General features: G+C 38.2%; 36 protein-coding genes, 1 tRNA gene and 5 pseudogenes. 18 read left to right on the top strand and 24 right to left on the bottom strand.

Annotated features, from left to right (window positions below):
- The coding region (locus ACFIML_RS06985) for a type ISP restriction/modification enzyme (protein ID WP_375687741.1) at window positions 1-3,261 on the top strand (3,261 nt) is incomplete at its 5' end.
- 916 nt (window positions 3,262-4,177) lie between these two features.
- Here ACFIML_RS06985 and ACFIML_RS06990 read toward each other — a convergent pair.
- From ACFIML_RS06990 to ACFIML_RS07025, 8 genes and pseudogenes are all read right to left on the bottom strand, one after another.
- Window positions 4,178-6,193 (bottom strand): annotated as a pseudogene (locus ACFIML_RS06990) (DUF6990 domain-containing protein).
- A gap of 5 nt (window positions 6,194-6,198) precedes the next feature.
- A complete protein-coding gene (locus ACFIML_RS06995; protein WP_375687743.1) occupies window positions 6,199-6,663 on the bottom strand; it encodes an SMI1/KNR4 family protein in 465 nt (154 codons plus the stop codon).
- 107 nt (window positions 6,664-6,770) lie between these two features.
- Window positions 6,771-7,232 carry an SMI1/KNR4 family protein gene (locus ACFIML_RS07000; RefSeq protein ID WP_375687745.1) on the bottom strand — a complete coding sequence of 154 codons (462 nt, stop codon included), beginning with the start codon at window positions 7,230-7,232 and terminating at the stop codon, window positions 6,771-6,773.
- Window positions 7,233-7,280: 48 nt separating this feature from the next.
- Entirely contained in the window at window positions 7,281-7,850 is a 570-nt protein-coding gene (locus ACFIML_RS07005) for an SMI1/KNR4 family protein (protein ID WP_375687747.1), read from the bottom strand.
- Between the two features lie 41 nt (window positions 7,851-7,891).
- Entirely contained in the window at window positions 7,892-8,476 is a 585-nt protein-coding gene (locus tag ACFIML_RS07010) for an SMI1/KNR4 family protein (RefSeq protein ID WP_375687749.1), read from the bottom strand.
- A 102-nt stretch (window positions 8,477-8,578) separates the two neighbouring features.
- Window positions 8,579-9,043 (bottom strand): SMI1/KNR4 family protein, encoded by a 465-nt coding sequence (locus tag ACFIML_RS07015; protein WP_375607373.1) that lies wholly within the window; start codon window positions 9,041-9,043, stop codon window positions 8,579-8,581.
- A complete protein-coding gene (locus tag ACFIML_RS07020; protein WP_375607372.1) occupies window positions 9,040-9,525 on the bottom strand; it encodes an SMI1/KNR4 family protein in 486 nt (161 codons plus the stop codon). Before ACFIML_RS07020 ends, ACFIML_RS07015 begins: the two co-directional genes overlap by 4 nt.
- Window positions 9,522-16,973: pseudogene (locus ACFIML_RS07025) on the bottom strand (DUF637 domain-containing protein); the annotation flags it as partial. The pseudogene ACFIML_RS07025 and the gene ACFIML_RS07020, both read right to left, overlap by 4 nt.
- Window positions 16,974-17,142: 169 nt before the next feature.
- Here ACFIML_RS07025 and ACFIML_RS07030 point away from each other — a divergent pair.
- A pseudogene (locus tag ACFIML_RS07030) lies at window positions 17,143-19,085 on the top strand (autotransporter outer membrane beta-barrel domain-containing protein); the annotation flags it as partial.
- 538 nt (window positions 19,086-19,623) lie between these two features.
- Here the strand turns inward: ACFIML_RS07030 and ACFIML_RS07035 are convergent.
- The 11 genes and pseudogenes from ACFIML_RS07035 to ACFIML_RS07085 form a co-directional block, all read right to left on the bottom strand.
- Window positions 19,624-20,406 (bottom strand): ABC transporter ATP-binding protein, encoded by a 783-nt coding sequence (locus ACFIML_RS07035; RefSeq protein ID WP_273790734.1) that lies wholly within the window; start codon window positions 20,404-20,406, stop codon window positions 19,624-19,626.
- A complete protein-coding gene (locus ACFIML_RS07040; protein WP_273790733.1) occupies window positions 20,393-21,277 on the bottom strand; it encodes an ABC transporter ATP-binding protein in 885 nt (294 codons plus the stop codon). The genes ACFIML_RS07035 and ACFIML_RS07040 overlap by 14 nt, the downstream gene beginning before the upstream one ends.
- Window positions 21,270-22,199 carry an ABC transporter permease gene (locus tag ACFIML_RS07045; RefSeq protein WP_273790732.1) on the bottom strand — a complete coding sequence of 310 codons (930 nt, stop codon included), beginning with the start codon at window positions 22,197-22,199 and terminating at the stop codon, window positions 21,270-21,272. Before ACFIML_RS07045 ends, ACFIML_RS07040 begins: the two co-directional genes overlap by 8 nt.
- A gap of 2 nt (window positions 22,200-22,201) precedes the next feature.
- Window positions 22,202-23,275 (bottom strand): ABC transporter permease, encoded by a 1,074-nt coding sequence (locus tag ACFIML_RS07050; RefSeq protein ID WP_375607280.1) that lies wholly within the window; start codon window positions 23,273-23,275, stop codon window positions 22,202-22,204.
- Between the two features lie 110 nt (window positions 23,276-23,385).
- Window positions 23,386-25,002, bottom strand: coding sequence for an ABC transporter substrate-binding protein (locus ACFIML_RS07055; RefSeq protein WP_375687752.1), 1,617 nt, complete (start codon window positions 25,000-25,002; stop codon window positions 23,386-23,388).
- A gap of 371 nt (window positions 25,003-25,373) precedes the next feature.
- Window positions 25,374-26,999 (bottom strand): ABC transporter substrate-binding protein, encoded by a 1,626-nt coding sequence (locus ACFIML_RS07060; protein ID WP_375686683.1) that lies wholly within the window; start codon window positions 26,997-26,999, stop codon window positions 25,374-25,376.
- Between the two features lie 1,620 nt (window positions 27,000-28,619).
- A complete protein-coding gene (locus tag ACFIML_RS07065; protein ID WP_375686698.1) occupies window positions 28,620-29,210 on the bottom strand; it encodes a DNA-3-methyladenine glycosylase I in 591 nt (196 codons plus the stop codon).
- A gap of 8 nt (window positions 29,211-29,218) precedes the next feature.
- Window positions 29,219-29,447 (bottom strand): annotated as a pseudogene (locus ACFIML_RS07070) (Arm DNA-binding domain-containing protein); the annotation flags it as partial.
- 181 nt (window positions 29,448-29,628) lie between these two features.
- Window positions 29,629-31,059, bottom strand: coding sequence for an exodeoxyribonuclease VII large subunit (gene xseA / locus ACFIML_RS07075; protein ID WP_375614729.1), 1,431 nt, complete (start codon window positions 31,057-31,059; stop codon window positions 29,629-29,631).
- 462 nt (window positions 31,060-31,521) lie between these two features.
- Window positions 31,522-33,153, bottom strand: coding sequence for an ABC transporter substrate-binding protein (locus ACFIML_RS07080; protein ID WP_375607284.1), 1,632 nt, complete (start codon window positions 33,151-33,153; stop codon window positions 31,522-31,524).
- Window positions 33,154-34,044: 891 nt separating this feature from the next.
- Window positions 34,045-35,670 (bottom strand): ABC transporter substrate-binding protein, encoded by a 1,626-nt coding sequence (locus ACFIML_RS07085; RefSeq protein ID WP_375687754.1) that lies wholly within the window; start codon window positions 35,668-35,670, stop codon window positions 34,045-34,047.
- A gap of 1,094 nt (window positions 35,671-36,764) precedes the next feature.
- Here ACFIML_RS07085 and ACFIML_RS07090 point away from each other — a divergent pair.
- Complete coding sequence (locus tag ACFIML_RS07090) at window positions 36,765-37,049, top strand: DUF6460 domain-containing protein (RefSeq protein ID WP_375607286.1); 285 nt, start codon at window positions 36,765-36,767, stop codon at window positions 37,047-37,049.
- 22 nt (window positions 37,050-37,071) lie between these two features.
- Here the strand turns inward: ACFIML_RS07090 and ACFIML_RS07095 are convergent, their stop codons facing one another.
- From ACFIML_RS07095 to ACFIML_RS07105, 3 genes are all read right to left on the bottom strand, one after another.
- The gene (locus ACFIML_RS07095; protein ID WP_375607287.1) at window positions 37,072-37,881 is read right to left on the bottom strand and encodes a TIGR02186 family protein; all 810 of its coding nucleotides are present in this window, start codon (window positions 37,879-37,881) and stop codon (window positions 37,072-37,074) included.
- A 2-nt stretch (window positions 37,882-37,883) separates the two neighbouring features.
- Window positions 37,884-38,804, bottom strand: coding sequence for a sulfite exporter TauE/SafE family protein (locus tag ACFIML_RS07100; protein ID WP_375687756.1), 921 nt, complete (start codon window positions 38,802-38,804; stop codon window positions 37,884-37,886).
- A gap of 182 nt (window positions 38,805-38,986) precedes the next feature.
- Window positions 38,987-39,802 carry a hypothetical protein gene (locus ACFIML_RS07105; RefSeq protein WP_375608510.1) on the bottom strand — a complete coding sequence of 272 codons (816 nt, stop codon included), beginning with the start codon at window positions 39,800-39,802 and terminating at the stop codon, window positions 38,987-38,989.
- A 513-nt stretch (window positions 39,803-40,315) separates the two neighbouring features.
- On the opposite strand from ACFIML_RS07105, the gene ACFIML_RS07110 reads away from it, so the two are divergent.
- The 7 genes from ACFIML_RS07110 to ACFIML_RS07140 all read left to right on the top strand — a co-directional run bounded on the left by ACFIML_RS07110 (window position 40,316) and on the right by ACFIML_RS07140 (window position 48,256).
- Entirely contained in the window at window positions 40,316-41,062 is a 747-nt protein-coding gene (locus tag ACFIML_RS07110) for an electron transfer flavoprotein subunit beta/FixA family protein (protein ID WP_375687758.1), read from the top strand.
- Between the two features lie 51 nt (window positions 41,063-41,113).
- On the top strand, window positions 41,114-42,034 hold the full coding sequence (locus ACFIML_RS07115) for an electron transfer flavoprotein subunit alpha/FixB family protein (RefSeq protein ID WP_375608509.1): 921 nt from the start codon (window positions 41,114-41,116) through the stop codon (window positions 42,032-42,034).
- A gap of 3 nt (window positions 42,035-42,037) precedes the next feature.
- Window positions 42,038-43,699: a 4Fe-4S dicluster domain-containing protein gene (locus ACFIML_RS07120; protein WP_375615363.1), complete on the top strand. Its 1,662-nt coding sequence runs from the start codon at window positions 42,038-42,040 to the stop codon at window positions 43,697-43,699.
- A gap of 2,094 nt (window positions 43,700-45,793) precedes the next feature.
- On the top strand, window positions 45,794-46,681 hold the full coding sequence (gene rsmI, locus ACFIML_RS07125; protein ID WP_375607293.1) for a 16S rRNA (cytidine(1402)-2'-O)-methyltransferase: 888 nt from the start codon (window positions 45,794-45,796) through the stop codon (window positions 46,679-46,681).
- A gap of 10 nt (window positions 46,682-46,691) precedes the next feature.
- Window positions 46,692-47,060, top strand: a complete 369-nt coding sequence (locus tag ACFIML_RS07130; RefSeq protein WP_375607304.1) for a YraN family protein — start codon at window positions 46,692-46,694, stop codon at window positions 47,058-47,060.
- A gap of 103 nt (window positions 47,061-47,163) precedes the next feature.
- Complete coding sequence (locus ACFIML_RS07135) at window positions 47,164-47,409, top strand: hypothetical protein (RefSeq protein WP_375607294.1); 246 nt, start codon at window positions 47,164-47,166, stop codon at window positions 47,407-47,409.
- A gap of 55 nt (window positions 47,410-47,464) precedes the next feature.
- Complete coding sequence (locus tag ACFIML_RS07140) at window positions 47,465-48,256, top strand: pyrroline-5-carboxylate reductase (RefSeq protein ID WP_375607295.1); 792 nt, start codon at window positions 47,465-47,467, stop codon at window positions 48,254-48,256.
- A 481-nt stretch (window positions 48,257-48,737) separates the two neighbouring features.
- On the opposite strand, the gene ACFIML_RS07145 is transcribed toward ACFIML_RS07140, so the two are convergent.
- On the bottom strand, window positions 48,738-49,799 hold the full coding sequence (locus ACFIML_RS07145) for an Mrp/NBP35 family ATP-binding protein (protein WP_375608506.1): 1,062 nt from the start codon (window positions 49,797-49,799) through the stop codon (window positions 48,738-48,740).
- A gap of 584 nt (window positions 49,800-50,383) precedes the next feature.
- Here ACFIML_RS07145 and rpmH point away from each other — a divergent pair.
- The 8 genes from rpmH to ACFIML_RS07185 all read left to right on the top strand — a co-directional run bounded on the left by rpmH (window position 50,384) and on the right by ACFIML_RS07185 (window position 57,102).
- Entirely contained in the window at window positions 50,384-50,518 is a 135-nt protein-coding gene (gene rpmH / locus ACFIML_RS07150) for a 50S ribosomal protein L34 (protein ID WP_005864709.1), read from the top strand.
- Window positions 50,519-50,635: 117 nt separating this feature from the next.
- Window positions 50,636-51,025: a ribonuclease P protein component gene (gene rnpA / locus ACFIML_RS07155; protein WP_375607297.1), complete on the top strand. Its 390-nt coding sequence runs from the start codon at window positions 50,636-50,638 to the stop codon at window positions 51,023-51,025.
- A complete protein-coding gene (gene yidC, locus ACFIML_RS07160; protein ID WP_375614725.1) occupies window positions 51,015-52,850 on the top strand; it encodes a membrane protein insertase YidC in 1,836 nt (611 codons plus the stop codon). The genes rnpA and yidC overlap by 11 nt, the downstream gene beginning before the upstream one ends.
- A complete protein-coding gene (gene yihA, locus ACFIML_RS07165) occupies window positions 52,850-53,494 on the top strand; it encodes a ribosome biogenesis GTP-binding protein YihA/YsxC (RefSeq protein WP_375607299.1) in 645 nt (214 codons plus the stop codon). Before yidC ends, yihA begins: the two co-directional genes overlap by 1 nt.
- A gap of 139 nt (window positions 53,495-53,633) precedes the next feature.
- Complete coding sequence (locus ACFIML_RS07170) at window positions 53,634-54,326, top strand: glutathione S-transferase family protein (protein ID WP_375607300.1); 693 nt, start codon at window positions 53,634-53,636, stop codon at window positions 54,324-54,326.
- A gap of 1,115 nt (window positions 54,327-55,441) precedes the next feature.
- On the top strand, window positions 55,442-56,254 hold the full coding sequence (gene dapB, locus ACFIML_RS07175) for a 4-hydroxy-tetrahydrodipicolinate reductase (RefSeq protein ID WP_375607301.1): 813 nt from the start codon (window positions 55,442-55,444) through the stop codon (window positions 56,252-56,254).
- Between the two features lie 28 nt (window positions 56,255-56,282).
- On the top strand, window positions 56,283-56,903 hold the full coding sequence (locus ACFIML_RS07180) for a 2,3-bisphosphoglycerate-dependent phosphoglycerate mutase (RefSeq protein ID WP_375607302.1): 621 nt from the start codon (window positions 56,283-56,285) through the stop codon (window positions 56,901-56,903).
- Between the two features lie 114 nt (window positions 56,904-57,017).
- Window positions 57,018-57,102 (top strand) — tRNA-Leu (locus ACFIML_RS07185).
- 103 nt (window positions 57,103-57,205) lie between these two features.
- Here ACFIML_RS07185 and ACFIML_RS07190 read toward each other — a convergent pair.
- Window positions 57,206-57,391 (bottom strand): annotated as a pseudogene (locus ACFIML_RS07190) (DNA-binding protein).
- Window positions 57,392-57,619: the final 228 nt, after the last annotated feature.

Consider the following 57,619-nt stretch of genomic DNA (forward strand, 5'->3'; position numbering starts at 1 on the left):
GATGTTCCTGCTCTTGATGCTGTTCTATTTTTACACCCGCGCAAAAGTCAAATTGAGATTATTCAAGCGATAGGACGTGTAATGCGTCGAGCAGAGGGTAAAAAAAGAGGCTATATCATTCTACCCGTTGGGATACCCGCTGATATTCCGCCGGAAATAGCCTTAGAAAACAACCAAAAGTATAATGTCATCTGGCAAGTTCTCAATGCTTTACGTGCCCATGATGATAACTTTAATAAAATAATTCACCATATGCACAAAAAACAAGATGTAAGCGATGCTCTTGAAATTGTTGCTGCTTCTCAAGAACTTGCGTTAGAAGATACGACCACGGTTATTGATGATTTACCTATACGCTCAAAATTAGAGTATTCAGGACTTAATATTGGGTTAGCAACTTATGAATCTTCTCACACATGTGAAGAACAAGGAGAACTCCCCCTTTTTTCTAAATGTAAAGATGTCATTAGAACTGCTATTGTTAATAGATTTTACGATCCTAGCTATTGGAAAAAATGGGCAATAAATGTTGGTGATCTTGCTCAAACTCATATCACACGCTTAACTGAAGTTTTAACAAAATCAGAAACTGAAACACGGCAGGTGTTTAATGATTTTATGACCGAATTACGTAACAATTTAAACACAACCCTCTCCGAAGAAAATGCGATTGAAATGCTTGCGCAACATCTTGTGACGCGTCCAGTCTTTAATGCTTTATTTGAGGGGCATCAGTTTGTTCAAGAAAATCCCGTATCTTGCGCTTTACAACGTGTACTCAATGCCCTTGATAAAGTTACTCCTAAAGAAGAATCTCAAGATCTCAAAAATATTTCTAAGAGTGTACAGTTTTACACGCGTGGAATTACCACTCTTGAAGCACAACAAAGTTTAATTGTAGAGCTTTATAATGAATTTTTCCGTTATGCTTTTCCGCGTACAGTAGAAAAATTAGGAATTGTTTATACCCCCATTGAAGTTGTTGATTTTATCATTCATTCTGTTGATGATATTTTACGCAATGAATTTGGAAAAAGCCTGGGTTCACGTGGTGTTTCTATTCTTGACCCTTTTACGGGTACTGGGACCTTTATCACACGGCTATTACAATCCAATCTCATCAAACCAGAGGATATGGAATATAAATACCGTTATGATATCCACGCAAATGAGATTGTCTTGCTAGCCTATTACATAGCAGCCATTAATATCGAAGCAACCTATCATGGTCTTATGAAAGGAAATTATATCCCTTTCAAGCATATTGGTTTGACTGATACGTTTCGAATGATTGAAGAAAAAAATTTGATGGAAGGTATTCTCAAAGAAAACAGTGAATATTTAGAGCATCAGAAAAATTTGACTATCGAAGTTATCTTCGGCAACCCTCCTTATTCAACAGGTCAAAAAAGTGCCAATGATAACGCGAAGAATACTCCTTATCCCATATTAGATCAACGTATTCGTGAAACCTATGCAGCTCAATCTAAAGTTACGAATGTACAAGCACTTTATGACAGTTATATTCGTGCCATTCGTTGGGCTAGTGACCGTATTGGTAATGCTGGGGTAATCGGCTTTATTTCTGGTTCAAGCTATATAGACAAGCCAACAATGAACAGCTTACGAAAATCTTTAGCCAACGAATTTACGAGTATTTACGTGCTTAATTTACGGGGAGATATCCGTAAAAACATGTTAAGCAATGGAGCAACTCAAGAAGGAGAGAATGTTTTTGGTAGTGGTAGTATGACTGGTATTGCTGTTACAATATTTATCAAAAATCCCAATACTATTGGACCTTGTAAAATTTACTATCATGATATTGGTAATAATCTTTCTACCGAAAAAAAACTTGGAATGATTCAAGACTTTGGTAGTGTTGGTGGTATTACACGTGAACAAGGCTGGCAAATAATTACACCAGATAAGCATGATGATTGGATTCATCAACGTGATGACAGTTTTGAAACGTTTCTCGCCTTAGATGATAAAAAAGGGCATAATAAAAAACTATTTGAAGCTTCTTCATGTGGTATAAAAACCAATCGTGACGCTTGGACATACAACTCTAGCCGTGATGCTTTATCAAAAAATATGAATAATATGGTAGCCTTTTATAATAGTGAGGTAAAACGTTTTAATGCTGCTTATGGACATGCTGACCGTAAAACACGTACCAATATTGTAGACAATTTTGTAAATTCAGATGCTAAAAAAATCAGTTGGAGTCGCGCTCTTAAACAAGAATTGGTAAAAAGAAAGACTTTCAACTTCGAAGAAGCATGTTTCACGCAAAGTTTATATCGCCCTTTTATACAACAATGGCTTTATTATAATCGCATTTTCAATGAATTGGTTTTACAGATGCCTCGTATATTCCCAATGGGAAAAGCGATTGAAAATCAAGTAATACAAATTACAGGTACGGCAACTCAAACAGTTTTTTCTACTTTAATGACTAAGGCTTTACCTAATTTTCATGCAGTGCATACTGGTCAATGCTTTCCACGTTATATTTACGAAAATACTGAATCTTTAAAAAATAAAAGTGAGAAACAATCCCATTTATTTACAGAAGCAAACACAACATCTGGTTTACAGAGACGTGATTCCATTACTGATGAAGGATTAGCACATTTTAAAGCGGCTTATCCTAATGAAAAAATCACTAAAGATGATTTGTTTTATTACGTTTACGGTTTACTTCATTCGGAAGATTACCGCGCCCGTTATGCTCATAATTTATGCAAAGAACTGCCTCGTATCCCTTGCGTAAAGAGTGCTGATGATTTTTGGAAATTTGTGACAGCAGGGCGTGAACTGGGGCATTTGCACGTGAATTATGAAGATGTAGAGCCTTATCCAGTCACATTTAAAAAGGGTAATCCAAAACAGACTGAGATCTCTAATCCCGAAGAATTTTACTACGTTACAGAAATGAAATTTTCTGGGAATAGTAAGGAAAAGGATAAATCAACTGTTTTTTATAACAGCAATATCACAATAACAGATATCCCTCTTGAAGCTTATGAGTATATCGTCAACGGTAAACCCGCTCTTGAATGGGTTATGGGGCGTCAGTGTGTTAAGACTGATAAAAAGAGTGGTATTGTCAATGATGCCAATCGCTATGCTGTTGAAACCGTTGGCAACCCTGCCTACCCTCTAGAATTGTTTCAAAGGGTTATTACTGTAAGTCTAGAAACAATGAAAATCGTAAAAAACTTACCAAAATTAGAAATAAGAGAAACTGAATAACTTATAAAGCATGCTCACATAATGGGTATGATAAACTCACAAGGGGTATAGAGCTTATAACCATAATCTATACCTCTTTTGTTAAGTTGATTAGATACAATCCTATCATGCGTTATTCTAAAAAGAAGAAACTTGCACTTTTAGATACTCTTATTTGGATTGCTTTAAGACTTTTAAGAAACCCTATCTTAAATTGAATATGCTTCTTTTACATTGCCTTTAAAAGATTATACCGTAATCTAAAATGATAGCTTTATCCTTTTCAAAAGCTTTGTTTAAAGAGGGTGATATATATTCATTTTCTTATATTACTTATAAGTTTTGAAGGTTTCTCACCCCCCCCCCAAAAAAACCTACAAAACATATAGCATTAGTTGAATTTACAGGTTGTATTTTGATATAGGTTGTTTTTTGTGAAACTTGATAAAAGTTAACATATTGAAATATAATAAACTTTTATTTTTGATTAAAAAAATAAAATAATACGTATAAAAAGAACCCACAAAACCACCAAAACTAACAACCATAAGGATCTTGATAACATTTATTATAAGTTACAAGCTATCTTTTGAAAAGCTTTAAAGGATCATATGCTTTTCATAAAGCACATTTTAATCATTCACTAAAATCATAAGATTCGTCTGTTAAATAAACAGACATAACCGATAAAATAGACAATAATCCATTAAAAGGGATTTTGATCATCTATGGAGTAATTTTATAGATCTTTTTTTATAGGTTGTTTCCTTAAAATCTTGCACCAAAACCATGATCAGAGCCATACCACTGTTGCGTTTCTCAACTAGTGATCAAGGCTTTGGAGCGCGTCTTTTTTCTAAATTTCTGAAATCTTTTTGATATTTTTTAGGTGCTATTTCTTGTCTTTTTTTCCGATAAAATTGACTATTTTCTCTTTCTAAGAGTGGGATTGCTCCTTGCTGATAACCTCTTGTTGATCATCAAGCTTTTCTGCCACCTGTTTAATCAAAGCGTAACTCACTTGCTTCACCTTTGCTACTTCTTTGGCTAAAGCTAATGCACGTTCAAGGTGGGTTTTGTTGATGCTCTCGTCAAAGCCTAGGTGATCACCTGCTGCAAAACTTTTCTGATAAGATTGTAAGGTCTCAACATCACCCAATAAAGCAAGAGCGCCAAGATGAAGTAAAGCATAATCCGTATCGTTTGCTTTAGACGTGGCGCCTTTTTCCCAAGGAGCAGTGCCATAATCACTGCGAAGTCTTTTAGAAGCAACAGATGCTGTTTGCGGATCCAAGCTTAAAATCAATGCCTTTTTGGGAAAACCTGTTCAATAACGCTGTGCAAGAGTAAGAGCGTTCTCAATATCATATTTTGTGATGTTTTCCACAAAACCTAGACGGCTCTTTCTTTGAAAACTCTCCTTATAAAACTTAAGTTTTTTGACATTGCGAGTCAAAATAAGTGCAATAAGGTGAAATTCTGCAAGGAAAAATTCACTGTTTGTTGGCAAAGCCGCATAATCATAAATGATTTGGTTGGTGTTTTGGTTATCAGCCCACTTAAGAATATCCACACAAATCTGCTTTAGTTTGCCTTCTTCAACTTTAACACTAGAAACTGTATAAACTTCTTCTGCTTCTTTGAGAGCTATATATTGAGGCTTCTCGGGAAAAACATCCCTATGAGCAGTGGAAAAGGCAAGTGTTGAAAGTGAAGCCTTGAATATAAGGATCGGTGTTTTTCCTTTTCTATCAAGACTGTACATTATATTAATGATACGGTCTTTGCTTATAAAATAGGCATTACGATTATAATTTTTGTCGCGATAGACTGTCCAGTTCATCATTTTTAATGTTTCAGAAACTGTATTAAGAAGAGCCAAAGATTGTACACCAATACGTGCATCTGCCGCCTCTCGCTCCTTTAAAACGGTCAGATGTCCTTCAGCAAATTGAACAGCGTGATTAACATATTTTTCCACATCATCGTCATCTAAATATTCAGAAATCGTACCTGCTTTTACGGCATTTTGATAGGATTTCAAGACATCAATTTGACCTGTTAATGCTAAACAAGCCAAATGCCATGAGATATCAGGACATGAGCTATATTTTTGAACAAGCGCTTTGCTTTCTATCGCTGCTTCTAAATCCTGAGCACGCGCCCATTGTATCACCCGCTCAGAAATTTTGATAAGCTCCTGCTCATTTAATGTCTCTACACGAATATCAATCCCTTTATCAACACCACTAAAAACCCCTCCCTCAATCGTATTAAAAGACTGATAAATATTTGTAGCTGATATCTGCCTACATTTTCTACTATCGTGAATATAATAGCAAGCTACAGAAATATCTTCGTTGGAGATCCCTGCTTCAAGATGAACATTGTAATCATCATTTGGAAGACGTATAAAACCAAAATCAAATTGAATAAAACGATCCGGCAAAACTAACCACATTTTCCCAGGCTCTGTGGCAAACCATCCTTGGGTTTTAAGAATGCGCGTTGCTACTGTGAGACTCATCAAACACTGTTTCGGTTTTTTGCGTGCTAAAATGTCATCCAATTCGTTATTTTTATACGCCTCAGCAAAAAAGATAACGCGCTTAACCTGCGTTATCTTTTCATAATCAGAAAACTCTGGTGTATATAATTGAGGTGTAGGTTTGTAATTCCTTAAAGCTTCAGTATCGCCGAGTAGAGCCTTTGCAACGAGAGAATGATTAGCAGCTTTTTCACGTAATTTTTTCTCAATATCTTGTGCTTGCGCCCAAGCTAACACTTTGTCTAAAGCTACCTTAACGTGGTTTTCAAAAAACTCCAGTGCTGTAACTCCAAAATTCTCTTCTGAAGAAATCAGCATATCCTCATATTGGTATCGCGATTTCTTACCGTTAGCGTATTCCCAGCCAAGTCTTTTTAAAATCTCTGTTGCATCTTTGGTTTGCATCGTCATTACCCTGCGTGCTCTTTAATTCTTTTACAGAGAAATTCATAAAAATTACTTGCGTAATACTGGGGATCGCTAGGTGTAAACTTAAGATAGAGCGGACACTCTCCATCCTGAAACTGAGAGTAATCAAAGTAAAAGGTTTCACCAAAATCTGTTCTATTGACAACAAGCTGCTGTGGTTTTGCTAAACCATTTTTTATATCCGTCAAATGATAGAAAACAATATCACCAGCAGGACACTTATCAAAACTTGCGTTATAAATGCTAAAAATTTCATCACCACCAATATCTCCCCCTTTATAATTTTTTAAAAAACTTTTATAAGAAGATGTGAATTGCAAACCGAGAGCTTTCTCCGCCTTTTCAATCCATATATCATCAGGCGCATCCTCCGCAGTGCCAAAGTCGATAACATCGGGATACTTATTAATTAATTGTGCAACATCACCTAAAGTATAAGTTTTCATAGATTATCCCCCCTAAAAAATATTAACGATGCTTGCATTCTTGAAAAGAAAAAAATAATGGTGGTTTAACATTGCAATTTGGAAGTAAAACCACCATACAAAGAAATTTACTTCAAATTATCTGTAATCCTTTTACAGAGGAATTCATAGAAGTTACTTGCATAATATTGTGGATCCTTGGGTGGAAAATCAAAATAGAGTGCACATTCACCATCCTGAAACTGAGAGTAATCAAAGTAAAATGTCTCACCAAAATCTGTTCTACTCACAACAAGCCGCTGTGGTTTTGCTAAACCATTTTTTATATCATTTAAATTTCGATAAACAATATCACCAGCATGAATGCCCTTATACTCCGCATAAACGCTAAAGATTTCCTCACTACCAATTTCTCCCCCTTTATAATTTTTCAAAAAACTCTTGTAAGAAGATGTGAATTGCAAACCTAGAGTTTCTTCAGCTCTCTTTATCCATACATCATCAGGAGCATCCTCTGCAGAACCAAAATTAATAATATCACTATATTTATCAACTAATTGTGTAACATCATCTAAAGTATAAGTTTTCATAGATGATCCTCAAAACTTGCGTAACGCTCCATATTTCCTCTATCAATTTCACCTCTTCCATAGTTTTTTCCAAAAACTCTTGTAAAAAGGGATAGGTTGCGGAGTGGGAGTGTTCTCAATCTTTTCAATCGGTTGATCACCATCAGGTATCTCAACTCCCGCGTGTACTTTAATTCTTTTGCATAGGAATTCATAAAAATTACTGGCGTAATATTCGGACTCCTCATCCGCAAACATGACATAGATTGGACATTCTCCATCCCTAAACTGCGTATAATCAAAATAAAAGGTTTCATCAAGATCATAACTCACAACGAGCTGTTCTGGTGTCGCAAAACCATGTTTTCTATCGAGTAAGTTTTGGTAAACAATATCACCAGCAGGAATACCTTCCCCACAATCTCCATAAAGGCTATAAATTTCTTCACCACCAATTTCTCCTCCTCCATATTTTTTTAAAAAAACTTTGTAAGAGGATGTGAATTGTACGCCGAGAGTTTTCTCTGCTTTTTCAATCACGAGATCATCAACCGCATTTTCTGCAATCCCAAAACTAACAATATCACCATCATATTTATCAACTAATTCTATGACATCAGCTAAGGTATAGGTTTTCATAGATGATCCTCAAAACTTGCGTAACGCTCCATATTTCCCTATCAATTGCCCCTCCTCCATAGTTTTTTCCAAAAACTCTTGTAAAAAGGGATAGGTTGCAGAGTGGGAGTGTGCTCAATCTTTTCAATCGGTTGTTCACCTTCAGGTATCTCTTCTCCCACGTGTACTTTAATTCTTTTGCAAAGGAATTCATAAAAATTACTGGCGTAATATTCGCAATTATCCAATGGAAACATAACATAGATTGGACATTCTCCATCTCGAAACTGCGTATAATCAAAGTAAAAGGTTTCATCAAAATCAGCTTCACACACGATAAGCTGTTCTGCTGTCACAAAACCACGTTTTCTATCATTTAAGTTCTGAAAAACAATATCACCAGCAGGAATACCCATAGGATTATCATAAAGACTATAGATTTCTTCACCACCAATGTCCCCGCCTTTACAATGTTCTAAAAAACTCTTGTAAGACGATGTAAATTGCAAACCGAGAGCTTTCTCCGCCTTTTCAATCCATATATCATCGACAGCATTTTCTGCAGTCCCAAAACTGACAATATCACTATCATATTTATCAACTTTATCAACTAATTCTATAACATCATCTAAGGTATAGGTTTTCATAGATGATCCCCCTTAAAAATATTAACGATGCCTGCATTCTTGAAAAGAAAAAATAGTGGTTTAACATTGCAATTCGGAAGTAAAACCACCATACAAAGAAATTTACTTCAAGTTATCTGTAATCCTTTTACAGAGAAATTCATAAAAATTACTTGCGTAATACTGGGGATCGCTAGGTGGAAACTTAAGATAGAGCGGACATTCACCATCCTGAAACTGAGAGTAATCAAAATAAAATGTCTCACCAAAATCAGTTCTACTCACAACAAGCTGCTGTGGTTTTGCTAAACCATTTTCTACATCCGTTATATGATAATAGACAATATCATCACTACGAGCAATTTCAAAATTTGTATTATAAACACTTAATATTTCCTCACCACAGATTTCCGCTCTTCCATAGTTTTTTAAAAAACTTTTGTAGGAGGTTGTGAATTGCAATTTAAGAATCCCCTCTGCCTTTTCAATTAGTACATCATCAACGGCTTCATCTGTAGAGCCAAAATCAACACTATCACTATATTTATCAACTAATTGTGCAACATCATCTAAAGTATAAGTTTTCATAAATCTTCCCCTGCATGGTCCTTAATTCTTTTACAGAGAAATTCATAAAAATTACTTGCATAATAATGTGACGCTCCAGATGGAATTCTAACATAAAGTGGGCATTCACCATCCTGAACCTGAGTATAATCAAAGTAAAATGTTTCACCAAAATCAGTTCTGCTAACGACAAGCTGTTCTAGTGTCACAAAACCATGTTTCCTATTATATAAGTTTTTATACACAATATCACCAGCAGGATGATCCTCAAAACCTGCGTTATAAATGCTAAAAATTTCCTCATAACCAATTTCTCCTCCTCCATAATTTTTTAAAAAACTTTTGTAGGAAGATGTGAATTGTAAACCAAGAGTTTTCTCAGCTTTTTCAATCAATATATCATCAGGAGCATCCTCTGCAGTACCAAAATTGATAATATCATCATCGTATTTATTCACTTTATCAATTAATACTGCAACATCATCTAAAGTATAAATTTTCATAGTTTATTCTCCTTGTTTTTTAGCTTCATCTTTTCTTCTATAATCTTAGCGCGTTCCTTCCAATATTTGGATCTCCACCTATCAAAAATGTCTCTATCAATACCCGATCCCATTGTATTAGGATTAATATGAATAACAGAATTATGTTCGTTATGAAATGCATTGGTAACCTCTGCTATGGGACCATCATGTGTTTGCAGCATGTGGTGTAATTCAATGGGATTATCATCAGCATCAAGAGGAGCTCTTCCTGTCTTCATTCTCTCAATATTTGTACCTTTTACTTCTTTCCCTCCCTGTCTCCAAGTAACAATTCTATTAGGATCAAACAGGTCCTCTCTCTGATAGACTTTATTTATCTGAGTAATTTTTTCTCCCTTGTTCGTTATTTCAAACCCAACCTCAATAGGTTTTGACCAGAATTTTCTCTCTTGCCCCAAATATTGAGTTGCAATAGCTTCATCGCTCATTTTTTCTAGCGATTGTGCGATTTCTTTTCCCACATGAGCAGTATTTACTTCAGAACTAGTTGCTCCCGTTATAGCCGCTTCTTCAGCTTTAGATGCAAATTTGATGAGATCTTTTTCTACAAGCTTGTTCGCAAGCTTTACGCCTCCCTTGGCTGCTGAAACAGCACCGTCAGTAAGCACTGTAGAACCCACTATATAAGCCATATCTCCTAATGGTTTACCTAGCATTTCACCAGATTCAAAACCCGCACTGAATGCTCCATCCCCTCCTTTCTCCATTGTTTCATGTATGTGATCTATATGCCCCCAAAAGGAATCCTTAACTCCTCCCCAGAATTGACCAGCTCCTTCCCAGACATCATCCAACATATGCCCACTCGTGGCCCAAGATGTTGCTGTTCCAATGCCTTGAAGAATATTTTGAGAGATCTCATCAACTGAACTGTTTCCTATTGCCAGACCTAATTCTTTAACGTCATGAGCTGTCTCAGATATTTCGTTTCCTATTGCTTTGGCGACACCAAAAATCGTACCCTTCGCAACACCTATCTCAAAAATTCTATCTTGCTCTTCACTAATCTCGAACCATTTTTCATTAACATCTCTTCGACACTGATCATCAGAACACTCTTCTAACTCTTTCTTCATCTGAGCGCGTTGTGCACTGCTGAGGTAGTTATTTGCAGCAGCATTACCAGCGGCATCAGCGCCGGCATCAACATTGCCACCGGCAAGGGCAGCGGCAACGCCCCCGGCAGCCCGTGCGACATCAATGGTGTGATCCCTAAAGTCAGCAAACTGCGCATCAATCTTTGCGTTTATACGCGCTTCCTCTTCCGCAGTTGGGGTGCGACCGTTTAGATCTCCCATTTCCTCTTTCACAATGCCTTGCACCCACAATTGAAACTGGAGCATAGCAGTGGCTTCGCCCACAGCACCCCCCACAGCACCTGCAGAGCAAGCACCGCTCGCAACCGCGCCTTTTAAACAGCCAAGACCGGCATGGGCAACGATCTGCGTGACCGTATCTATTTTGCCTTCTGCCTTGGCGGTACCGATTTCTTCCGCCAACGATTTGCCAACCGTATCAGACAGGGCGATGCGCAGATTGTTAAAAAAGTTCTTGTCAAAAGAGCCACCCTCAAGAGCCGTTTGAACGCTCGTGCCAATGGCGGCTTTGATCAGGTTCTTTTCCGCTTCACTGGCGATACGATCGACAAAAGGAGCGGTTTTTGGCAAAGATTGTCCAACACCTGCCATTTCCGTTATTTGGCTGGTTAAGCCTGCTGTCAACATCGACGAGACAATGCTGAGAACATTCTTTGAAGAGCCAAGCTCATGGAGTGCATCGGCAATATTGCCGCGATTATTGACAAGAGCCACAGCGCTTTTGTTAATCAGCGCTTGGACACCTGCCTGTATCGCCGCATTCATGGCCGTACTCGAGCCAAGCCCCAAAGCACCGGTAATGGCACTGGCAGCGCCCGAGGCTGCTCCACCCGTAACCGCCGTGACAGCCAAGGCCACGATAGCAGCGCCAGCTTCTGTCAGCCCTTGGGCTTTATAATCCCAGTCTTTAAATTCAGCTTTCACTGCTTGCCAATCAACTTGCTTGGATAATTCTGGATCATCACGCAGTTGCTTAATCCATGCCATGCCTGGAGAGCGAGACAATTGCTCAAGGGATTTGTCTAAATCACCGGTTGCCTGATACTCAACAACGAAGCCATCACCCGCATCAAGCTTTATGCCACCCTTAGCATCTATGGTGACATGCTCGATGGTCTCCTTCAGATAGCCTTTGTCCCTCTCACTCCACCACACAAGGTTTTCATTACGCTGATAAACATCCTTAAAATCTTGATCCTTGTTGGTCAGAAACTTGATCTTCCCCTTATCTGATGCCAAATGCGTCTGACCACCACTTTTTGCCCCTATGGCATCAAGTGTGAGATCCCCATTTTGCGCATGCATGGAGAGGTTGCCCTCTGTTTCTATCGTGGTTTTGTTTGTAGTAACTTCTGTTGACTGTTGACGAAACTTATTCTTTTGCTTCGATTTGTCGCCTTCTTTGCCCCTCAGATCCAAATCAAAACTGTTAAAATCTTGCTCTGAAATCGCGTTGAGAGCACCACCACTGGTGAAATCCCCATTGCCCTTGGCTTTAAACTTTCCCCCAAGGTTAAGATCACCACCTGTGACAATGGTCAAATCTCCATCACTGTTGACTTCTGTCAAACGGTGCTCACTGCTTTGGGCGTTATAATGCCCTTTTTCCAATGTCTCCTTATGGTCACTCTCTAGCACTAATGAACCAAACGTAGCAGAACCATCGACAATCACCGTCATCGGTCCACCACTGCTCCATTGGCCACCAGTCATGCTTAAATCGCCAAGAGAATGAATATTCAAATCCTCTATAGAAATGATTTGAGCCTGCTGCCCAATCAGATCAACAAAACCATATTCATTTGTGTCACGGATTTTTGCAGTACCATCAATGATTGTCTTCGCATTGAGGGTGATGATATTCCCCAAGATAACCCCTGACGAATTGGCTAAAAGATCGCCACTGCTGAGATCAACAGCACCGCCGCCAAGCAAAAAACCACCATCATTAAACAAAGTTTGCGTGGTCGAAACATGCAATGCACCATTACTTGATATGGTGCCGCTATTGGCAAAACGGTCCGTCTCTATAGTAACGCCATTGCCTTTCAAACGTGCACTGGCAAGGTTTCCTTGCTGCGTTTTTGCCCCATAAACATCTTGTGCTAAAGAAGTGTTTGGTGCCAAATAAACGTGGGGTACCAAGACCTCTTGTCCATCGACAAGGTGGGTCTCAAGCCAGATCATATCCTTTTTGATCCCAGAAATCTGCTGAGGTGTTAATGGCTTGCCTAGCTCTAACTCCAAGGGATCTTGCTGCTCCACAGCATTGTCATAGAGCCTTTGCATTTGAGCATTGGGATCTTCAACATCAAGAAGAGTGCGATTACCTGTCAGCTCAAAGATTTGCTCACCCACCAGACGATATTCAAAATAAGCATCCCCCAACTTTTTAAACACGTGCTCAGGCTTATAATTACCAATCTTTTTTAAGTAATAGTCCGATCCTAAAAATTTACTTGGGTTGATAAAATCTGGACGCGTCTCAACTAAAAACGGCACATCCGGTGATTGGGTCTGAGCCAATTCTGTCTTAACAGAGTTAAGCCCGTCTTGCGTTGGCACCTGTATGGATTCTGGTGCGGGTGTTTGGATACTTGGTGCAAAAAGCCCTTTGTGCCCTTTCAAACCATTGATAATCCCATCTAATCGATCATCACTAATCAGTGGTTTGGAACCGTCAAAATCGGTGTTTTTAACACCAGCCAAACCTTTCTCGCCAGAGCTTAAGCCAACTTGCTCAACCCCTTCACGCACCGCATGATTGTCAATAGTGCCTGTCAACTTGGCATCAAGCGTGCCACCAGCTTCAATCGTGCCATAAACAGCATCATAAGTGCGGACGGTTGTTTTGGTATCAGTAGTACTGCCATAATATGTTATGCCTGTAATACTACACCCTCCTAATACTGTGTGGCAATGTTTCTTCCTGCGATGCGTTTCAGTTACAATCTTGGTTGTTTCAATTAAATCACGCCCCTCATTGAGCAGCGTATCACCCTGCATCTCAATGTTGCCATTGGCAGCAATCAAGCTATAGCTATTGCGGATATCACCGGCATTAATTGTCAGATGATGTCCTACTAAAATCTGTGCAGCATTATTGGTAAAATGAGGTTGTTGACGGCTAATTGTAGTGTCAACATCTTCCTTTATCTGATGGTGTCTAACATTAGTGCCTTCCCAACTTCCCGCAACAAACCTGTGAGAAACCACTTTATCGCTAACTTCAACCCCACCTTCACGCATGTTGGTAAGCGCTGAGACATCGAAGGTCATATCGCCTGACACGGCTTCTAAAAGACCCGAGCTGTTGATCACATGACCAGCCCGCTCTCCACTTAAGCCACGGATGATGAGATTGTCTTCAGCAATGACATCGGCAAACTTATTGATAAAATCCCCATCTAAGGAGAAAATGGCAGATTTCTTGGCATAAATCAGCCCACTATTACTCAGATCAGCGCTCACATTGAGCGCAACCCCATCACCACTTGAACCAATACTGCCGGCATTGTCCAAAACATCTGCGGTTAAGACAAAAGCGCCACCACTTTTGAGAACACCGTCTTCACCATTTAAAACCAGAGCAACTTGCCCCAATGACGGATCATGACTTTTTGCCACAAGCGTAAAACTGTCACTGGCTAAAAGCTGACCGGAATTGGCTAAAGACCCAAGCTTCGCATCAACAACACCGCCCACCATAATACCGGAATTGCTTAAAACATCATGGCTGTTGAGAGTAAGTACCCCGCCTTGCGCTTCCACAAGCCCAGCTTGGGTGAGTGTGCCTGCCTTCAGCGTTACATCATAGGCGCCAACCTCACTTGTCTCACCCAGCGTCAAGATGCCATCACTGGAAAGCTCTATTCGCTTTTGTGAAACAATGCGCCCTGTTTGATTTAGAGTGTTTTGCGCATGCAAAGCAATGGTATCATTGCTTTCTATTGTGCCACTATTGCTTAAATCACCGTGGCTGGTCAGTTGAAGGTCACCACGCTCAATCTCTATGTGCCCTGCTTGGATCACACTATCTGCAACAATATTGACTGCCCCTTGCGTAGAAATGAGACCATCAACATTCTCAAAACTGCCCACATCAATGCGCAAACCATCCCGCGCTAAAACATGCGCACCTTCATCATGTGTAGCGTTTTGTTGCTCTGAATTTGTCGCTTCAGCGCTTTTATTGACAAAAGACGTTGCAACAATCTTCATCTCACCGGCTAAAGCACTGAGAAGACCAGCCTCATTATTTATATGACCAGCACGTATCTCTTTCAGCCCACCAATACTGAGAGCCTCTTCTGCAATCATTCTGCCCTGTGTGTTGGTTAAATCACCATCACTGAATACGTCCATAGATTTTTTGGCGTAAATCAGCCCACTATTGCTGACATTCCCTGCCACATTGAGGGCAACATTCTCACCACTAGAGCCAAGCGCACCGGCATTGTCTAATTGCCCTGCGGTCACAACAAAAACACCACCACTTTGAAGGACACCTTCGGATGTATTCTTCAGAAAGGCTTGTTGCGGATCGGCGCCTTCTTGTGTGCTTACCATCAAATGCAAATCATCGGTTGCAATAAACGTCCCTTGATTGGTAAATGCACCAATATGAGCATCGACACTCTCACCGCGCATTGTGCCGTTATTTGCGACCCCATCACGCACTTGAAGGGTTAATGCTCCTTCTTGGGCTTCCACAGTCCCTGCTTGGGTTAAAGCATCAGCACTCAAAACCACATCATAACTTAAAATCGTGCTCTCTTGAGAAGTTGTGAGCATGCCCCCCGCTGTCAAGGCAACCTGCTGCATACTGACAATATCACCCGTGTGATTGAGGGCACCATGGGCATCCAGCGTTATCTTCCCATTGGACAATACAGTACCTTCTTGGATCAGGGCACCGTGATGCGCATAAAGGTCAACTTTTTGCTCTGCCACTAAGCGCGCACGTGATGTAAGCTCTGCTGCTTCCACCAAAAGAGAGCCGCCGGCGCTATAATGTCCAGCGCCTACAGTGAGCCCATCATCGGCGCTCAAGACAATATTCCCCTTAGCACCAATATGGTTGTTTAAAGCGGTGATTTGATTGGTTTTAATGGTCAGATCGCCAAGGGAAGAAACCCCTGTTTGATCATTGTCTTGCATGCGGCTTAGATCAATTGTTGCTGCTTGGATCTCTAAAAGATCACCGGCGGCTATCCTCCCATTCCCCGCCTCAAGCTTTGCTGCCTGTAAGTGCAAAGAACCCGTCGCTGACTGTTGACCATCACTCCCAATACCGCTTGCTAGAAGAGCATGAGACTGTAGCTTGATCAGATCAGCGCCCACATCAACAGTACCGCTCGCTGCAACGCGCGCATTTTTTTCCAGTTCAACATGTTTCAAAGCCTTCAGTTCAACCGCTTCTTCTGAAAAAAGCAGATCTTTCACATGTACACTGTCGTGGTGAGAATGAGCCTTCACCGCTCCTTTGGCGCGTGCTTTGGCAATCACCAGCTTGCCATCACTTGTCAATCTCATGGCGCCTGCATTGGCAACCATGTCTCCGCGCATCTTAACGCCGGCGCCTTTATCATTGGCAATCACGCGGATCTGCCCCGCATACATTCCACCAAACTCACTGGAATCAATCGCCAATTCCGGCTCTTTGCCATCAGAACCAAGAGAAGTTGCTTCGCGTTTGTCATAATCAAAATGATTGTGACCAGCGATAACAGCCAAATCCCCTTTGACCTGTATGGGACCCCCGATACTGATCTTGCGCGAAACAAGATCAAAAATATCTAATGCACTCCCATCAGCCCCACGAGCGCCTATGGTGATATCACCACCCTCAACACGCAACCCACTCAAAGCGCCATCGGCTCCAATAATCGGTTGTCCAGTCGATAAAGTCACCCGTGGTGTATTAATAAAGCCACAACCGTTACAGGTAATCCCATTGGGGTTGGCGATAATAACATCCGCCATATGCCCATGCACTTCGCTCACGCCTTCAAGACGCGAGCGATTGGCACTCACTACTTCATTGAGGATAACCTTTGCTGCACCGCTATAACGCAAATTGCCGTTGCCTGGCACCAATCCCCCAAGCTGTGAACGCGAAACCTCCTCAGTCGAATTGTTCAAAATCACGCCATGGGTATCAACATTGAAACTGTCATATTTGTTATGAGAAAGACCCTGTCCATTGGGGCGAACAATATCAATCAGCGGCACGTCATTGCCGGCTTTCCCCACCGTGGGGCGGAAAACAGAGCCAACCCCATCAGCTGCTTTAATCCCTTGACTCTCTTAGAAACGCTTTCTTGCTCGTGAATGATTGGTTGGTTAGTTTCTACCATTTCGATTTGCTCTGATTGGCTTTCAACATCACATTCGATTAGCTCGTCAATAAAATCGATTGTTTCTAAATCTTCAAAATCAATTTCTTTTTTTGATAAAACGTTAGTTTTATTTTTTTTATAATGGCAATGAAATCAATTTAAACCGTGCAATTTTTCACATTGAAAATGGCACTGGAATTTTTGTTGAAGCTGTTGTTGAAAAAAACATTGAAAATAGTCCTGCTCTATCAATCGGTACACTCAATCTTAAAGATCCAGAAATCCATGCTGATGTATTATTAAATGATGGTATTTTGGGGAACAAAATTTCTTGGCAAGATGAAAAAGATAAAAATGTCTGGAATAATAAAAAATTAAGGAGATAGCCAACGGTAGCTTCACCTTAAATGCAGATTATTCCACTTTAGAAGGAAGAACAAACATTGCAAAAAAGAGAAACGTACGCTTTAACCTGAAAAACGGTACACTATGGATCTTAAAAAACAGCACACAAGAAAAAGAAGCTGAGGGCAATCTGCTTGATATCGCTCAAAGATCACGTTCTGATATTTCTGTTCTGGGTCTCGAAAACAGTTCTCTTGTTTTTAAAGAGCCAACAGAAAATTATTACCACACATTGCATATAAACTCTGGAAACCCAGATACCAAAGCCATCTATAATGCAACAGGCGATGCGCAAATTTCTTTCAATACTTGATAGAGTGATGGTAAGTCAATAGCAGAGCAAAGAACCGATCGACTTCTGAATAAATGGAATGTTTCAGGAAATACAAATACTCTTGTTAATTTAAAAGGAAAAACCACTCAAAAAAACTTCTGATATTGAGAAAAATGTACGGGGACTTTCTCTTATCCAAGTTTCTGGAATAGCCGAAGAAGACTCCTTCAAACTAACCCATGGCTATACCACAATAGGTGGTTCACCTGATAAATATATGCTCCGTGCCTATGGGCCAAACTCAAGCCAGGACAAAGCTGATATAAAATAAAATCTGTTCGATGAGAAAAGTAAAGGTTTCTGTGACTTTCGTCTACAACCTGAATTTCTTAATTCTAACCCAGGTTCTAATTCTCATCCTGAAGCAAATGTGCATTCGCCTGTACCACAAACGGCAAGCTATTTGCTATTTGGTCATGCCAAATGCTCTCTTGTATGCTGGATTGATCGATATGGCAACTGTTAGCCAATATGCGAACATCTGTTTTAGGGAAAGAATAAGACAAACGGAACGGCTTCTTCTTATACTTCTATGGAGAAACAGGAATCTTATTTTCTGATGAGTAGTGCTCCTAGTAAATATGGTTATAGCAGTGCTAATCTTCACTATGCTGCTCTACAAGGAGCCACTAACTTTGTCGCGCAGAAGGGAAAAATATCTACAACACATTTGGATCTTGTAGAAACCTATGGACAACTCTCTTTCACTCCAAAGAATATACAAGACAGCGAGTAAGAGCACTGTGGATAAATGGTCACTCACAACCTATGGAACCATACAACATGACAGTGGTTTCTATCTTGATACGCTGTTATCCTATGGCTTCCTAAAGGGAAAGATCACCAATGCCCTCATTAGTACAACCGCAAAATTGAAAAATGCAAAAATGTTGGCGATCTCCACAACTGTTGGCAAACAATTTGCAACGGGTATTCAAGGCGTAACATTCGAACCGCAGGCACAGCTTGCCTATTAGTATTTGATGTTTGATACCATTAAAGATGCTGATAATCTGACCATTGAGATGCAAAATCCTTCTCAAGGGATAATCCGTGTTGGTGCACGTTTGACAAAAACCATTGCCACTAAAAACAGCCGTCCTATGTCTTTCTATGGAAAAGTAAACTTGATCAAAACCTTTGGTGATGATCAGGCACTCCATATCGATAAGGACTATAAACGTGACCCCTCAGGAACTTCCCTTGAAGGTGGGTTTGGTATTAAGTGCACAATTGTCCGCTAACCTCTCCCTTCATGGTGATGTCAGCTATCAACAAAAGTTTCAAAAAACTGGTATAAGTGGTGCAAACTTTTCAGGAGGAATACGCTATCAGTTTTAAATCAAGATTGTAAAAAACAGCCTATTCAATTTAACAAAAAGGCAGCATACCTCTGCCTTTCTAGCTTATTATAAGCGTTTTTTTAATAGAAAACAGTGAAATATTTGAAGACAGTTATTTACCATTGGATATTTTTTACAAAAAATTCTTTTTATAAAGAATAAAACTGTAAAAAAGAGAATAACCAAAAACAAAATGATATTGTAAAATAATGAGAAGCTGTTCTAGAAAATACAGCATTACTATCTTTTGTTATTTCTCACAAATTTAATGCTTAAAATCTCAAAATAAAACTTTTGAACATAAAATGATAAGTAAAAATAATGCAACAATATCAAACAAAGGGATGTATGTTATAAGTCACTCGTATATTTCAAAATGCGAGTTCTAATAGGATTTAAAATATTATAGCTCAAACACTGCCCAGCAAATTCATACTGAAAAAATCCTATTATCCCCTTCCCTCTTAATAATGCCGCCAAACATCTCTAAAAACTTTAAAACAAATAAAATTGCACTTTCTCTTCTGTAAAATTGATCATGCTCTTTGCTCTCTATGAACAATAGGCTCTATACTTGCTTCAAAAAACTCCTTTGTATAATCGTGTTGCGCATGTAGATTACGCAATTCATCATTGCTAAGCTCTTCAAGAATAATCCCTTTATGCATAATTCCAACACGTTCACAAATATGTGCAACAACAGCAAGATCATGGGATACCATTAAGTAAGTAAGCTTTTTTCTCACGCGCAGTGATTTCAACAAATTTAAAATTTCAGCCTGTACCGACACATCCAATGCAGATGTTGGCTCATCAAGCAATAACACCTCTGGCTCAATAATTAAAGCACGTGCAAGAGCAATACGCTGACGCTGCCCTCCAGACAACTCATGAGGATAACGATAAAGAAATGAAGAATCTAAACCAACGGAATCTAAAGCATCCTCCACACGCTCTCTTTGATTATCCATCCCATGGATTTTGAGCGATTCAGAAAGAACCGTATGGACCATTTTTCTTGGATGCAGCGAAGCATAAGGATCTTGAAAAACCATTTGAATACAGCGTAAAAAATCCTTACTTCTTTTCTTTTCAACTTCTTGTCCAGCAAAAAGGAACTTTCCACTATAATCTGGAATGAGCCCCACCAATGTATTCAAAATAGTTGACTTTCCACATCCAGATTCACCAATCAAACCATAAGCTTCACCACGCTTAATATGAAAATTAACATTTTTAACAACTGTTACTGCCTTATGCCTGTGCCCAAAAGTTACAGATAAATTAGAAACATCAATAATATTCTCACAATTTGTCATGAGGAACCTCCTCAACACCATTAACAATCGTAGGATTATACAACCAATCAGGATCACGCTCAGGAACAGCCAAAATATCAACTGGATTATCAAGCCGTGGCAAACTCGCGAGCAACGCCTTTGTATAAGGATGACAAGCGTGAGACAAATCAGAAGCAGGCAACTCTTCTAACACACGGCCCGCATACATCACCAAAATACGATCACAAAAATCAGCAATCATATTTAAATCATGACTAATGAAAATAAGTCCCGTTCCAGATTTTGTCACAAGTTCATCTAATACAGATAAAACTTGTCGTCTGACCGTAATATCAAGTGCAGATGTTGGCTCATCGGCAATAATTAAATCAGGTTTTGGAATGAGCATCATTGCAATCATCACGCGCTGCCCCATCCCCCCAGATATTTCATGAGGAAAGAGACGCATCACATGTTCAGGATCACGAATATGAACAGATTCTAACATAGATATGGTGCGCTCCCTCGCTTCAGCTTTTGAAACACGGTAATGAATACGGTAAGCCTCCATAATCTGTTCCCCGATCCGTATTAATGGATTAAGTGAATATTTTGGATCCTGTAAAATCATTGAAATACGTTTCCCACGGATTTTTCGCATCTGAGGTTCACTTGCAGCCAATAAATCAACATCCTCAAAGCGCATTTTTTTAGCTTTAACAATGGCTGCTTTTGGACTCAACCTTAGTATTGCGCGCCCAGTCATCGATTTTCCAGATCCGGATTCACCAACAATTCCAATTTTTTCTTTTCCAACAGAAAAACTAACGCCACGCACAACTTCTGAAATGCCGCGCGTTGTAGGAAAAGAAATACGTAAATCTTCTACTTCTAATAATTTATTACCCATTGCGTGGATCCAATACATCACGAAGACCATCACCTAAAAGGTTGAAAGCAAGACTTGCAAATAATATTGCACAGCCTGGTATTGCCGCCAACCACCAATTTGTCATCATAAATTCCCGCCCTGAAGAAAGCATCGCACCCCATTCAGGACTTGGAAGTTGAGCTCCCAACCCTAAAAAACCAAGACCAGCAGCCGTTAAAATAATTCCAGACATATCCAAAGTTAATCGTACAATCACTGAAGGAATACACATGGGTGCAACATGAAACAAAATAATTCGCCAAGCAGAGGCCCCTTGCAGGCGAACTACAGAAACATAATCAGAAGAACGTATTGTCAAAGTCTCAGCACGTGCTAAACGTGCAATTGGTGGCCATGCTGCAATTGAAATTGCAATAGAAGCATTTTCGATCCCTGGTCCCAATGCGGCTGAAAATGCAAGAGCTAAAATCAAACCTGGAAAAGCAAGAAAAATATCGACAATGCGCATGAGCACAGTATCAACCCATCCGCCCATATAACCAGATACAGTTCCAACAATAAGCCCTATTGGACCTACAATAACTGTTGTAAGAAAAACAACATAAAGAGTAATACGGGAACCAAAAACAAGGCGACTAAAAATGTCACGTCCCAATTCATCTGTTCCAAAATAATGCGCCATAGAGGGTGGCTGCAACCGATGCCCTAGATCATTGCTAAGAAAATCATGCGTAGCAATCCAAGGAGCAAAAAATGCACATATGATAATAATACAAATAATAAGCAGACCGAATACAGCCGAAAAGTTATGAAAAAACTTAGCCAGTGCGTGATAAATTCTTTGTATGTTCGCTTGAATTATGGAGTTTGGAACAGGATCGTTTAACCAACTACCCAAAGAAGATGATGATTGCGATTTATGATGATTACTTACTGTCATATTCAACGTGTCCTTGGATCAAAAATGCGATAAAGCAAATCAGAAAATAAATTAATGGCGACAAAGATAAATCCTACAAGCAAAGTACATCCTACAACTGCATTCATATCTCCGGCTAAAAGAGCATTTGTCAAGTAATGTCCAAAACCAGGCCAAGCAAAAACTGTCTCAGTTAAAACAGCCCCTTCTAATAAAAAAGCATAAGAAAGTGCAACAACGGTAATAATTTGAACAGCAGCATTTCGAAAGGCATGCCCCCAAACGGTTCGCGCCCACGATAATCCCTTTACACGTGCAGTAATGATATATTCCTGATTAAGCTGCTCAATCATAAACCCACGAGTCATACGGCTAATATAAGCCATAGCACCGAAAGCCAAGATCAAAGCAGGCATAATAACGTGACTAAAAACATTACCAAAAGCCTCCCATTGTCCTTGGCTTGCAGTATCCCAAAGGAAAAATCCTGTTTTTGGTTCAAAAGAATATTCATAAAGAAAATCAAGTCGTCCTGGGCCACCAATCCAGCCAAGCTTGGCGTAAAATATTAACAACGCCATTAATCCGAGCCAAAATGTTGGAGTAGAATAACTTACAAGTGTAAAAACACGGACAACATAATCAATAAATGAATCGCGATACATTGCTGCAAAAACACCAAATGGAATTCCAAGACTTGTGCCAATAACAATAGCAACGGTTGCAAGCTCTAATGTTGCAGGAAATACACGCATAATATCGGCTAGAACAGGTCGCCCAGAAGTTAAAGCATCTCCAAAGTCAAACAAAAATACATTATGAAGATACTTCCAATATTGGACAATCAACGGCTTATCAAGACCCAGCTTATAATACATTGCATCATAAGCTTCCTGACTGATATTATCACCAAGAATAGACAGAACTGGATCTAGAGGAAGAAGATGACCAAGAAAAAAAGTGATCGTCACCAACCCAAGCAATGTGATAAAAACTGAAATAAGAAGTTTCAATCCTTTGCATAAAAAATCCCATAAAAATAATTTTTTCTGCTTTTCTGATACAGCTCTTTCAGTCTCTGAAAGTGGCAAAACCATTATAAAAATCCCCTCTGTAGCGATAAAACATAAAGCAAATACCTTTTTATATAACAAAACAATCTCTTATTAAGCATGTTCTACAATCCTTTTCTATAACATGCTTCTTTTTATTTTTCTGCTTCATTGTAATAAAGTCTATAACTGTTCCAAATCCATTTTTTGACATCAGGCCCCATACCAACGGTATAATATGTCTGAAATAAATAAACCATAGGACCATGCTCTAGCACATAATGCTGTAAAGTACGATATTGCATGATACGCTTATTGGGGTCTTTCTCAAACAAAGCATCCATCACCATGTTATTAACATTTTCATCATAATACCCAGCGCGCCAAGCTAAATACATATTGTACTTTTTTGTAAATGTTGGATCAGGGTTAAACACGTGATTTAATGAAGCAGGATGTCCATCAGGATCGGCACTCCCCCACCCCATAAGTGCAGTATCATAATTTCCACCACGTACACGGCTCAACAATTGATTTTGTGCCATTTTTTCAATTGTAAGCTCAACACCAATTTTGCGTGCATTGGCTTGAATAGACTGTGCAACAGACGACATATAACTAAGGCTTCCAACTAAAAGATTAGCTTTAAACCCATTAGGATAACCAGATTCAGTAATCAGTTGTTTTGCTTTTTTCAAATCCAACTGAAAAGGCAACCCTTCTTTTTCATCCAACGCACCTGGAACACCCAAGGACATATAAGTTGCCCGAGGAATAGCAATCCCTTTCAAAACAGTTTTCCCAAGACCTTCATAATCAACTAAATAACGGAGTGCCAATCTGACCTTTTCATTCGCAAAAATTGCATTCTTATTATTTAACGATAGGTAAATAATCTGCGGACGCAAAACACGACTAATTTTGACTGGCCCTCCCTTTTTTTCAAGATCTAAAATATCCTCTGAAGAAAGATCACGCACTATATCCACATCACCTTTTTCCAAAAGAAGTCTTTGACTTGATGAATCCGCTACATGCTGCACAACAATCTGCTTAATTTTAGGCACATCGCCCCAATAATGTTGTGTCGCCTCTAACACAACTTTATCTCCTGGAGACCAGCTCACCAATTTATAAGGTCCAACACAAGCTGAATGTGTTGCTAAATATTTATTCCCCATATCACCTTTAATACTCTGTGCTTCAATTGTTTTCCGATCAAGCAAAGCAGAAGCATAAGATTGTCCTATAACAGTCAATATGAGCTGAATAGGATAGGGTTTATCTAATTTTAATTGTAAAGTCTTATCATCAAGAGCCTGAATATTTGTTTCAATATTGTTTTTGGTAAATCCATAATCCATTAAAGATTGAGCATAGCTTAATCCTAATTTTATAATCCGTCGCATCGACCATACCAGATCTTGCGCTGTAGCCGTCCTTCCGTCATTAAACTTTAAATCATCACGAAGATGAAAGACTATTCTTTTGCCATTATCTAAAACGTCCCAAGATTTTGCCATAGCAGGACGAATTTTTGTAGGATCATGCTCATCATATTGTACTAACGCGCTGCAAATATTCGTCAATAACTCACTCGTCACAACCTCAACAGTTTGCGCTGGATCAAAACTACTAATTGAATCAATATTCCATGCCATTACCAATATATCTTTAGATGAGGCACTGAATGCCGATGTTACAGCCCCATTAAAAAAAACGATTGAGCTTAATAAAATAGAAAATTTTTTTAATATTCTTTGTTTTCCCATTTTATCTCTTCCTTTTGTATTCTTCTACCTTTTCACACAAAGTGATTGTGATTTTGCTCTTTCACCTTTTAAATAGCATAGCATTAGACATCAATTTCATTTAATCAAACTAAGCATCTATAAAATAATTTTCTTATACATCAGTCTATATTCGGGATGCAGAGAATCTATAACCATAAACAAAGATCCTCCCCAATATAACTTTCTATATTCATCGCTCCCTATAAACGATCTTAATTATATACTGCTACTACACAAACATCCCTCACGTTTCATCCTTAAAAAACTGAAGAGCTTTATATGGGAGAATATTTTCATCATGCAATTATGATTAAGCTCTTTTTAGCTTTGATAACACTAAAAAGACACACTTATTTTTCAATTTTACTATAAAAAATACGCGGCGCACTATTCCAAACCCATTTTTTGACATCAGGTGTCATCGCTATAGCGCTATATTGCTGATAAATAAACGCATAAGGTCCTTTTTGCATCAGTTCACGTTGTAAATCAGCATAAAGATGCGCCCGTTTTTGCGGATCTTTTTGAAACAATGCTTCTTCAACTTTTTGATTCATCTCGGCATCAAAATACCCATGCTTCCAACTAGGATAGGCGGTATTTTTTGCCTCAAACCGATTATCAGGGTTATAAACAAGACGTGAAGCCATTGTATGGGGATCCGCAGAATCGTTATTCCATCCGAGAAAAGCCGTATCAAAAGCCCTTGCATTCACTTTTGAAAACAACTGTGTACCTGCCACACGTTCAATTTTAAGACGCACCCCGGCCTGTGCAGCACTATCCTGGAGTGACTGAGCAAGTAACAAAGTATAAGGAGCATTTGATACGAGAAAATTTGCCTCAAATCCATTCGGATAACCAGCCTCTGCTAAAAGCTGCTTGGCTTTTGCAACATCAAATGTAAAGGGTTGCCCCTCTTTTTCATCCAGAGCCCCAAAGTTACCAAGAGGAATAAAACTTGCCCGTGGAACACCAATCCCTTTGAGAAGTTTCTTGCCAAGACCTTCATAGTCAATAAGATAACGCATCGCCAAGCGTACTTTTTCCTTAGCAAAAATGGGATTTGTCGTATTAAATCCCCAGTACATCATAGTTGGTTCTAACACTCTATCAACTTTAATATCTGTTGTTTTTTGCAGATCTGCAAGATCTTCAGGGGTCAAATTACGAGCAACATCAATATCATGTTTTTGCAACAACAAACGTTGTGTTCCTGACTCCACAACATGACGAATGAGAATCTGCTTCAGTTTAGGCGCTTGTCCCCAATAATGGGAACTTGCACGTAACAAAAGCGCTTCTCCAGGGCGCCAACTTTTTAACTGATAAGGACCAACACAAGCAGCATGACTCTTCAAATACTGATTTCCCAGATCGCCATCTTTTTCGTGCTTCATAATCGTCTTACGATCAAGCAAAGCTGTTGCTGGACTTGCAACAATATTATTAAGAATAAGCTCTGCTGGATAAGGCTTATCAAATTTCATCACCACTGTTTTCTTATCTGGGGCTTGCAAAGCATCATCAACATTTTGCTCTGTAATTCCATATTCATTAAAAATTGCCGCATTGGTCATCTTCAATTTGACAATCCGCTTCATACCCCAAACAAGATCATTGGCATTGGCTGATCTGCCATCATTAAACTTCAAACCATCACGCAAATGAAAAGTAATCACCGTACTGTGATCATCCCCTGAAACATCCCAATGTGTAGCTAATGCCGGAACCATTTTAGCAGGATCATCCGTTGCGGTACTGACCAAACTATCACAAACATTGCGGACAATTTCACTTCCATAAACATCATTAAGTTGGGCGGGATCAAATGTACTAATTGCATCAAGGTTCCAAGCCATCAAAAGAGTATCAGCCGGTGTTTTTGCTGAAACTTGTTGTGCAACTATCCCCAGTGCTATAAAAGCAGAAACAAGAGAGCTGCTATTCTTTAATATCTTTTTCTTCAAGTTCATAAACTTTCCCCTTTATTTATTTTTTATCAATTAATGACGCTGAAATAATATAGCAAATTTATAATTATAACATTGAATAAATACGTTTTAATCGCCTATATTTCTAATCACCTATACAGAGTCATCATAAATTCATTGACTTACGTCTCAATAAACCATAGCAAACATGCAATATATGTTTTGCTAACCAGTATTACATTCTTTTCATAACATCTTTGCATATGATAATGCACTATATCAGTTCCCTATTAATCATCAATAAGCCTTGTCGCCCAAAAAAAATAGTGAGCTTTTAAAAAATCATTACGCAACAATTTATGAATTCATTATTCTATTCCTTTAGGCGATATTTAAAATAAAATATGCAAACTTTAAAAATAGTCATCCCCCTCAAACACTCAATTTCAAGATACGACGCATCTTTATTACATGACCAAAACGGCACTGAAACAGCAGAAAGACATAAGAAAATATCTTTTCTAAAACGCCACCCCCACAAAAATCTGCTTAATCTTTTGAAAACTAAGTGCCAAAAGTTTTACGTTTTTACCAACAAAACCAAACGCGTTAACAAAGATAAAGGAAAAATGAGAAGAATCATTCCCTCCACGCTTTATCTTTTGAGATAATAAAGCTTACAATCAAAAAAATATACACTAAAATGTATCTCCCCATTGATAAAAACAAAACTCATTAGACGCTCCCCCAAAGACATAACGAATATAAACCCTTCTAAACTTTAGTGTGCATCATTGCTTTACCACTATAAAGATAGAACAGAAAACAACATACCGCAATAGAACTCTCGTTTCCAGCGGAAACATACAGAGATTCAACGAAGCAATGTAGTGGATACAAACTTGCATAAGCTTCATCATCTTCCAAAAAATTGGAGCGCACACGCGGCAAGATCACACTCTAATAGAGAAAAACTATCAGATAATAAAACCTAACACAAGCAGCTTGAGTCATTTAACTTCAATTTTTCATCGCTGCATTTCATTTTTATTGCTTAGGTAAGCATTGAGCAATCGATCTATATACAAATAACCAACAGCCATACAAGCAAAGTAAAAGAATGCAACAACAGCACCCCATCTAAAAAACACTTTGCATTCGTCAATAAACATGAATAAAATATTCATTAATTATAACGGTCATGTCATTAACAGAAATAAAAACACCTCTTCTGAGACCATTACCAATGCTAAAGACTGTTGCACAACATTGAGAGCTAGTAAATGTGTGATGATGCCGATTTGTTCCTTCATAAGCTTAAAGATGGAATGCACAATGGGTTTACTATCATACTATTCACGAACAGCGTTGCAAAATGGGCTTTGGTGTAACTAGATGTTTCTTTAAAATATACAAGACATTACCATTATCTAACTCGAAATACATGACAATTAGATATCACTTCTTTTTGCATCTGTTTTTTCATCTTCAAAATTATCGCTTTGTCGTTTTGATTGCCAACAACCGTAAAAAATCATCAATCTTGTATAAGTTTGTATATTTCAATTATCTTATACAGTGGAGTGCATAATCTATACATTTATTAAATAATTCAATTATTATCCTATTAATCATTACTCTTATAAAAGAAAGTTTGCCAATTTATCGACAAAAACATCCTTCAAGATGATCATTAACAATTCCTACGGACTGCATAAAAGCATAACAAATTGTGGGACCAACGAATGTCCAACCACGTTTCTTCAAGTCTTGAGAAAGACGAAGAGAAGCAGGTGTTATGGGATGAGCCGACAGTGTTTGAAAGTCTATCTTTTCATAATGTTCTGATTGTGGTGGCTGAAAAGACCAAAAATAGTGGGTCAAGCTCCCCCACTCTGTTATAATTTCTTGTGCTCTAAGTGCATTATTAAGTACTGATCGAATTTTTCCTTGATGGCGAACAATATCTTTGTTCTGCATCAACATTTGCACCTTTAACTCATCATAATGAGCAATTTTTTCAAAGTCAAAATGATCAAATGCAATGCGAAAAGAAGAGCGTTTTTTTAAAATTGTCAACCAAGAAAGTCCAGCTTGAAAACCTTCAAGACAAATTTTTTCAAACAAACAAATATCCTCTACAACAGGCTTTCCCCATTCATTATCATGATAAGCACAATAAAGTGGATCAGTTCCAGCCCATGCGCAACGAATTTTTCCATCCACTCCCTTAAGAAGACCTTCCGCAAGCATAGCACTCACCGTAAAACAGAACGCCACCCAGTTGCACATTCACGGGCTCATTTAAAAAAACATCTCTCAAAGAGCACCCACTTCCATTTCACGGCGTCGACCATGAATGATATAACGATAAAACCATTGAGCGTCCCCATCTTTACGTTTGTGAAGAAGCAAGCCAGCACCATCATTATATTTGCCATCTCCCAATGTTGCAACAGACCTTGCATTAAAACGGTTCATAAGAGCCATTTTTAGTCCTTTCTTGTACAGTTTTTACCCTCATGGGGCCCCCACTTGTAATGTGCAAGCAAGTGGTTTTGATTGATTCAAGATACACATATTTGCAATGAGAGAATCATACGTTATTCGGAGCTCTAATTCAATATGAATAGTGCTAAATTAGCTAATATAAATCAATATGTTGTTGTATTCAAAAGAGGGTTCCTTGATCATCGCTAGACGATTTTATTTGCTTGTGTTTTGAACGTTTAGCAGAAACAGGCTCTTGTGTTGCAACACTGATATCACCATCAAAAAAACGTAAATTTATTTGCCCCGTTTCAGGAATCTGTACCAACCGTTTGATGGGCTTATTCTCTTTCCCCAAAGCCAAAACAAAGCCGCGCTCCAAAATATTCTGATACGAAGTGCTTCTTAAAAGCCTAGAGGCTACCTCTAACCCAGCCCGTTGTTTTTCAACATTGCGCACAAAAGCACGCTGAAGACGTGCAGTATATTCCTTCATATTGTGTTCTGCTTTTTCAGTATTAAGTAAACGCAGTGAAAAACGCACATCAAGTGCATAAAAAGAAAAACGTTTTTTATCATAGCTTACACAAAGAGCACGCTGCAAACGACTTGAAATTTCATCAAAACCTCGCCGTGGTAGAGCAAAAAGTTGATCAGCAGTCGGAAGAGCTCTTAGAGTAGCACGCAGTTTTTGTCGATAAAAATCAAAATAACGCGCAAGTCCCGTACGCAAACGTGCACCAAGCGATGCCACTAGCACCTCGAGATCAAGCTTAACAGGAACAGCCCGCTCTGCTGCGGCTGTGGGAGTTGGAGCGCGCCAATCAGCCACATAATCAATCAAGGTCCAATCCGTTTCATGCCCAACAGCAGAAATAACAGGAAGAGAAGAGTTATAAACAGCACGAACAACGGCTTCGTCATTAAATCCCCACAAATCTTCTAAACTTCCCCCTCCCCGCGCAACAATAAGAAGATCAGGCTTAGGAACAACGCCTCCTAAAGGCAACGCATTAAAACCTTCAACAGCAGCAGCGACTTCCCTCCCACTTGTTTCCCCCTGAACACGTACAGGCCAAACCAAAATATGCAAAGGAAAACGATCGGATATACGGTGAATAATATCACGAATAACAGCACCTGTTGGTGATGTTACAACGCCTATAATTCGGGGCATATAAGGCAAAGTTTTTTTCTTTGCTTCATCAAATAAGCCTTCTTCTAAAAACTTTTTCTTACGATTTTCAAGAAGTGTCATTAAAGCACCAACCCCTGTTGGTTCAAGAGCTTCAATGACAATTTGATATTTTGATGATCCTGGATACGTCGTAAGTTTACCAACAGCGACCACTTCCATCCCTTCTTCAGGAGGAAATTTGAGCTTTTCCATCACTCCACGCCAAATAACAGCTTCCAACCGCGCCTTATCATCTTTTAAAGCAAAATAAGCATGTCCTGAAGCATGAGCACCACGGTAACCTGATATCTCCCCACGCACCCGTACATAACCAAACTTCTCCTCAACAACACGCTTTAAAGCCCCTGCTATTTCGGAAACAGTAAATTCCGCAACATTCGTTGCACTTATTTTTTCATCAAATAAATTTGCCATTTTTCAATTCACAGAAATTGAAATATTAAGTCTTAACATTCACACAAACACATTTTTAATTTTAATGAAATTAACCTCCTCCCAACATCTCAAAGGATGGAGATTTCTACCAATCCACCGGACTAGCTTCTCACGGGGCAAGTTCCACTTGCTGACCACTCATGCGGTTTCCTGCATAGGCGCGGACAGCCCAAACCATGCCCTGTACTGATCACGGTATCTAAAAACACTTAATATGTAAAGCTTTTCATGCCTTATATCACCGCTCTAAACAACAGTGTTTTATGGCGTGATAGGATAAAAGAGCTCTTTAAATAGCGTATCTTGAAATTACATTCTATACACAACATATCAATGCGTTACCGATAAGCTTCAACGTTTTGCAAAATTCTTACCCCCCATACAAAACGCTGAAGTTATCATGATTTCATTCTTGTTGTATTTTACAGCATTAAAATCCACTTATTTTTCAATTGCACTATAAAAAATACGTGGAGCACTATTCCAAACCCATTTTTTGACATCAGGTGTCATCGCTATCGTATGATACGTCTGATAAATAAAAGCATAGGGTCCTTTCTGCATAAATTCACGTTGCAAATCAGCATACATTTGCGCCCGTTTTTGTGGATCTTTTTCAAATAAAGCATCCTGAACCTTTTGATTCATCGTTTCATCCAAATACCCATGGCACCAACTAGGATAGGCGGTATTTTTTGCCTCAAACCGATTATCCGGATTGTAAATAAGACGTGAAGCCATTGTATGAGGATCAGCAGAATCATTATTCCATCCGAAAAAAATCGTATCAAAAGCACGTGCAGAGAGTTTTGAAAATAATTGCGTCCCCACAAAACGTTCAATTTTAAAGCGCACTCCCACTTTTTTTGCATTATCTTGGAGAGACTGAGCAATAGGCAAAGCAAAAGGATAAGGAGATGCCCCTGCAAAAATATTGGCCTCAAAACCATCTGGGTAACCAGCCTCAGTTAACAGCTGCTTTGCTTTTTGCAGATCAAGTTTAAAGGGTTGTCCTTCTTTTTCGTCCAAAGCTCCAAGATTACCAAGAGGAATAAAGCTTGCCCGTGGAACACCAACATCTTTAAGAAGCGTCTTACCGAGTCCTTCATAGTCAATAAGATAATGCATCGCCAAACGCACTTTTTCATTGGCAAAAATTGGATTCGTCACATTAAATCCCCATATGATTACAGATGGCTCTAATACTCTTGCAACTTTAATATCCGTTGTAGCTTGGAGATCTGCTAAATCCTCTGGCAACAAATTACGTGCAACATCGATATCGTGTTTTTGCAACAATAAACGTTGTGTTCCAGGCTCCGCAACATGGCGAATTAAAATCTTATTTAATTTAGGTGCCTCACCCCAATAATTGGAGCTTGCACGCAACAAAATCCCTTCTCCAGGACGCCAGCTACTTATCTGATAAGGACCAACACAGGCAGAATGGCTTGCCAAATACCGATTTCCCAGATCACCATCTTGTTCATGTTTCATAATTGTCTCTCGATCCAACAAGGCAAGAGTACGACTAGTGGCAAAATGGCTAAGAATGAGCTCTGCTGGATAAGGTTTATCAAATTTCATCACCACCGTTTTCTCATCCGGTGCTTGAAAAGCCTCATCAACATTTTGTTCTGTAATACCATATTCATTAAATGTCGCCGCAGTAGCCATCTTCAATTTAACAACCCGCTTCATGCTCCAAACAAGATCATAAGCATTAGCAGAACGACCATCGTTGAACTTCAAACCATCACGCAAATGAAAAGTGATCACCGTTTTCTGATCATCACTTAAAACATCCCAGCTTTTGGCCAAAGAAGGAATAACTTTAGCTGCATTATCTTTAGCGGGGTCAACTAAATTATCACAAACATTGACAAGAACTTCATTCCCATAACGATCATTGATTTGCGCTGGATCAAATGTACTAATTGAATCGAGATTCCACCCCATCACAAGAGTATCAGCGGGTGTTTTTGCTGGAACCTGTTGTACAACCATCCCCAGTGCTATAAAAGCAGAAACCAGAGAGCTGCTCCTTTTCAATATTTTTCTTTTCAAGCTCATAGACTTTTCCTTTTAAAGTTTATTGTATAAATTTTCCACGCAACACAAACATATTTAAATAATAAAATGAGACGATACATAAACGCCTCAAACAAAGTATTCAAACTTTCAAATATCACTACTTACCAATCACTCCTCCTGCCCACCCTTATAAGCTAAACCAAAACGTGCAATGGCAAACACTTTTGCTATACAATAAACGCTTACCAGTAACAGAGCCTATTCATGAGAGCATAATGCTACGATTAAAGACTAACAAACCTCTATTGTTTTTCTCTCTTGTTAAACAAGTTTCCCCTTGTTTTTTCTGACGTTTTTTTAATGTCATCAAAGCACCCCCTGTTGGTTCAAGTGCTTTAATAACAAAAAGCCTTCATCATAATTTAACGTTTCGATCAAACAGAAAAATTCATCAATTTGCCAAGTACAACGACTTTTATTCCTTCTTCAAAAGGAAACTTACAATTTCTCATCACACCCCGTAAAATAACACCCTCCAATTGGCATCTTACCATCTTTCAAAGTAAGAAACATAGACACCATAAAAACTGATATTCCTCGTACCTTCTCCATAATAAAACTTTTATTCACCATTGCAAAGTCTTTGCTTCTTCAGCAATGCTAAAATTCCGCGACATTTGTTGCACTGATTTTTGAGCAAATAAATTTACCACTTTTCACTTCACAGAAGTTGAAATATTCAGTTTTAACATCCATACCAACACATCTTTAATGAAAATGACAGATCCCTTTTAAAATAGAAATATTCAACAACATATCCAATCATTCCCCATGATCTCCAGCGTATTACAAAGTTCTTGAACACTATGCAAAACGCTGAAGTTATTATGATTTCATTTTTGTTGTATTTTACAATATTTAAAGACACACTTATTTTTCAATTTTACTATAAAAAATTTGTGGCGCACTATTCCAAACCCACTTTTTGATATCAGGTGTCATCGCGATAACGCTATATTTTTGAAAGATAAACGCATAAGGTCCTTTTTGCATCAGTTCACGTTGTAAATCAGCATAAAGTTGCGCTCGTTTTTGTGGATCTTTTTGAAATAACGCCTCTTCAACTTTTTGATTCATCTTGGCATCAAAATACCCATGCTGCCAACTAGGATAGGCGGTATTTTTTGCCTCAAACCGATTATCAGGGTTATAAACAAGACGTGAAGCCATTGTATGGGGATCCGCAGAATCGTTATTCCATCCGACAAAAATCGTATCAAAAGCCCGAGCATAAAGTTTGGAAAACAACTGTGTACCTGCCAAACGCTCAATTTTAAGACGCACCCCCGCCTGTGCGGCACTATCTTGAAGTGACTGAGCAACCAACAGCCTATAAGGAGCATTTGAGACAAGAAAATTTGCCTCAAATCCGTTCGGATAACCGGCCTCTGCTAAAAGCTGCTTGGCTTTTGCAACATCAAATGTAAAGGGTTGTCCTTCTTTTTCATCCAGAGCCCCAAAGTTACCAAGAGGAATAAAACTTGCCCGTGGAACACCAATCCCTTTGAGAAGCTTCTTGCCAAGACCTTCATAGTCAATAAGATAACGCATCGCCAAGCGTACTTTTTCCTTAGCAAAAATGGGATTTGTCATGTTAAATCCCCAATACATCATGGATGGCTCTAACACTTCTTCGATTTTAACATCTGTTGTTTTTTGCAGATCTGCAAGATCTTCAGGGGACAAATCACGAGCAACATCAATATCATGCTTTTGCAACAATAAACGTTGTGTTCCAGGCTCCATAACATGGCGAATGAGAATCTGCTTCAATTTAGGCGCCTCGCCCCAATAATGGGAACTCGCACGTAACAAAAGAGCTTCTCCAGGGCGCCAACTGCTTAACTGATAAGGACCAACACAAGCAGCATGACTTTTCAAATACTGATTTCCCAGATCGCCATCTTTTTCGTGCTTCATAATTGTCTTACGATCAAGCAAAGCTGTTGCTGGACTTGCAACAATATTATTAAGAATAAGCTCTGCTGGATAAGGCTTATCAAATTTCATCACCACTGTTTTCTTATCTGGGGCTTGCAAAGCATCATCAACATTTTGCTCTGTAATTCCATATTCATTAAAAATTGCCGCATTGGTCATCTTCAATTTGACAATCCGCTTCATACCCCAAACAAGATCATTGGCATTGGCTGATCTGCCATCATTAAACTTCAAACCATCACGCAAATGAAAAGTAATCACCGTACTGTGATCATCCCCTGAAACATCCCAATGTGTAGCTAATGCCGGAACCATTTTAGCAGGATCATCCGTTGCGGTACTGACCAAACTATCACAAACATTGCGGACAATTTCACTTCCATAAACATCACTAAGTTGAGCGGGATCAAATGTACTAATTGAATCAATATTCCAAGCCATCACAAGGGTGTCAGCGGGAGTTTTTGCTGAAACCTGTTGTGCAACCATCCCCAGTGCTATAAAAGCAGAAACAAGAGAGCTGCTATTCTTTAATATTTTTTTCTTCAAGTTCATAGACTTTTCCTTTTAAAGTTTATTATATAAATTTCCCACACAACAAGCACATGCTTAATAATAAGGTTAGATGATCCATAAGCGCCTCAAACTAAAGTATTAAAACCTTCAAACAACACCACTTACCAACCACGCCTTCTGCCCATACCTATAAGCCAAGACAAACCAAAACATGCAACAACAAACACTCTGACATACAATGAATGCTCCCCCATAACAGAGCCATTCATGATGTCATAACGCCTACGATTGAAGATTATAAAACCACTATTTTCTCTCTTTTGTCGGGCAAGCGTGTCTCTTCTTTCCTCTCGTCTTTTTATGCCATCAAAAGACTCTTCCTCGTTAGCTTAAGCGCCTTAATAACAAAGAGCTTTAATAACAATTTGATATTTTAACAAAACAGGAAAATTCATCCGTTAACCGACATGAAACGCCTCCCCCTATAAAAGGAATTTTGAATTTTTCCATAATCCTCTGCCAAATAACAGCTTTTAAATTATATTTTATTTCTCAATAAAAGGAGCATGGGCACCACCCCCTGATATTCTTTTACAGCACCCGCACATAACAAAACTTTTTTCCACATCGTATTTTAAATACCTTTGCTCCTCTAACAACACTTACTTCATTGCTTACATTTTTTCAGCAAAAAATATCTTTTCAATGCACTAAGGTTGAAATACCTAAATATAATACCTATATAAGCATACCCTTATCAGAATAGATAGTCTTTTTTTAAGTAAAATGCCTTGAAATATTATTTCAATACACAACAATAATAAATCCGTTATAAAATCTTCAATAGACTAGAACTCTTATCCTAATACGAAATATCGAAACGCTACAAGAACTCCCCTACAAATTCTCAGAAACGAAAGGATATCTCTTCATTTAATGAAAAAAGCGCCATGAAAATATCGCAAAAAAGCAAGAGAACGTGCGTATATTTTAAAGCACTGATATTACACCAGTACTAAAGTGATGCACTCCAAAAAAGTAAGAAAAAATAAAAAATCTTTCTCCTTTATGACAATGACATCACTGTACTATGATGATACAATAAAAAACAAGATATTCGAAAGTATATTAAAATGAACCGAAAGAAAAAATTGTCAGATTCTTTTCGTGCTTTTCTTGGAGGCACATTAAGCCACCATGTTAGTTTAAAATTGCTCATCCTTTCATTTTTTATTGGCATCATAATGAATTTTTTGGGATGGACACCCAAAAGTCTCATACAGAAAATTATAGATTTTTTTCAGTCTCTATGGGCAACAGGATTTATAACGCTCACAAACTTCTTTCATATCACCATGACGGGAGCGATTGTTGTTGTGCCTATCTTTCTTATCTTACGCATTTTTCATAAAAAATAAAAGCCTCAACATTTTCCTTGCGCTAGTCTTTTCGAAAAATCAAACGACATAAAAATCCTGTGGTAACAGCAATGATCACCGCAACAATAGCATATAAGAAACGATACTTATGTGCTGCGTAAAAAATTGTATAAGCGATATGTGCTTTAACAATTTCAAGAGTCGTTGTTGTACTATCAATAAACTGACCATCACGAAAAAGATAAGCACGAACCTTATAATGTCCAACAGGAATATTGGTTGGTAAACGAAAATGTGCAGTAAAAAGCGTGTCAGAACCAAAACGAACACCCCCTACTTCCTCATAATAAAGGCTTTTGGCTTTTTGCAGTTTTATAAGTTCATCGCGAAAGATCTGTATTTTTTTCTGATCTTTTTCATCCGTCTGCAATGGCAAATAAAGTAATCCTAACCCCAAGCGTTTATAATCTTCAACACTCGTAATATCGTCAATTTCACGTGTTGTGACCATAGAGTAAAAAAGAGGAACCTTTTTAAAAATAAGAGAATCTGTATTAACCCAAACACCGGCATTACGTTTTTTTTCTCGCATCACCATTGTCCGCTCTTGTCCCTCCAAGCTCACAACAACATCATAACGGTTTTGTCGAGCATATAACGGATCAATATTTTCCAAAACACCAGCAATATAAAGATCACGACCAGCAAAATTTGCATCCACAGTAATCGTATTTGTTGTTACGATAATTTGAACAGTTTCGTGATCAACTTGATCAACGAATGTCGCTGTCGTCCCAACATGTGACCATGTAGAAAAAGAAACAAAACAAAAGCAACTTGTAATGATGCATAAAGAAAATAATCTACCCATTTTTATCTCATAAGAATATCCAGAGAGAAAAGATTATCGGGGCGTATAAATAATTGAAAAGCAAGACGCATACACACAATCAACACCAAAAACGCAAGTGCCATACGCAATTGTTCCGCCTTTAACTTCCGTCCAGCCCGTGTTCCATATTGCGCACCAATACTTCCTCCCAGCATTAATAAAAAAGCCAGGACAATATCAACGGACTGATGAGTCATACTTTGTAAAACTGTCGTGAAAGAAGACACAAATGTGATCTGAAAAAGTGAAGTTCCAATCACCACATTGGTTGGAACACGCAGAAGGTAAATCAATGCTGGTACCATAAAGAACCCCCCACCAATTCCCATAATAGAAGACAACAACCCTACAATGAGACCAATCCCTAAAACTGGAATAACGCTGACATAGATCATAGATGTCCGAAAACGCATTTTTAACGGTAAGCGATGAATCCAGTTATGTCGACCAGCAAGACGAATATTGGCTTTTCCTGCCTTACGCTTGCGCATCATATCATACCAACTTTCAACAATCATCAAGCTTCCTACACTTCCAAGAAGAATCACATAAAGAAGAGAAATCATTAAGTCTAATTGACCTATTTTTTTCAAAACAGAGAAAATCTGAATCCCGATTAAAGATCCCCCCCCTCCTCCAATCGCCAAAAGAATACCAAGTTTGATATCGAGCGTACGTCTTCTAAAATGGGTAATCGCTCCTGTTACAGATGACGCAATCATCTGATTTGCACCTGTTCCAACAGCAATAGCAGGAGGGATATTATAAAAAATCAATAAAGGAGTGATAAGAAAACCGCCCCCAATTCCAAAAAGACCAGAAAAAAAACCAGCAACGACTCCCATACCAATCAAAATCAGCATATTGAGAGACATTTCAGCAATTGGTAAATAAATACTCACTTACAGAACCTTCAAGATAATCTGAGGCTTTTTAACAATTGAGAGAATCTTTCTCCAATTATCCTCTTTTCCAATAATCTCTGTTGCGTGTTTAAAAGGATAATTTTAATTGCTATACAACTTTCGCATAATCCACGAATGCGCAATACATTTCATATCTATTAACATCAACATCATAAAAACTAAAAAAAACGCGCTCCTTTTAAAACGCTGTAAAGACATAACGTTATCGCTACCATAAATGCAACGGTTAAAAAACAAAGAACACTTTTTTTTACCAAATGAGATAAAAACGAAACACTCTCTTGAGACTGCGCCTTTAAAGAAGAAAAATCGTTCTCAATGCCACGATTAGGTGCCTGAATACCCATATCCTTTTTTTCTATCGAAGCACACTCTACGGCTCCCTCAACCTTTTTAAAAGAAGGCTTCATAGTATCACTTGGCAAAGAGCCTTTATTTTCTTTCTGCGCCACATTTTTAACATTTGTTTGGAGTGGAATTATACCGTTTTGTCTCGAAAAATTTTGAACCTTTTGAAGTGATAAGCGTTCTTTATTTCCCTCATATTCCATATGAGCAAGTTTTTGTACAACAGAATCAGGTGATTTTGAACGAGACACCGGTCGTGTTACCGCTGCTTCTTCTAAGCTCTTTTTTTCACTCTGTAAACTTTGAACAATTGTTTTAATCTGCTCTAAAGATTCGAAAAGCTTTTTTTCTCTTTGACGACGGATATAATATTCAGCCAAAATGGCCCGACTAATATCATCTAAGTAAGATTTAAAATGCTCTTCTAAAGCCCCCTGCTCTATCAAAGAACGGGAAGAATGCTTCATTTGCATTTGTGCATGAACAGTGCGTAATTTTTGAGCAATATCCGACATCGTTACATCCATAGGCGCATCCGTTCTCTCCTTCTGTTCAATAAAAGAAGAGAATTTATCATTCCTAACCTGATTGATCGGCTGGTTGATCGTATGACCCTTCGTATTCACAAACGCTTACCCCTCATTAACCTTTTTGAAAAGAATCGCACAAATGATGAATAAAGTGTGCTCTATTTTAGTAAATAGAGCTTTAAGAACGCACAAAAACTTTTTTGTTATAAATATTTCGCCCCAATCTTTATTTAAAATATTTGAAAGAAAAATCTCTATTTTTTTGTCCTCAAGATTTGAAGAGCAAAATCATTCCCCCATTTTTATTTTTTTCACTTAATTTTTTCATTGCCTAAAGCCCCTGATGCGCCATCATAAACAGAGCATATAAAATGAAAAAAATATTCTCATAAGACAGAGTGATTTTTTTACTTTTTATTCAAGCAAATAAGGCAATTATGGCAATGCAGAAGATATGAAGATTGAAAATGACAACAAGAAAGTACAAGTAAACGTAAAAAAAGCTTATATGAAAGAAAACACAAGTTATAAATAAGACTTCATTCTAAACAATTTTGTTTCTTATGACTATTGCTATAAACTTGTAATCATACAACAAAGAGGATCATCATGAAAATAATTGTCGCTATCAAACGTGTTGTTGATTATAACATCAAAATACGTGTCAAACCCGATAGCACAGGCGTTGATCTGTCTCACGTAAAAATGTCTATGAATCCTTTTGATGAGATAGCCGTAGAGGAAGCAATTCGCCAGAAAGAATCCGGTAAAATTTCAGAAGTTATTCTTGTTTCAATCGGACCAGAAGCAGCCCAAGAAACTCTACGAACAGGAATTGCAATGGGGGCTGATCGCGCACTTCTTGTCACCACGGATCAAACACTTGAACCCTTAGCAATTGCTAAGGTTCTCAAAGCCATAGTTGATGAAGAAAAACCTGATATGGTCTTTTTAGGAAAACAGGCGATTGATGACGATAGCAACCAAACAGGACAAATGCTCGCCGCTCTTCTTGGGTGGGGACAGGCAACTTTTGCCTCACATCTTAACATAGAAAATGGGCATGCTACAGTTATTCGTGAAGTTGATAATGGAACACAAACCCTTTCTCTTCCCCTTCCCATGGTTATGACCGCCGATCTACGGCTCAATGAACCGCGCTACACCTCTCTCCCTAATATTATGAAAGCAAAAAAGAAAACCATTGAACAAAAAGCGCTGACTGATCTTGGCATCGATACGAAAGCACGCTTAACAATTTTAAGCGTTGAAGAACCCAAACCCCGTCAATCCGGTATTAAAGTAGCTAATGTAGGAGAGCTTGTCAGTGCGCTAAAACAAAAGAACTGCATTTAATATTCTCTCCACTAGAGTAAAAGCAACACTTACATAAAAGGGTAAAAACTTATGGCAATTCTTTTACTGGCCGATCATAATACAGAAGAAACAGCAAAAGTACTCACCGCTGCACGCGTACTCAGTAATGATATCGATATTCTGGTTTGCGGAGAAAAAATTCAAACGATAGCGGAAAACAGTGCTAAACTTGATGGTGTGCGGCAAGTTCTTATTGCAAAAGCAGACTATTTAGCCCATCAACTTGCCGAGCCTATGGCAGATACAATTCTCACGTTAGCAAATGATTATGATGTGATCATGGCAGCATCCAACAGTACTGGGAAAAATGTGATGCCGCGCGTAGCAGCTCTTCTTGATCTTATGCAAATTTCAGATATTACCGCCATTCTTTCACCCGATACCTTCAAACGACCAATTTATGCAGGCAATGCATTTGAAACTGTACGAACCAATGATTATAAAAAAATTATAACAGTTCGCACCGCTTCTTTCACCCCAACGCCTTCCCAAAATAATTCTGCTCCCATTAAAACAATAACACCAGCTCCCAATCCAAATCTTTCTTCTTTCGTAAAAGCAGAGACAAACAAAAGTGATCGTCCTGATCTCACCTCAGCCCGTGTTATTATATCAGGCGGGCGTGGTCTTGGTTCTCAAGAGAAATTTATGGCCCTGCTTCTTCCTCTTGCAAACAAATTAAATGCTGCTTTAGGTGCCAGCCGCGCAGCAGTGGATGCAGGCTATGCTCCCAATGATTGGCAAATTGGACAAACAGGAAAGGTAGTTGCCCCTGAACTCTATATCGCCGTTGGCATTTCCGGTGCAATCCAGCATTTAGCCGGTATAATGGATGCACAAATTATTGTTGCCATTAATAACGATGAAGAAGCTCCCATCATGCAAATTGCCGATTACACCCTTGTAGGTGATCTCCACCAAATTATTCCAGAATTGGAGAAAGCTTTATAAGCCATGAAAACACCTCTACATGACCAACGTGAAAGTATGGAGTTTGACATAGTCATTGTCGGAGCAGGACCTGCAGGGCTTTCTGCCGCAATTCGTTTGAAACAAATTAATCCTGAGCTTTCTGTCACAATTGTTGAAAAAGGGACCGAAGTTGGTGCCCATATTCTCTCTGGCGCAGTTATTGACCCCATTGGTATCGATACACTCTTACCAGAATGGCGAAATGACAATGATCATCCCTTCACGACCCCTGTTACCCATGACCAGTTTTTTTTTCTAAAGCCTCAAAAAGCTACAATATTTCCCAATATTCTGCATCCCAAAATCTTATCAAATGACGGATGTTATATCGTTTCGCTTGGAAACGTTTGCCGCTGGTTAAGCAAAAAAGCTGAAGCATTGGGTGTTGAAATCTATCCCGGTTTTGCCGTAACACAGATTATCCAAAACGATAACAAAGCGATTATTGGTGTTCTCACCGGTGATATGGGGCTTAACAAAGATGGAACTCCTGGAAAAAATTATATGCCTGGTATGGCTTTATTGGCAAAATATACTTTAATTGCGGAAGGAGCACGCGGCTCAATTGCAAAACAACTGATACAACATTTCAACCTTAGCAAAAATCGTGAACCACAAAAATTTGGTCTTGGTCTCAAAGAGCTCTGGGAAATTGATCCCAACAAACACCAACGCGGTTTAGTACAACATTTCACGGGTTGGCCCTTAGACAATAATACCGGTGGTGGTGGCTTTATTTATCACCAAGAAAACAATATCATTTCTGTCGGTTTTGTTGTGCACTTAGATTACAAAAATCCTTATCTTTCTCCCTTTGAAGAATTTCAACGTTTTAAAACACATCCAAAACTCTATAAAATCTTTAAAGGTGCAAAGCGTCTTTCCTATGGTGCACGTGTTATCAGCGAAGGAGGTTGGCAATCTGTACCAAAACTCACCTTTCCTGGTGGGGCACTTATTGGCTGCTCTGCTGGATTTGTCAATGTTCCTCGTATCAAAGGATCACACAATGCCATCTTATCTGGCATATTAGCTGCCGATAAAATCGCTACCGCTCTTGCTCAAGGGCGTGCCCATGATGAGGTTAAAGAAATCGAAGAACAATGGCGAAAAGGGCTCATTGGCAAAGATCTTTATAAAGTGCGAAATGCCAAACCGCTCTGGGCAAAATATGGGACAAAATATGGAATTAAACTTGCTGGTTTTGATATGTGGTGGCAACAACTGTTCGGATTTTCCTTATTTAAAACACTCTCCCATGGAAAGGAAGATTATGCATGCCTTGAACCAGCAGAAAAATTTCAACCCATTTCTTACCCAAAACCAGATGGCGTTATAACCTTTGATCGCCTTTCAAGTGTTGCCCTTTCCAATACGCATCATGAAGAAAATCAACCTTGCCATTTAAAAATAGCCTCATTAAAAAAGCAAAAGGACTCTGAATATGCAATCTACGGAGGACCTTCCACAAACTATTGCCCCGCCGCTGTCTACGAGTGGCTAGAGGATAATGATCATCTGACTTATATGATAAACGCTTCAAATTGCATACATTGTAAAACATGCGACATCAAAGATCCGAACCAAAATATCACTTGGATCTGTCCGCAAGGCAATGAAGGCCCCTTCTATCCCAATATGTAATTTCCCAATGTATAATCATTGTTCATTCTCCTAAAATTGAAATATACAAAACGCAATGGATAAAAATATTTCCCTCAGATCAGAAATCTATCAATTACCTTCCTGCATACGTTCTTTCACAATGTAAAAAGAACTCTATTCTCAATATAAAAGACTCTCTCCACCGTATAACTTTTTTCAATAGAAAAACATAACATATTTTTATAAAAAATTTTTTATCTTAATAACAAAACAAGAATGAAGATATCTTAACCATTCTGCTATAAAAATACAGACTCTACTCTCAACAGTCTGTACAAAGACAAAGCTGTAGCTCCACTTTGCTCCCTCCCCCATGATTCAAAATGTTTTTAGCCTCCTCATAAGAAAACTCAATCGTTTCAAAAAGCCAAGAATAAAACCCATGGAGATATGCTTCGAGTTTGTTTTATCTCCTATCCTTTGCCAAACAATTTTCACTAAAGAAGACCACGGATGAATGTAGAAAAAATAAAATATTGCATACACAGAGCATGCTTATTTAATCAATCTCAATATGTTTCTACTGATAAAGACAACCCAAAATCTGAGTATCACATCAACTTTTTACGCTCAAATCAAGGGGGGGCTATACATTGTCTTGCATCTAACCTTTACAGATGTAATGCAAAGAATGTGTAAAAACACCATAAGAATAAAAAGCCATAAGCGCTATCATTATTGGAAATAATATCTGACAAAGCCCAAATGTCTTTCCAATTCATGACCATTCTATTACGCGTTTTATAGCGTATTTTCTTTATAAAGCTTGTACTTTCGCTGTAACTTGTAAATCAACATCCAAATCGAACACAAGCGGCATATATGTTAAGAAAGATAAAGGTGAATGAAAGCGAGTCATTCCAGCTTTTGTATCCTGAGCAAAAATCTTGCATATTCTATTTGAGTAATTCCTGAAACGAAAAGACTGCTTCATTGAGTAAGAATATGAAGTCTGAAAGGAAGAAATCCGTTTCCATCTTTGTCATGCGGTTTTACGACTTTCAAAAACATTACACTATCTTTTAAAAAAGAGAGATCACATATTGTCCCTGCTTTTATGACCTGCATTTTTTATAGGAGCATATCCTTCAAAAAAAATAAAACGCCTAAAATTAAAACAGACTTGTGTTGTTTATTTATGGATTTATTTTTAAAAGATAGCTCTCAATACATATCGAACAATTCTTTCGTGACAAATCTTGAGAAAAATATCACGTATTCTCGTCAATGAATATTTCCATAACGCAATAAAAAGTATAAACTGGCAGCATCACTTTCTTTGCTAACTCCAATGTTGCAATAGCCTTTGCTTTAAGAGAGCTCAAAAAGGCATTTTACTCCTTTTTTACTCGTCTTTAACGACACACAAATCCTCCTTGTGATGCACATAAATGATTTTGATTCATTGATGATAAAAGGCGTTAAAATGAGATAATTTTACGATATTTAAGGCGCCTACTCTATAGGCAAAAAATAATAAATTATCCATTATAAATCAAATAATTAAGATAAAAATAAATCTTAAAAGTTTTTAAGATATTCTTTATATCTGTTAAGGGGGAAGAGAATAGGACAAAATGAAATATTTTTCTAAGAAAGGCTTATATTTGATCAATAACGATATAGCGAGTTGTTTGTGTTTTAAAAGGATCTGCTTACGTTTACTCAGAAGAACAGTTTGAATATCAATGGAGTATTTGAAAGATGGGCGTTATGGAAATAATCGAGAAAGTTTAGCTTGTAAAAGAGCACAACCAAGCGTGAAATATAGGCACAGGTAAAATTGTTTTTTGTTCTCGAAGGAAAAACTTTATAGAAAATTATAGAGCTGATAAGATATTGGCTACATCTGGAATCTGTTTTTTTGAAAAAGATCATGCTGAAAAACAGATGATAATGTTAGTGAATATGAAGGTAAAACTATTGTATTGTGGGAGTATCAACTATTCGAGCAAAGTAAGCCTTTGTAATGATAAAAAATGTACTGGTAAAAAATGAACAAAAATGGCTTATAAAGCTTATGAGTATGAATAAAAATCTTGTGTGAGGGGAATTTGATGAAAAGAAAAGAGCATGTGTGAAAGAGCATATTTTATAGGTGCGCATGCTTATTCTGCCCCCGTTATAGAACCAGGGCTTTATCTTGTAGCAACGCCTATCGGAAATCTTGCAGATATTACGCTTCGTGCTTTGCAAGTGCTTGCAGGAATTGATATTTTAGCGTGTGAAGATACGCGAGTAACACGTGTTTTGTTGCAACGTTATGGTATTCAGAAAAAAACTTTTCTCTATCATGAACACAATGCGCAAAAAGCGGGTCCGAAGCTCTTAGCCGCTTTGGCAGAAAACAAAACGGTAGCGCTTGTTTCCGATGCGGGAACGCCACTTATTTCTGATCCCGGATTTCGATTGGTAGAAAAGGCACGTAAAGCTGGTCATAAAATTATTCCGATCCCTGGAGCATCAGCTCTTTTAGCCGCTCTTATACCGACAGGGCTTCCTACGGATAGCTTTTTCTTTGCAGGTTTTTTGAGTGCACGCAAGCGACAGCGTCAAAAACGATTGGAACAATTAAAAGAGATTCCAGCGACTTTGATTTTTTATGAATCACCGCATCGTCTTGTTGAAACTTTACAGGATATGGTCACGCTTTTTTCGGCTGATCGACCTGCCGCAATTTGTCGTGAATTAACAAAAAAATTTGAAACAGTGGATGCTTCCAATTTGGGGAATTTATTGGAATCTTACAAAAAACAATCACATATTCGTGGAGAAATTGTTGTACTTGTTGGAGAATCATCATCTTCTTTAAACGTAATGAGTGATCAAGAAGTTGATGAAATGTTATTAGAACTCTCGCGGACACATTCTGCTGCTCAGGCAGCAGCTTTGGTTGCAAAAAAGACCGGTTTTAAAAAGCAGGAACTTTTTCAGCGGTTAAATTTTTTAAAAAATGCATAAAATTAAGACTATACAAAAAAAACAGAGACAAAAGTCTTTTTATCGAGGAGTTCGTGCAGAAAAATTGGCAGCATGGTGGTTGCGTTGCAAAGGGTTTCACATTGCCGAAATGCGTTTTAAAACAAAATGTGGTGAAATTGATTTAATTGCACGACGTGGAAATTTGGTTTTAATCGTTGAAGTCAAAGCGCGTTCAACATTAGCCGAAGCAATGGAAGCAGTTTCTCGAATAAATGAAAAGCGAATTGAGGCAGCAGCCGATATTTGGCTAGCACGGCAAAAGGATTATGCCTTTTTGTCTGTACGTTTTGATTTGATTGCAGTTTTACCTTGGCGTTGGCCACAGCATATCCCCGCATTTTTTACATCTAATAAATAAGAGGAGGCGCCAATTTTAACCATACCCAATAAAAAACGTTTCGTTTTTATATGCATATGCGTTAAAAAGTGTGTAACAATTTGAGCACTATAAGGAGCGAAATATGGATGATTATGAAAAGTTTGCAACAGGTTTGCTCATTGTTTTTGGAGCGCTAATTATTGGTGGTTTAATGGCAATGCATATTGTTCTTATGAATAAACCAGGTTTTTTATTTGCATTAGCCGCAGCTATTGTTGGTTGGTTTTCTGCTTTTGCTGTTCTATTTGACAAACCAAAAGTCTATTTGGGCTTGATTATTCTTGCTATTTTATGTGTTGCTTCCTCAATTAGCATCTATGTTAGTTAAAACACATAAACTGTTAATTGAGATTCCTTTTAAAATATAAAAATGAGGAAGAGAAATGAAACTTGGCTTTTTGGGAACGGGCACAATCAGTGCTTCAATGGTCAATGGCCTCATGACAAGCACCTTTGACGTTTCTTCCATTATTGTTTCACCTCGCAATGCACAAACAGCAGAGCATCTTTCACGCACATATGATAAGGTTATGATTGCTGAAAATAACCAAATGTTGCTCGATGTGAGTGATTACGTTTTTCTTTGCTTGCCTAACCAAATTGCAGAAAACGTTTTGCGTTCTCTTCGCTTTCGTCCAGAACAGCTGGTTATTTCCGTACTTGCTATGGCAAAAGCAGCAGAAGTAGAAGAATGGATCAACCATAAAGTTTATCGTGCTGTTCCTCTACCTTTTGTTGCAGAGTGTAAAAATTTGACACCAATTTATCCCGATCATCCCTTTTTACGCGCTCTATTTGATGCATTGGGGGGTACATTGGTGCTGGATAAGGAAGAGCAGTTTAATCTTTTTATGACTGCTGGTTCACTTATGGGCATATATTTTAATTTTATAGAAACAGCCCATCAATGGTTTATAACACAGGGGTTAAAACAACAGCAATCAGCAGAATTTCTTACCATGATGTTTGGTAATCTTACAGATGAAATGCGTAAAATTATAGCAACGGATTGTGCTACATCTCTCGATTTTGTACTCCTTGAAAAAGAGTTTTCAACAAAGGGGGGAACAAATGAATTTTTGTCAAATTGTTTTTCTCATCAAGGGGGAAGACGTGCTTTAACAACAGCTATTGAAGCTACTTTTCAAAAAATAAATGCTTCTAAAAAGGCTTGACCAGCATTTTTTATCCTCTCAATAAGAGAAAGTTATTGATATTTTCATTGAGTTTTTCTTGAATATGGTTTGATAATATTACCTGCTATACATATTTCAAGAGTAAGATAAATGGGCTTTTTAAACACCCATCCCTTTAATTTAAGTAGATAGTGATAAATTTTCCGATTAATCTTCAAGATGCTTTTATCGCAAAAAAGTGATTGTTAAATATTTTTTACAACCTTTTACCATTTCCCTAAATTATTTTTATTTTCTATCTTCTTCTTTTCGCACCAATGCCAATATTTTTCCACCTCACTGCTCCAGCCGCTCCGATTGAGTTCCCCTTCAGATTACCCAAGTGCATGGCTTATTTTTTGTTTGTTTCACCTCTCGTACTCCACTCAAGCATTAAGGTTCCCTCTTTTCCTTACAAAAAAGCAACATTTTTCTGTCTTTCGTGATTGCATTTTGCAAATTCTTTTAAATAAACATATATTCAAAAGAGTTGATTTTTTATTTGATCAACAATTGTACGATACAGTTTAGCAAGCTCTTCACTAGACTTAGCAACAAAAATAGGGACGCCCTCATCTGAAGACAATCGTAAAGCTGGATCAAGCGGTATTTCTGCTAAGAAAGGGACCTCTCGACGTTCTGCTTCTGCCCGTGCACCACCATAGCCAAAAATATCGTAGCGTTTTCCTGTATCAGGAGCGATAAAACAACTCATATTCTCAATGAGTCCTAAAATAGGAACATTGACTTTCATGAACATTTCTATCGCTTTACGCGCATCAACTAAAGCAAGATCCTGAGGTGTAGAAACAACCAACGCACCCGTTAATTGTACCTGTTGCGCAAGCGTTAATTGTGCATCCCCTGTACCTGGCGGCATATCAACGACTAAAACGTCCAAAGGCCCCCATACAACATCTCGTAACAATTGCGTTACAGCTGCCATAACCATAGGACCACGCCATACCACCGGCTTTTCTTCCTCCACCAAAAATCCCATCGACATCAATTTAAGTCCAAATTTTTCAAGAGGTTGAATCTTTTTTTCTCCAATAAGCTGTGGTTTTTGATTAACAAGTCCTGTCAAACGTGGCAACGAAGGACCATAAATATCAGCATCCATCACCCCCGTCTTGAAACCAGAATCTTGTAAAGCTAAGGCGATATTTATTGCCATCGTAGATTTCCCGACCCCTCCTTTTCCAGAAGCAACAGCAATCACATGCCTCACACCTTCTATGGGCATTTTGATCGGTAAGAGATTTGCTCTCCGACTAGGTGCTGTCTTTGTTATTTTTTCTGCTGTAAGTGTAACAACAGCAGATTTCACTCCCTCCAAAGCACATACCACCTTTTCAGCAGAACGACGCAATGATTCCCATTTTTGCACACCTCCATCAGGAACTGTAATGGAAAAGAAAACCTTACCATCAGCAATCAATATTTCTGAAAGAAGACCCAACGACACAATATCGCTTTCAAGATCTGGTCCTTTGACTGTACGTAATACGTTGCGGACAGCCTCACTTGTGATAAGATCCATGTTCTTTCCTCTCTATAAAAATACCAGCAAATATAAGCATAAGAACGAAAAATACTTACAAGGTTCATCACCTGATAATTTTCTACTTTACTCAGCATTATAAAGTATACATCTCTTATCTCTTTAAAAATATGAAACCATCCTTAAAATAAAGAAGCTCAAACATAAAATCTGCTATAAAATCCTATCAATCACATTTGTGCTACAACCACTTTAATGAATATTCTGATAAAAATTTTGTAAAAACAAAAACTGAAAAAAACTCTTAATCTTAAAGGATATTTTAAATTGAGCATACAGTAATCAGTCACACCTTCTTTAATTCTTTAAGGCCCTAGCCATTTATGTTCTGTAGATTCAATCGTTATTTTCTAACACTCCTACAGTATTGTAAAAAAGCGTTACAAATAGTTATAAGGTGTTTTGTATTCTTTCAAGAGAGAGAAAAACAATCTAAGATTGACTTTTTTTATATTTTTCCTTATGGGTTAACAGCCGTATGATAGGATAAAATTGTTTATCTCGCGCATAACTACTCATAAAACGAAGATTAAGAAGGGCCGCACTCCGCGGTATTTAAATAAATGAAACGTACTTACCAACCCTCTAAACTTGTCCGTAAACGCCGCCATGGGTTTCGTGCACGCATGGCCACAGCTGGAGGACGTAAAGTTATTGCTGCAAGACGTGCTCGTGGACGTAAACGGCTTTCTGCTTAACCATTTAAATTTTCACAACCGTTGAGGATTGCTCATCGTTTCTTCGTTGTGAAACTTTTATTATGAACCTACAATGTCTGCTTGCAGGCATTTAATGAAATTGCGAAATATTCTTTTATGAAGAAAAAACATCCCTGCCGTATTCGCAAAAGAGCAGACTTTTTGGCTGTCCGTACAGGAGAAAAACGACGTGGTCCTTTATTTTTGCTCGAAGTTAAATCTCGTGAACAAACAACAGAAAGAAAAGATTCTCTTTTTGCACGTGTAGGCTTCACTGTTACTCGTAAAAACGGTAATGCTGTGAAACGTAATCGTATTAAAAGGCGCTTGCGTGAGGCCGTGAGAGTTGGTGTAACAAACCACATGGAAGCAGGAACAGACTATGTCATTGTAGCGTACCGTGATGTGTTACATGCACCTTTTACATCCTTGATTAATGAATTAAATCGGCGAATAAAACCAAAAATAAAACATCAGCAACAACAAGGGTGTACGGATGGAATATAACCGCAATTTCTTTATCGCTATTGGCTTATCTTTCGTAGTGCTCATCGCATGGCAATTTCTTCATGTTGCTCCCAAACAAGCAAAGTTACAAAAACAACAAATCATCGCACAGCAATTGTCAAAACAACAATCAGCACTCTCTACTGATACGACAAATTTTTCTAACGATACCTCAACACACGAAGCAACATCGATCATTGATCAACCAATGACTCCTGAAATCCGGAAAGCTGTATTGGACAAAACAGAGCGTATTACGATCAAAACCAATGAATTGGAAGGCTCTATTAATCTTGTTGGTGCACAATTTGATGATCTTCACCTCAAAAAATATCGTTTAACAGTCGACAAAAAATCACCGGAAATCGATTTGCTAAATCCTAAAGGCTTCAAAACAACCTATCTTGCTGAGTTTGGTTTTACCAGCGCATCTTTGCCAGCAAAGGCTTTGCCACAATCTGATACACAATGGAAAATAGAGGGAAACAACACAACCCTGACCCCTTCAACACCCATCACTTTAATTTATAATAATGGGCAGGGACAAATCTTCCGGCGGACCCTTTCTGTTGATAATCATTTCATGTTTACCATTGAGGATTCTATCAGCAATGAAAGTGATCAACCAATACATCTCTCGTCCTATGCCCGCGTTGCACGTGCAGCACCACCAGAACATACAAATGCAACCTATTTACTTCATGAAGGTATGATAGGTATTGCAGGAGATTCGCTCAAAACTGAAAAATATAAAACCTTAGCAGAGCTTGACCCAAATCCTGATAATGGGCAAAAAAGCATGACTTTTTCCAAAGTAACAGGAGGTTGGATTGGTATTACCGATAAATATTGGGCTGTAGCAGTTATTCCCCCGCAAAATAAAGAATATACAAGCCGTTTTATTTATTTTGATCGTTTGCAAACGCATTATCAGTCTGACTTGCTAGGGTCGCTTTTAACGATTGCCCCAAATGAAACAAAAACTGTTACAAATCGTCTTTTTGCTGGTGCAAAACAAGTTGAAATTATTAATAATTATCAAAATGACCTAAAAATTAAAAAGTTTGCTCTTTTAATTGATTGGGGCTGGTTTGATTTCATCACCAAACCAATGTTTGCCCTCATTGATATTCTTTATAAGCAAACAGGAAATTTTGGTATCGCCATCCTTCTTGTCACAGTGCTCTTAAAAACACTTCTTTTCCCTCTAGCCAATAAATCTTATAAATCTATGGCGCGTATGAAACTTATACAACCGCGGTTGTTAGAAATAAAAGAAAAATATCCCGATGACCGAACCAAGCAGCAACAGGCAATAATAGATCTGTATAAAACTGAAAAAATTAATCCTCTTGCCGGTTGTTGGCCAATGTTGGTTCAATTTCCAATATTCTTTGCTCTTTATAAAGTTCTCTATATCACCATTGAAATGCGCCATGCACCTTTCTTTGGCTGGATTCAAGATTTAGCGGCACCTGATCCAACATCTCTTTTTAACTTGTTTGGTCTCTTGCCATACACAACGCCAACATTTCTTATGATTGGTGCATGGCCTTTGATTATGGGAATAACGATGTTTTTACAAATGCGTATGAATCCCGCTCCTCAAGACCAAACTCAAGCGATAATCTTCACATGGATGCCTGTCATCTTTACTTTTATGCTCGCCTCTTTTCCTGTTGGTCTTGTCATCTATTGGGCATGGAACAATATACTATCAATAATCCAGCAAAGTATCATGATGACACGCCAAGGTGTCAAAATTGAACTTTTTGATAATCTGAAATCCATGTGGAGAAAATCACCCAAAAAAGAAGTGCATTAATGACAAGAGATTCTTCCCTTTCTGGAATTTTTTCTCGCAATTGGATTTTTATTCGTGGTGTACCAGCAATACACTTTCTTCCCCCTGAAGGACCACCAGAAATTGCATTTGCAGGACGTTCCAATGTTGGAAAATCATCTTTAATCAACGCGCTCGTCCAACAAAAAAGCTTAGCACGTACCTCAAACACACCAGGACGGACTCAAGAGCTTAATTATTTTGTACCCGATGGCTTCAGTGGGCAGCTAGGAGATCTTCCCCCTCTAGCATTAGTAGATATGCCTGGCTATGGCTTCGCTGCTGCTCCTAAAAATCTGGTTGATGCGTGGACAAATTTGATTTTTAACTATTTACGGGGACGCACAACGCTAAAACGTGTGTATATCCTGATTGATTCACGCCACGGAATTAAAAATAATGATGAAGAGGTTCTTACTCTTCTTGATAAAGCCGCTGTTTCTTATCAAATTGTTTTGACAAAAAGCGATAAAATCAAATCAAAAGCCTTAGAAAAATTAATTATGATCACACAAACAAAGCTTCTCAAGCGCCCAGCAGCTTACCCTGAGCTTCTTGTAACCTCTTCAGAAAAAGCTCTCGGTTTAGAAGAATTACGTGCTGCCATTTTGCAAACCATCGCATAAGAGAACAGTTCCTAGTCATTAACAATTTATTAATTATAATTACTAGCAGCTACTAATGATCTTGTACTTCTAGTCAAGCATCTTTATAAAAATGATTACTTGAAAGAATTCTCTTCAACTCTATTTGATAGTGTAAATTATGCTGACACTTTTTCACTCTCCCCTATCCGCTGCCTCGCGCTTCATACGCCTCATTCTTGGAGAATATGGTGTAACCACTCAGCTGATTGAAGAACATGAATGGGCAAGAAGACACGAATTTCTAGCCCTCAATCCCGCTGGTCATGTTCCTGTTTTTCTCGATGAACACGAGGTTCCATTATCAGGTCCTCTTGTTATCTGCGAATATTTAGACGAAACACATGGAAGTTTACGACAAGAAAATAAGCTCTTTCCGGAAAATCCTTTAGAGCGTGCGGAAGTACGCCGTCTCAATGATTGGTTCTTAAATAAATTCGAAAATGAAGCAACGCGCCATATCGTACGAGAACGAATCCACAAACGTGAAATGCCACTTGCCATTGGCGGTGGTGCTCCTAATTCACAAATTTTACGCAATGCGCGTGCCAATATTTTACCCCATATGAACTATCTCAATTGGCTTTGTGCCTCTCGCGATAGCTTAGTGGGTTCTACCTTGTCCTATGCAGACCTAGCAGCCGCAGCCTCTATTTCTGTACTTGACTTTCTAGGGGAAATTGACTGGGAACAATCTCCTGCTGCCAAAGACTGGTATATGAGAATTAAATCACGCCCTTCTTTTCGTTCTCTTTTAACAGATCGCGTCCGCGGAATTGTTGCAAGTGCTCACTATGCAGATCTTGATTTCTAGCCTTCTCTCACAAACAAAAATAAAAGTGATATTCTATCTAAAGGATATTTATAGGTTTATGAATTTTTATGCATGCGTATAAACAATATAATAATACATTGATTTATGATCGTATTAAACAGAGAATAAAACCCATTATAATTGAATCACAAAAATCACTTTCTTATCGTGTCACAAAAAAGATCAGCACAGGGATAAAAAACACTTAAGAAAGGATTTTAAAGACTCTCTTTAAATACAAGAACTGTAGCATCATTGGAAGCTGGGCAAATAAAATAACAATACTTAACGCATGCTATACTCCATTCTTCCCAATATATGAAAAAACGCATTGCATAATATATGTCCTATTTTCTCTATAATAAACAAAGCCTCATCATGCGTTTTTACAACATAACAATTTTTTCAACTGACTTTCCTAAAAGATGAAGAATCCGCCCAACTCTTGTATGTAAACAATCCAACTTCTTGTTAGCCCCTTGTTTTTACCCCTTTTTACGTAATTTTATTTATGGATAACGTATTTATATACAATGATAAATAATCGTTTTCTTATGCGTCACAAATGGAATTGATGAGTGAAAATGACTAAGTTAAAACATTAAAGGCTAACAAAACGGATGATAATGCTGATTTGCTCTATTTATGTAGCATAAAGATAATGGCGCAGAATAGATTTTATATTATTCATGGATACTCTCTCGTGATACCACTCACGAGCACTATCATAAAATAAGTTTAGAAGAATTGATAAATATATTCTTTAAGAAAAGCGTATGAATTGACAACATAGGTCTATTTTGTTTGGAAGATCTTATTTTGCATGAAGAACGCTCCCCTTTAAAGAACGAAAGAAACAAAAGCGTAAAGTAATACACAATCTTCATTAGATTTCATAAGCAAACCTTACTTAAGAATATTCATCACACACTCTAACGAAAAACATCTCTATTTAAATTTGTAGATCTTATATCACTTGCTCTAAACAACAGTGTTTTACAGCACAACAAGATAAATTAAAGCAGGAAAAAAATTTTCTATAAAGAAAAAGAACCATTGGAAAGAAGACAAGAATTTGCCTATACTGCACAGTAAAGTATCATAAGGAGATAAAAATGCGCCTTACAGTTGTTGGTGCAAATGGAAGAATGGGACGTGAACTCATTACAGCAATCCAGCAGAGGAAAGATGTAGAGCTTTGTGCTGTTCTTGTACGTAAAGGTTCACCGTTTGTAGGAAAAGATGCCAGTGCATTAATTGGTTCAGATTCTCTTGGGATTAGTATCACTGATGATCCCGAAAATGCCTTTTCTAATACAGAAGGTATTTTAGATTTTTCACAACCAGAAGCCAGCATTCTTTATGCTAACTACGCTGCTCAAAAAAGCCTTGTCCATATTATTGGCACCACAGGATTTAGCAAAAAAGAAGAAGAAAAAATTGCAGATTTTGCGAAATATACAACTATTGTCAAATCCGGGAATATGAGCCTTGGAATAAATCTTTTAGCCAACCTTGTAAAGAAAGCCGCTAAAGCATTAGAAGCCGATGATTTTGATATCGAAGTTTATGAAATGCATCACGCTAACAAAGTTGATGCTCCTTCTGGAACAGCCCTTCTTCTTGGCCAAGCAGCAGCTGAAGGACGCAATGTTATGCTTAAAAATGTGTGTGTCAACGAACGTAATGGTCATATAGGTAAACGCAAAAAAGGCACCATTGGCTTTTCCTGTTCACGTGGTGGGACAGTTGTTGGAGAACACAGTGTCATTTTTGCTGGTTCCAATGAGCGCATTGTTCTTTCACACACAGCGCAAGAACGCTCTATCTTTGCCAATGGCGCATTAAAAGCAGCTTTATGGGCACAAAATCATGAAAGCGGTCTTTATTCAATGTTCGATGTTTTGGGATTGAACGATGAATTTTAAACAATCAATAGAATAGAGGCAATTTATAATGGGACGCATACTTACACTAATTCGTCATGGACAAAGTGAATGGAATCTCAAAAACCTTTTTACCGGTTGGAAAGATCCCGATTTAACAGAAAAAGGTCATGCAGAAGCGATAGCAGCAGGAAAAAAACTGAAAGAATATGGTTTGAGGTTTGATATCGCTTATACATCTGCCTTACAGCGAGCTCAAAAAACCGCTCAGCACATTTTAGAGCAAATGGGACAATCAGATTTAGAAGTGATAAAAAATCCAGCATTAAATGAACGTAATTATGGTGATCTTTCTGGTTTAAATAAAGATGAAGTACGCCAACAATGGGGGCAGGAGCAAGTGCAAATGTGGCGCCGCTCCTATACGATTGCGCCACCGAATGGAGAAAGCCTACGCGATACCGGTGCGCGCATCTGGCCTTATTATCTTTACCATATCCAGCCTTATATTTTGCGCTCCCAAACTGTTTTGATCGCAGCACATGGAAATTCTCTTCGTGCTCTTATTATGGCGCTTGAAGGTCTCTCCAGTGAGGAAATTATATCTCAAGAATTAGCGACCGGCATTCCTATTATTTACACATTTAATCCGGATTCAACAATTTTATCAAAGACAGTCCTCACACCTTAAACTTCTAAAATCATGATCTCCCTCAAAAGTTCAATGCTATCGTTTTAAGCTGAAAAAATAAATTCTATAATTTTATTGACAGAGTTACTTCATGCACTTAGATGAATTTTATAAGCCCAGATGGCGGAATTGGTAGACGCGCAGGTTTCAGGTACCTGTGCCGTAAGGCGTGGAGGTTCGAGTCCTCTTTTGGGCACCATTTTGTATCTTTAACATATTAAATATATAAATTTTTTCTTTAAAGAGCTATTTTAAGACCAACTTTTAGACCACCTTCTACGGTTTATATAACTTTAGCTAATTTATTCCTTATTTTTCTTTGGAGTGAAGGATAAGATCTCTTTCTTTCTCCATCTCACTGTTCTCTCTAGCTTATATAGCTCTGGCCCCCCTTGAAGCACCTAATTACGAATCGTGGTTGTGGATACACTAAAAAACTTTGCACACTCACGTGTTATTACATATCCATCTCCATCATCAAATATCATCTTATTACCTTTCTCTTTTTTATATTAATTAAATGGGCGGGGGTGCTGGGAAGCATGTGGAGCACTCCAGTTTTTAAAAATCTGCAAGTTTATTTTTTAGAGGTGCTTAATTTCATATTTCCAATCAGGTAATTGAGTGAGAGCTAATGCGAGTTGTCCTCTATGACACATGCATACATTGGCTTCAAAACAGGTGATTGCAACGCGCTTTTTGTTTAAAAAAATTTG

This window comes from Bartonella sp. AC62GZZY, from assembly GCF_042196525.1.
GTDB lineage: Bacteria > Pseudomonadota > Alphaproteobacteria > Rhizobiales > Rhizobiaceae > Bartonella.

Bases quoted from the DNA above. Each gene is read 5' to 3' on its own strand.
- ACFIML_RS06995 (WP_375687743.1), bottom strand. From the start codon at position 6,663: ATGAAAACTTATACTTTAGGTGATGTTGCACAATTAATTAATAAGTAT.
- ACFIML_RS07000 (WP_375687745.1), bottom strand. From the start codon at position 7,232: ATGAAAACTTATACTTTAGATGATGTTACACAATTAGTTGATAAATAT.
- ACFIML_RS07005 (WP_375687747.1), bottom strand. From the start codon at position 7,850: ATGAAAACCTATACCTTAGCTGATGTCATAGAATTAGTTGATAAATAT.
- ACFIML_RS07010 (WP_375687749.1), bottom strand. From the start codon at position 8,476: ATGAAAACCTATACCTTAGATGATGTTATAGAATTAGTTGATAAAGTT.
- ACFIML_RS07015 (WP_375607373.1), bottom strand. From the start codon at position 9,043: ATGAAAACTTATACTTTAGATGATGTTGCACAATTAGTTGATAAATAT.
- ACFIML_RS07020 (WP_375607372.1), bottom strand. From the start codon at position 9,525: ATGAAAATTTATACTTTAGATGATGTTGCAGTATTAATTGATAAAGTG.
- ACFIML_RS07035 (WP_273790734.1), bottom strand. From the start codon at position 20,406: ATGACAAATTGTGAGAATATTATTGATGTTTCTAATTTATCTGTAACT.
- ACFIML_RS07040 (WP_273790733.1), bottom strand. From the start codon at position 21,277: ATGGGTAATAAATTATTAGAAGTAGAAGATTTACGTATTTCTTTTCCT.
- ACFIML_RS07045 (WP_273790732.1), bottom strand. From the start codon at position 22,199: ATGACAGTAAGTAATCATCATAAATCGCAATCATCATCTTCTTTGGGT.
- ACFIML_RS07050 (WP_375607280.1), bottom strand. From the start codon at position 23,275: ATGGTTTTGCCACTTTCAGAGACTGAAAGAGCTGTATCAGAAAAGCAG.
- ACFIML_RS07055 (WP_375687752.1), bottom strand. From the start codon at position 25,002: ATGGGAAAACAAAGAATATTAAAAAAATTTTCTATTTTATTAAGCTCA.
- ACFIML_RS07060 (WP_375686683.1), bottom strand. From the start codon at position 26,999: ATGAACTTGAAGAAAAAGATATTAAAGAATAGCAGCTCTCTTGTTTCT.
- ACFIML_RS07065 (WP_375686698.1), bottom strand. From the start codon at position 29,210: ATGCTTGCGGAAGGTCTTCTTAAGGGAGTGGATGGAAAAATTCGTTGC.
- xseA (WP_375614729.1), bottom strand. From the start codon at position 31,059: ATGGCAAATTTATTTGATGAAAAAATAAGTGCAACGAATGTTGCGGAA.
- ACFIML_RS07080 (WP_375607284.1), bottom strand. From the start codon at position 33,153: ATGAGCTTGAAAAGAAAAATATTGAAAAGGAGCAGCTCTCTGGTTTCT.
- ACFIML_RS07085 (WP_375687754.1), bottom strand. From the start codon at position 35,670: ATGAACTTGAAGAAAAAAATATTAAAGAATAGCAGCTCTCTTGTTTCT.
- ACFIML_RS07090 (WP_375607286.1), top strand. From the start codon at position 36,765: ATGAACCGAAAGAAAAAATTGTCAGATTCTTTTCGTGCTTTTCTTGGA.
- ACFIML_RS07095 (WP_375607287.1), bottom strand. From the start codon at position 37,881: ATGGGTAGATTATTTTCTTTATGCATCATTACAAGTTGCTTTTGTTTT.
- ACFIML_RS07110 (WP_375687758.1), top strand. From the start codon at position 40,316: ATGAAAATAATTGTCGCTATCAAACGTGTTGTTGATTATAACATCAAA.
- ACFIML_RS07115 (WP_375608509.1), top strand. From the start codon at position 41,114: ATGGCAATTCTTTTACTGGCCGATCATAATACAGAAGAAACAGCAAAA.
- ACFIML_RS07120 (WP_375615363.1), top strand. From the start codon at position 42,038: ATGAAAACACCTCTACATGACCAACGTGAAAGTATGGAGTTTGACATA.
- rsmI (WP_375607293.1), top strand. From the start codon at position 45,794: ATGTGTGAAAGAGCATATTTTATAGGTGCGCATGCTTATTCTGCCCCC.
- ACFIML_RS07135 (WP_375607294.1), top strand. From the start codon at position 47,164: ATGGATGATTATGAAAAGTTTGCAACAGGTTTGCTCATTGTTTTTGGA.
- ACFIML_RS07140 (WP_375607295.1), top strand. From the start codon at position 47,465: ATGAAACTTGGCTTTTTGGGAACGGGCACAATCAGTGCTTCAATGGTC.
- ACFIML_RS07145 (WP_375608506.1), bottom strand. From the start codon at position 49,799: ATGGATCTTATCACAAGTGAGGCTGTCCGCAACGTATTACGTACAGTC.
- rpmH (WP_005864709.1), top strand. From the start codon at position 50,384: ATGAAACGTACTTACCAACCCTCTAAACTTGTCCGTAAACGCCGCCAT.
- rnpA (WP_375607297.1), top strand. From the start codon at position 50,636: ATGAAGAAAAAACATCCCTGCCGTATTCGCAAAAGAGCAGACTTTTTG.
- yidC (WP_375614725.1), top strand. From the start codon at position 51,015: ATGGAATATAACCGCAATTTCTTTATCGCTATTGGCTTATCTTTCGTA.
- yihA (WP_375607299.1), top strand. From the start codon at position 52,850: ATGACAAGAGATTCTTCCCTTTCTGGAATTTTTTCTCGCAATTGGATT.
- ACFIML_RS07170 (WP_375607300.1), top strand. From the start codon at position 53,634: ATGCTGACACTTTTTCACTCTCCCCTATCCGCTGCCTCGCGCTTCATA.
- dapB (WP_375607301.1), top strand. From the start codon at position 55,442: ATGCGCCTTACAGTTGTTGGTGCAAATGGAAGAATGGGACGTGAACTC.
- ACFIML_RS07180 (WP_375607302.1), top strand. From the start codon at position 56,283: ATGGGACGCATACTTACACTAATTCGTCATGGACAAAGTGAATGGAAT.